Source organism: Bacillus cereus group sp. N14, from assembly GCF_016483555.1.
Classification (GTDB): domain Bacteria; phylum Bacillota; class Bacilli; order Bacillales; family Bacillaceae_G; genus Bacillus_A; species Bacillus_A wiedmannii.
The window spans coordinates 1-57,671 of sequence record NZ_JAEHBQ010000021.1 but is presented as its reverse complement, the minus strand read 5'-3'; the positions used below and the strand labels follow the sequence as shown (position 1 = coordinate 57,671).

Genomic DNA, 57,671 nt, shown 5'->3' with positions numbered 1-57,671 from the left:
ATTCGCAGAAAATAAATGTATACAATAAATTTATTAAAAAGAGGGATTTAAAGTTCCAAATAAAACAAAAAACAGTACCTTTTCTATTTGAAGATGAAGAAGCTGATTTATATTGTACATATCAATTTTCACTAAAATGTTTTGCTTGCGATATAAAGTATATACCGCTTATTCAAGCTGCGAATCATGAAGATTTTCCGGGTCTTTATCCTCGTTTTGGACGCAAAAAGAAATTTCTTATCCAGATGTATTTCTCATAAATGTAACGAAAGATATTATCATGTTTATTTACGATGATAGAGGATGTGAAGTAATTGCGAAGAATAAAGAAACAATACGAAATTTATATGAGAAATATAAAGAGTGGATTCCAGATTATGAACGAGAAAGTATAGATAAAGTATTTACATGATAACAATAGGGGAAGTGAAGCGTGTAATGAAACGTATTGCAATCGTATCCGCATGGGAACCAGAACTTACGTATTTGCATCAATATTATCCAAGTGAACGTATTGAAAAACGAGCAGCTTGGGAATTTCATTTTCACTATATTAATAATATGGAAGTTATCTCCGTAATAACAGGAGTTGGGAAAGTAAGTTGTGCTAGTTGTGTGCAATTATTAATTAGTGAGTTTCAGCCAGGTGAGTTGTTTATGACAGGAATATGCGGAAGTCTATCAAATAAGGTGAAAAATGGACATATTGTAGTAGCCCTTAATGCAATACAACACGACGTTACTGCTGCTGGTTCAGGGGAAGATATTTTTAATTTATATAATGGTAGGACAGCACCTATTGAAACAACAAAGTCACTTGTAAGAAGAATAAAAAAGATACGATCTTATGATTCGATTCATTATGGTACATTTTTATCTGGAGATCAACGTATTCGTAATTCGGAAATGAGATATTTACTCCATACTGTATATGGAGCATTAGCGGTTGATCAAGAAGTGGCAGCTTTTGCTTATGTGTGTCAAATCAATAACAAACCTTTTCTCAGTTTAAAAGCTGCATCAGATCAAGCAAATGATAAAACGAAAGAGGAACAAAAAATCTTTAAAATGTTAGCGTGTGAACGAGCGTGCGAGCATTTAATTGCTTTTTTACGTGTACATGAGATTAATGTAGTAAAGAATAGATAGTAAGAGGGGTTAATATTGGAAAGTACAAATAAAATAGCTATTCTAGGTGCAAACGGAAAAGCCGGGAAATTCCTTGTAAACGAAGCGTTAGAAAAGGGATATCAAGTAAAAATATTAACAAGAAATTCTAATAATATCAAAATAACAAATGGAAATTTAGAGATTATTAATGGAGATGCACGTGATTTTGCTTCAATACGGGAATTACTTAAAGGTTGTCGAGCTGTAATTAATGCGGTAGGTCAACCGAAAAATGAATCTTATATTTTTAGCGCAGTAACGAATCATATTCTAGAAGCAATGAAGGAGTTTGAAATAAAAAGATATATTGTAATTTCCGGAGGTTCTTTAAATGTTACAGGAGATCAAAAGGGAATTGTAAATAAAATAGGGGCTACCTTATTTAAAGTTTTTTTATCAAAAATGATGCAAGATAAATATAAAGAATTACAAATTATCCAAAGTAGTGAAGTAGATTGGACAATTGTTAGATTACCATTTGTTATGAAAGGGGAGGGCATTGGAAATATAAAAGAGAGTTTAGTAGATATGCCAGGAATCAAAATACAGAATGGGGATATTGCACCGTTTGTTATAAAACAAATTAACAGTGAGAGATATGTAGGAAAGTGTCCGTTCATTTCAAATTAAGTGGCAGAGTTAATAATTAAAGAATAATGGGTAGAGTGGGACTAGTACATTTCATGTATTTGGACGTTAAGTTTAACACGAGTAAGTGGAGGATAATTTTATATGATTCAATACAAAAGATGCAGTGAAGTAAGTATAGATTTAGTATATGAAGCATTTAAAGATGGATTTTCAGATTACATTATTAAAATGGAAGTTTCAAAAGAAGATTTTATAAAAAGATTTTTTGGACCAGAAGGGAATTCACTAAAACATTCCTTTCTTGCTTTAGACGATGCCAAATCTGTTGGTGTAATACTTGGCGGGATAAAGGATTATGAAAACATAAAAACAATGCGCTGTGGAACATTAGCAGTGCATCCTAATTACCGTGGTATTGGTGTGAGTCCACAGTTATTTGAACTGCATAAAGAAGAGGCGCTTCAAAATGAGTGTAAGCAACTTTTTCTTGAAGTCATTGTAGGCAATGACCGAGCGATTCATTTTTATACGAAATTAGGCTATGAAAAAGTGTACGATCTATCTTATTATAATTTAAAAGATATGACTAAAATAATTAATAAAGATTGTAAGGGAATTGAAGTAAAACAATTAGATTTTCCATCTTTTAAACTTGAAGTTCAGAAATGGTTACACTTCCATATAAATTGGCAAAATGATATGGATTATATCGAAAAAACAAATAATAAATTTTACGGCGCATATGTCGATAATGATTTAAAGAGTGCTATATGTGTGAATGAACAAGGTAAAATTAGTTTTCTTTTCGTAGACAAAGACTATAGAAATCGTGGTATTGGATCAAAATTATTACAAGTAGCAAAAGAAAGCTTACATGTATCAAGTTTATCAATTGGATTTCCAAACAACAATTTACTAGAAGGATTTTTAAAGAAAACTGGATTTGAAAAGAATTCTTTAGCACAATTTGAAATGTATGTTTTGCTATAAAAAGCGGAAGGGATTATTCTTTCGCTTTTTATTTTTGTACTATATTGATATTTTACTTTGTATAATATTCTTTTTTTATGTAGAATAGATAGGATGGGAGGGGATGAAATGAATAATGGATTAAAGTTTAAGATTTTTGAATTGCATTGTTTCGTTCAAAAAACTTATTCTGATATTAAAATAGCATGTGATATTGCTATTTATCAAGAAAACACTTCTAAATATTTAATTTCATTAGGATTTTTAAATAAATCATATATGACATATATAGAATCAAAAAGATTTTATCGTGAAAATGAAGAACTTGTAAGTGTAGAATTTGATAATTTCTTTGATACATATGATAAATTAGAAGAGGAATTAAAAAAAGTTATTTCAACTGAAGACAAGAATCCATCATTGCTACATAGCAGATTTGATCAATTTCAGCAAAAAGTTGAAAATATAAATGACCTAATAAAAGTATTGCAAAACGCTCGTTAAAGAATAATTTTTCTTTTTCATATAGAAAGTATGCATTAAAAACATATTAGGGATATGACATATTGAAGAGGTGACTTTTGTTGATGACAGAAGTCATCTTTTTATAATACAGTTTTGCGTAATGTGATGTACTTTTTATTTTTGATAGGAATACATTTAAGCAGTTTCATATTTTAAGAAATTATACGAGGAAAATAACATGAATAATAAAAAAGAAATAGCTATAGTTGCTTTAACAACAGGATTGGCCTTAACAACTGTGACACCATATGGAGTAGGTTATGCAGAGGAAAAGAGTCAAATGCAAGTTGAAATTCAAGGGGATTCGTTCCGTTCAGGTGAATTTACACAACCATGACAAAAGATGCCTGAGAACGTAGTGAAAGATGCGCTTAAGGAAAAGACGGAGCATGCTTTGTCACCAAAACAAGTTAGTGGAGACGAAGGGGTAGACTACGAAGTTATTCAAAAACGTGGTTCTTATGATGGGAATACACTTGTGCGTATGCAACAAATATATGAAGGTAAAGAAGTATACGGACACCAATTGACTGCTCATGTAGATAAAAAGGGTATTATTAGATTTAAAGCCTACATTAACAGTGCCTGTTGGAGCGACAATTCACGTAGGAGATTCATTCGATCCATTGGAAAAAGTATTAGCTATCGATAAAGAAAACGGTGATCTTACTTCTAAAGTAAAACTTAATGGTGAAATGAATACCTCTAAAGCAGGTACTTACGTATTAACGTACACAGTAACAGATTCTGTAGGTAATGAGGTACATGCAATACAAAAAGTATTAGTGAAGGATAAAGACACTAGCAAAGCTAAAGGTATTACTAATAACGGTAATATCCCGAACGGCATTAATTCTGATAAAAAAGAATCTACATATAAAGAGCTTCCCAACACGGGTGCCAGTACAACTAACAGTGCAACAATGGGCATATGGATGGTTATTGCAGGTACAGTACTCACTTTGGCTCGCAAATTTAGAAAGATATAAAAATAATAGTATGGATTATTTCTCACACAATAATTATTAGATGAATTTTTTACTTAATAAGATTTTAGTATTTAAGTAGTGTATTTTGCTTCTATAAAAATTTGTGCTTGGACGCTATTTTGCCTACAGACCTACATTACATATAAAGCACGTTACTATTCTCATTCAAATAAAAGAATCGTAACGTGTTTTTTTGCTTTAAAAATAGCCTAAATTCAAAAGGTCATGGGTGTGGAAGTAATTCTAATCTGCCATTGATAAGTTACTAGAAACACTTTGTTTTAATGAAAGTTTAACTCTATATGACAACATGAGATTTTCGATATTTACCAGGTGTTTCGTTAGTGAATTTTTTAAGAATTTTAGTAAAATAGCTTTGATCACTAAAGTTGAGTGAAGCACATATGTCTGATAAGGGATAGGTTGTGAAAGTTAATAATTTTTTTGCTTCTTCAATTCGTTCACGTTGAATGTACTCAATTAATGAAATACCGACTTCTTTTTTGAATAATATAGATAAATAATCCGAATTTACGTTTGCAAATTTAGCAAGTTGTTTAACAGATATTTGATTGTAAATATTTTCAAAGATATAGTTTTTGCAAATAGCGATAGTCTTTGAGTGTTTCTGTACTTTTTGTGCTTTTACACGGTCTGCAAAAGTATAGAAAACATTCCTTAATAAATCCCAAACAGATTCTGCGTCTTTTAAATCCTCTGTCTTTTGGATGTATAGATCATAAATCTTGTAAGCAATCCCGGAAGGAAGTCCTCCTTTTATCGCATATCTAGTAGCAAGTGTGATGGATGAAATACAAATGTTTTTATGACGTCTTAATTGATGGAATGAAGATAAGGATGAAAGAGTCTCTTGTTGGAATTCATAATAATATTTGAGTACGCTTTCTTTATCCCCATTTTCTATAGCTCCAAGTAGTTGGTTCTCTATATACAAATTATGACAGATGGATTTGTTTTTTTGCATTGAAATATATACATCCTCGTTTAAGATACTGCTATGACTTACATGAAATGAGTCACTGTTATTTGAAAAGGTACTTACATCTGAATTTTTTTTATAGAGAATGTTATAGAACAATATTGCTATATTTGCAAAGAAATTTTGATCTTTGACTGACAATGAAAAATAATGGTCTCTTGTTCTTTTATAATTCGAAATAAAATTAAAGTTACTATCCGTTTTACTTGTAGAAAAATTTACATGTGTCAAGGGCCCAATAATAACAGTACCGTTCACCATATAATGGCTCTTTATGTGAATTAAAATGAAGTGCCCTAAATATTGGTGAGTTCTGAAGATAGGCGAATTATATGAATCATTTTTTTGAAAAAGCACATGTAACTGTTCTATTTTTGATTTATAAAACGAATGTGAATCATCTTTTGATGTAAATTCTAAAAGAATATTTTTGTTACAATCTAAAAAACAAACTGGAATTTCAAAATATCGGAAAAACATATTACAAACGTACTCTATCTCAACTAGACTGAGCTTTTTAGTCATATTATTCCTCCTTACAGTTGTGCGTATTAGTTGAATGTTTATATATTCCTTTCTTTCATATGTAGAAATGGAAAAACTTTATCTATAAAAATTATAAACTTCTAAGAATAATACCATAATTTAACATGAATAGCACATATTATTTGAATATACAGGTAATAGTTTTAGGGTGTAACGTAAAATATGAATTGTCACACTTATTCGTTGTTCATTGCTTATATGTATCAAAAATGATTAAGATTGGATTTTAAATAGGGATAGGAGGGGAGAGATTAATGAATTGAAGTGAAGTAATTAATGAAAATTAGCGATAGAAGTAAATGTGTAACGATTTTTGAAGTAGAGATATAAGTGTAATTCAGGAGAAAACTACATATATCATACGGAGAAACAACGTAATAATAGAAAATAAGTAGAGTGAATAAGTGTTTGTAAACAATGGATTGTTGGACGACTATGTTTTAGGTTACTCGTTTAAATCTGGTACTTGGCACACTATTGCTTTTAAGAGGGTAATAGTAATAAAGGGATTTTTAAAATGATAGAAGTTGTAAAGGGGATAAGAGAAATGAAAAAAATATTTAGTGTGCTTTTAGTATTTTTCTTAACATTTTCTACATGGTCTAGTGTATTAGTAAAGGCAGCTTCACCATCCAAAGGTACTTTAACGATTCATAAATATGAACAAGAAAAAGATGGCGCACCGGGGCTAGAAGGTGATGGCTCTGCAAATCAAGAGGTACCAACAAATGCGAAACCGTTAAAAGGTGTAACGTTTGAAGTGAAAAGGGTTGCGTCGTTTGAAAAAATTTCAAACGATGGGAAAATCGTGAAAGAAGATGTGAAGCCTGTAATAGGAGCAACTCCAACTCAAGTAGTAACAGATGATAACGGACAAGCTGTATTAAAAGAACTGCCGCTAGGACGTTATGAAGTGAAAGAAGTGGCAGGACCTCCGCATGTTAACCTAAATCCAAATACGTATACAGTGGATATTCCTTTAACGAATAAAGAGGGTAAGGTGCTAAACTATGATGTTCATATGTATCCGAAAAATGAGATTAAACGTGGTGCAGTTGATTTAGTAAAGACTGGTGCAAATGAAAAAGCATTAGCAGGTGCAGTATTCTCTTTATTTAAAAAAGATGGTACAGAAGTGAAAAAAGAGTTAGCAACAGATGGTAATGGGCATATTCGCGTGCAAGGATTAGGGTATGGGGAATACTATTTCCAAGAGACAAAAGCGCCGAAAGGGTATGTACTAGATCCGACTAAACACGAGTTTTTTATAAAGACCTCCGGAACTATCAACGAAGATGGAACAATTACTTCTGGTACAGTAGTTAAAGTAGAAGTGCAAAACTATGAAGAACCAAATATTGATAAAAAGATTAACGGGGATTTGGAAGCGTTACCAATTAATCCGTTAACTAATTACAATTATGATATCAAAACATTAATTCCAGAAGACATTAAAGAATACAAAAAATATGTAGTAACAGATACTTTAGACAATCGTTTAATGATTCAAGGAAAACCAGTTGTGAAAATTGATGGAGCGGAAGTAAATGCAAGCATTATAGAGGTAGCTGTAGAAGGCCAAAAAGTAACAGCCACAGTAAAAGATTTCACAAAGTTAGATGGTAAAAAAGAATTTCATTTACAAATTAAATCACAAGTAAAAGAAGGCGTACTATCTGGTTCGGAAATTTTAAATACAGCAAAAATTGATTTTATAAATAAAAATGATGTATTTGGAGAAAAGGAATCTAAACCTGTAGTTGTTGTTCCGACAACTGGAATTATCGAGTTAACAAAAGTTGATGGTGCTGATAATAAGAAATTAAAAGGTGCAGAGTTTGTACTTAAAGATAAAAATGGGAAAATAGTTGTTGTGGCAGGTAAAGAAGTCACTGGTGTATCAGGTGAAAATGGTGTTATTAAATGGACTAACATTCCGTATGGAGACTATCAAATTTTCGAAACGAAAGCACCAACATATACAAAAGAAGATGGTAAAACAGCTTCTTATCAATTATTAAAAGACCCCATTGATGTAAAAATTAGCGAAAATAATCAAACGGTTAGATTAACGATAGAAAATAATAAAAGTGGATGGATGCTTCCAGTTACGGGTGGTATAGGAACGACTCTTTTTACTGTAATAGGTCTTGTGTTAATGGTTACAGCGGCATTTGTTTTCTTTAGAAAAAAGGTTGCTAATAATTAAGGTTTTAGGAACATGTAACCATGTGATGTGAAAAGGGGAGAAGTAAAATGCTTCCCTCTTTTCGATATTTTAGTATATACAGAGGTGGAAATATGAAACGAAATCTTGTTTTAGGAGGTATTTTTTTATTTGGTTTAGGTATTTTTTTATATCCTACTATTAGTAATTGGTTGGCGACTCGTGCACATTATTCTGAGGTTAGCTCTTACGATAAGAAGATCAAAGCACTACACAAGCAAGAAATCGAGCGAAGAGAAAAAGAAGCAGCCGAATATAATAAACAAGTTCAAACTTCCATGAAAACATTTGCAGATCCATTTTCTGAAGAAAAAAGTAATCATCAAGCGTATGCCGATGCGTTAAATTTAGGTGATGTAATGGGTTATATTGAAATATCGAAAATTAATATAAAACTACCAATCTATCAAGGGACCTCTGAGGAAGTATTGAGTCGTGGGGTAGGTCATTTAGATTATTCTTCGCTCCCGGTAGGTGGAGAAAATACGCACACTATTTTAACAGGGCATCGTGGTTTACCATCAGCAAAATTATTTACAGATTTAGATAAGTTGAGTGAAGGAGACCGTTTTTATATTCACTCTTTAGACAAAGTTCTTGCTTATAAAGTAGATCAAATTAAAGTAGTTTTACCACACGAAACGGACGATTTAAAAATTGTGGAAAATAAAGATTATATAACATTAATTACATGTACGCCTTATGGAGTAAACACAAATAGATTACTGGTTCGAGGTGAGCGTGTGGAGTTTAACGAGAAAGAAAAACAAAAAATGCGTAAAGAGATATTTATGTTTAATAAGTGGACCGTAGTAGTCTTAATCCTATTATTATGTGTGTTACTAGTCGCAATTTATAAGAAAAAATTAACTCGATAGAATGAATTTATTTATCCTGTATTAATGGGCAGTGGGACCGAAAATCCAGAGATAAGCAAAGAAGGTATATAGAGGATGAAGTAAATCCTCACTGAAAGAAGTTTCACTTTATTCGACTGTAGAAAAAATACGGTAAAGGTGGGAACAAAGGAATTGAGGTTACAATTAAAGTTGGTAAGTATTCATTTTATGGTTTTGTTAATGTTATGTGTAAGTTTTGTCGTATATGCACCAAAAGAAGCATATGGATCCAGGACTAACTTAGAAGGTCTAGGGGATATATCGCGTTATAATGCTGTTGTCTTTGGTAACCATATAGCAGTAGGTGGCGACATTGAAGGAGCAATCGCAGTTCAAGGTGATATGGATGCATCAGGTTATACGATTGTAGGTGCAGCAGCGGGAACATCTAATATAGTTGGGGAAAAATGGGATGATGAGGGATATCCATCCTTGTTATTGTCTGGAAAATTTAAAAAATCAAGAGAGGAATCTTTTATCATTCAAAACGGAATAGTCGTAATGACAAAAGAGAGTGATCCAGATCGTATCATACAATCTTCTTATGATCGTATCGTTTATAAAGAAAAACTAGAAATTAACGCGAAATTTAATGAATTTCACAACATAGTGAACCAAGTCAGTAAAAATGCAGGTCAATATAAAACGAATACCCCAATTCCAAATATGAGTTATGGAATCGGAAAAGATATAAACAATCCTAATATTTATGTTTCATCAGAATTGGTAGGGAAAATCAATTTAGATATAAGAGATGTCTTTTTACCTAATGCTAAAGGAAAAGATTTTATCGTTATGTATTCGGATGCAATAGAGGTTACATTTAAAAATGGTGCTATCTTATATGACACGAACAATATTGGTAGGGCTACAGATATAATTCCTACATCACAACCCTATTCTCCTAATTCACCGTTCACTGAGTTATACGGGAAGGTGATTTGGGTTTTTCCTAATGCAAAAAAAATCACAACAGAGGGATATGGTGTCGTTGGGAGTGTGTTTGCTCCAAATGCTGTATTAGAAACAAAAGGCGGTTCGATTAATGGACAAGCATTTGTCGGTGCAGTACAACAAACTGGTGGATTTGAATTTCACAATTTCAAATTTAACTGGCAACTATGGAACAGACCTAGTACAGGAAAAGTAAAGATAAAAAAAGTAGATAGTAATAATGATAATAAAAAGTTACTTGGAGCAAAGTTTCATATTGAAGATTCAAATAAAAAAGTAGTTAGTGAGTTTGTAACAGATGAAAAAGGAGAAGCGATATCAAAAGAATTACCAATAGGTAACTATACTCTAGTGGAAGTAGAAGCACCTAAAGGTTATGAATTATTAAAAGATAAAATAGCTATAAAAGTAGAAAAAGATACAGTAGTAGAAATTAAAATAGGAAATAAGAAATTACCAGATCCAATGGGGAAAATGAAGCTAGTGAAAGTAGATACTGGAGATAAAAATATAAAGTTAGTAGGAGCAAAGTTTAAAATTGAAGATTCAAAAGGAAAAGTAGTTGGTGAGTTAGTAACAGATGGACAAGGAGAAGCGATATCAAAAGAATTGCCACTAGGTAACTATACTCTAGTGGAAGTAGAAGCACCTAAAGGTTATGAATTATTAAAAGATAAAATAGCTGTAAAAATAGAAAAAGATACAGTAGTAGAAATTAAAATAGGGAATAAGAAATTACCAGACCCGACTGGGCAATTTGAAATTGAGAAAGTTGATGATAAGGATATTAAATTAAAACTAAAAGGCGCTGTATTTCAAGTATTAGATAAAGAAGGTAAAGAAGTTACTAGATTAACAACGGATGAAAAAGGAAAGGTGATTTCCAACCAGTTAGTAATTGGAAAGTATACGGTTAAAGAAATAAAAGCGCCAAACGGATATATGTTACTTAGAGATCCAATAGAAATAGAAATTACAGAAGCGGTAAGGACACAAAAACTAACAGTGAAAAATGTGAAGAATAATTGGGTAATTCCTAATACTGGTGGCAGCGGAACAACAAGTTTTTACGTGACTGGTTTTGTGCTAATGTTTGGTGTGCTATATTTCTGTAAGAAAAATCGTTACATTAGATAGTTTTTAGGGGATGAGTTTGGCATTGTACTAGATTCATGCTACTAAATTTGTTGAAGAAGGAAGGATAATAGTAAATATAGAATATATTAATAAATCGAAATTTTTACGAGGTGAAAGTGATGGCAATAAAACAAGACGAAATTAAAGTAGTAGTCGGAGCCGGGGTGTTTAATAATAATCCAGGTTGGATACAAACGCAAGAAGATGAACTTAATTTACTAGATAAAGTTACATGGGAAGAAAGATTTGAATACAATTCTATTTCAGCTATTTTAGCTGAGCATGTATGGGAACACCTTACTTTTGAAGAAGGTGTAAGGGCAGCAGAAATTTGTTATGAATTTTTAAAGCCAGCAGGGCACATTCGGTGCGGTGTTCCTGATGCATTTTTCCGAGACGAAGCATACCAAAATATAGTTCAAATAGGCGGACCTGGCCCGAAAGATCATCCAGCAGCAAGTCATAAAATTGTTCATAATTATAAAACATTAACGAAAATGTTTAAATTTGCTGGATTTGAGGTAGTTTTACTTGAATATTGTGATGAAAATGGTCAGTTTTATTACAACGAATGGGATGCAAATGACGGTGTTATTTTCCGTTCGAAAAGGTATGATTCTAGAAATAAAGGCGATAAACTTGGTTTTCCATCTTTAATTGTTGATGCGATTAAATGATAAGTTTTTCAAGCAAGTAATTATAAAAAGCAGAAAGTGTTCTTTCTGCTTTTTATTTTGCAAAGGGGATGAATATACTATGCAACCTATAAAACAAGTGGCATTAACATGCATTACTCATGATCCAACAGGGAGCTTATTATCTACAATAAAAGAACTAAAAGAGGAATTGTTAAATTTAAATTATGATAAAAAATATATAACAATTAGTAATGTAACACCTAAAGAGGTTGTAAAAGAACTAGCAGAATGTAACTTCCATATAAATATAGTAGAAAAATTAGGAGTAGGGAACGCACGTAGGGATTCTTTGAAGTTTGTTAGTAACTATAATCATGATTACTATCACTATTGTGATTTTGATCGTTTGCTAACTTGGATTAAAGAATATCCAGCTGAGCTTAATTCGTTCATTCAGAATATAGTTGATGTAGATTACTTAATCATTGGCAGAACGGAGAAAGCTTTTCAGACACATCCTGAAGAATGGAAAATTACAGAAACAGTATCGAATAAAATTATGTCATTACAATTAGGGAAACAAGTAGATATTACAGCTGGTTCATGTGCGTTATCAAAACAAGCAATTGATTACATAATAAAATATTCTAAATGCAGAATGACTGATGGAGAATGGCCAATGATTATAAATACTTTTACAGATTTTAATATTGGTTACATTGCAGTAGAAGGTTTAAAATACGTGAACAACCTTAACCAAGATAATATTATTGACCCGATAAAAGCATGGTCAATTAGATTAGAGCTCTCATATATAATAAGTCGATCAATTTTGGAGTTAACAAAAACCTTTTAAATTAATGGGATCTAATAGTGATTTCCTTTTTAATTGAAATCATGTAAAATAAAAATAGAACGTACATTCGTTCGTTCGGGCGAAAAGGAGGTTAATTTATAATGTTAGCTGTAATAGATAAACAAGATAATGAATATGTAGTACAATTTGAGCGTTATTTTTCATATTCGATAGAGGAAGTTTGGTCTGTTTTAACAGAAAACAGTAAGCTTAAAAAATGGATGTCTAATTTACAAATTGAAAGCCTTAAAACGGGTGGAATAATAAAGTTCGACATGATGGATGGCTCATTTATTAATATTGATATTTTAGAATGTCAAGTAAACTCAGTACTAGAATTTAGTTGGGATAAAGATCGTGTCCGATTTGAAATACATAAAGAAGAAAATCGTACTTTTTTACTTCTTAAAGAATACATTCATGTATTAACTGAACATACACCGAAAGATATAGCTGGATGGCATATTTGTTTAGATCTTTTTTCTTCGGTTCTAGAGGGTGAAGAAAAAGAATTTTCTAAAGATGAATGGCAACAATGGTTTGAAATATATAAGGATAAGATCCTTGAAGTGAGAGGATAATTGTATAAAAGGTTATATTCATTGTGTAATTATTACACTGTAAAAATGATTTTAAAGAAAAATAAGAATAGAGGTTAATATGAAAGTAAATCAATTAATTGCTAATAACATAAATAAATTAGATACAGTGATTCCATTTAATAAGTCGTTTGGAATCGCTGGTTTATCAGGATCGGGTAAAACAACTTTTTGCCAAACGATTGGCGAAGAATCAAAAAAACGATTAGTTTCTTTATTGCCAAAGGCTGAATATCAATATTTATTTCCTAATATCATGGAAACAAATTTTAGTGCTATTAAGATGGAGGATATGCCTTTAGTACTTTTTCTAGGAAAATCATCGATTTCTTCCAACCCACGTTCAACGATAGGTACTCATACTGGAGTGTTTACTGAAATTCGCGAAAAACTAGCCGAAGTATTTCATCTTTCCCCTGAGGTTTTTTCGTTTAATAATCAGTTAGGTTGGTGTATTGGTTGTAAAGGCCGAGGCACTACTAAAAATATTGAGTGTAAAAAATGTAAGGGAAAACGTTATAGCGAAGAAATCGAACAACATACGATAGATTTATTTGCTAAACCACATACAATTTCAAATATTAATGATTTAAGTGTTGAGTCTATTCTTTCGTTAGCGGACGAGTTAAATATTAGTGAAGCGAAGCAACATATACTGCAAAATATAATTAATATGAACATTGGCTATTTAACATTAAATCGAATTATGGGTACGTTGTCAGGTGGAGAGTTAACAAGACTATATTTGGCTGAATTTATGGCAGTAAGCGAAAATGCTGTAATTATTATTGATGAGATTTCAGTTGGACTTGATCATGAAACATTATTACAAATATTAGAAGAGATTAAGCAGTTAGGGTGTAAAAATCAAATTTGGCTCATTGATCATTCAGATACAGTACTGGATACAACAGATGAGCAATTCTTCTTTGGACCTGGTAGCGGAAAATATGGTGGACAAATTGTGAAAGAATCGCCAAGACCAAAACCAATACTATCGGATCTAAATAAAGAAGTACCAACAGAATATTATACATTCCAAGAATTATATTGCCGTAATATCCAAATGGCGGAGTTTCAAATTCCTAAAAATAGGCTTGTGACGGTTACAGGAGAATCTGGATGCGGGAAATCTACACTTGTCAATGAATGTTTAGCTACAGATTTCTTGAAACGATATCCAAAAGATAAATTAGTTATGGTAGGACAAGATCGAAATCAATCCATTACAAGTCGATCAACTGTAGCCACTTTCCTAGATATTAAAAAGAAACTCACAAAGTATAGCGAAGAAATTGATGATATTTTTGAGCGTTCGATTGAAGATATTATAGATGAACTTCCAAATGAAGATATTGCGTTTAAACGCTTGAGTCTACTAATTAAACTAGGACTTGGTTATTTAACGTTAGAACGAAAAACACAAACATTATCAACAGGTGAGTTCCAATGTGTTCATTTAGTTTCGGAGTTATTTGCAAACACAAGAAATCCACATACATTATTTATTTTTGATGAGCCTTCAAAAGGTTTATCACAAAATATTTTAAACCAATTTATAGATAGTGTTAGAGGGATATTACAAGATGAATCAGTCTCTATCATTATGATTGAACATAATAGTTATATGTTAGAAAGCTCTGATTATATTGTAGATTTCGGGGAAAGACAGCTTGAATCTATAAAGCATCTTGATGTAGTAAGTCATGAAGATTATTATCGTCAAAAAAGCAGTGTGAATAATGCTGAACAAATACATATTTCTTCAGCACTTAAGCATAAAAAAGGCGTTCACTATTTAGAAGAAAATCATATTCACTATTTTAGAAATGCCGAAAACATTTATAAGGGTGGTATATTAAAAAGTTTATCATCAATGGCCCGTTTAATTTATAGTGAATATGAATCTGATACAATTGCACCTGTTGTTGCTATTGATCTTGAAAGACATTTATATAGTCAATATAGTTTCTTATATGAAATTGGTGGATTAATTAATCATATTGTAGCTGCTCATCCAACTAATAAAGATACGAGAAGTTTTGATTTCTATTCACAGGACAACCATTGTCCATCTTGTTCTGGACGTCTTCAAATTGAAGTTTTCGATAAAGATATTACAATTCAAGATAAAAACGTTCCATTTTGGGACGGTTTATTCGATCCGGAAATCATGAAAGTATTAAAATTTTATCAATATGAAAAAATAGAATTTCTATTTGAAGAAATTAAAAATGAGCTTGGTCACGATTTATCAAAGAGCTATAATGATATGTCAGAAGAAGAAAAGCATACATTTTGGTACGGATATTTTGAAAAATCATTTTATGATAAAAAAGGAAAGACACGCAGAACATGGGTAGGATTTAATACGATTATTGGTGGATATATTGTTATTTCAAAAGCAGCTATTAAAGAAGAAATTAAGACTTCTAAAGAAAAGATGACATGTCCAATTTGTGAAGGGACGGTATTAAATCATCATAAACCGCTTAAATTTGGTAACTTCGATATTCGTGAAATTATCAATCAACCAGTTGATGAAGTGTTGAAGATAGTCGGTGATTTACCTGCACTTCAAAAATTGAAATTTATTGTTGGTGGTGATATGAGATTGACAGAAGATGTTTCTTTACTGCCAAGAAAAGCACAAGTTGCACTGAAAATGTTTGAATTAGAACAGGCAAGCTTTTCAAACTATGAAATGGTGTTACAAAATGTCTTACCATTCTGGGACGAAATAAAAGGAAATATCGAATCCATTAGTGTTAATAATCAAGTAACTGTTTGTGATTTCCCTAATGTTTATGAAACGAGAGAAACCATTATAGATAATTATTTCACAAATGGTAAATATAAAAAACTTACGTATGTATACGAAGCGTTTGGATACAAAAAGTTAGTTACCCAAATTAATAAAATTAAAAAAAGTAATCCATGTCCATTTTGTAAAGGAAAGAAAGTTATAACGGAAGATAATCTACATGATGGTGTATTTAAACTAACAATTCCATGTGTAACTTGTAATGCAACTGGTATTAATGATGAAGGACTAAAAGAAGTTGTTGAGGGCGTGGGTGTACAAACATGGTTAACTGGAAAAGTTTGTGATGTTGTGGATGAAAGCTTATTAACAGAAGCTGTTGTGCAAATACCAATTTTTAATCGCATTCGCGAATTGGATAAACGAGATATGATGGCGGTTTATGAATGTCTTGAGAGTAATCAGTAAAGTTTTATTAGTTTATGTGTTATTGACATAACTTATATAAAACGTATATTCTTTATAATGTTTATAATAATGCCCAAGGTAATGAAAGAAGATCCAATTTCTTAATATAAAAATTAAGAAATTGGATCTTTTAGTATTTTTATGTCCCGCATACAATATTTTTCACTAAGGTAAGGGGGAGAAATAAAAAACTAAAAGGGATAAACAATTGATAGATTATGTAATTATTACATTATAAAAATAATGAATAGGGGTAAAAACAGTTCATGAGTGATATTTGTGTTTATTAATCTTTTTGTTTTATTGTCTGATTTTTTAAATTTAACAGAAATATATACTTGAATGAAGTATATATTTCTGTTAAATTTATCCTATGGACAGAACAAGTTTAATTAAAGGTCATTTAGAAATGTGTGTATTATCTATTTTGTCGAAAAAGAAAAGTTATGGTTATGAGATTATGAAAGAACTTGAAGTAAACAATTTAAAATTGAAAGGAGTAGGAAGTATTTACCCCATATTAACTAAGTTGAAAAATCAAGAGTGGGTTAATACTTATCAAGTAGTAACAGACAGTGGTAAAGTTAGGATTTATTATGAAATTAATGAAAACGGAAAAATACGTCTTGAGAAGAAAATTAATGAGTGGTTAGAATTGCAATCAGATATTCAAACATTATTAAAAAGCGGTTTGAAAGGAGACCTTCTGAAATGAGGAATAGATTGATAGGTAAAGAAAAGCAATTTTTAACAGGCGTACTTAAGGAATTACAGCAATACGATATAAGTTTAGAAGAAAGGGAAAATATTAAGCGACAAATATTAGAACATATTCAAGAATGTCGCGAACATGGTGAAGATAGTATAGATGATTTAGGTACACCTCAATTATTTGTTCAAGATTATTTAGAAATAAATGAGATTGATTTACAAGTTAAAATGAAACAACTTAAAAATGAAAAGGGGAAATTAAACACTTCTATCTTACGCGGCATATTCATCGCAATTATTACTTACTTCATCTCGCAAACTACATTTACAATATTTTTAACTCAATCATTTAATCCAACTAATAGTAAAAATACATTTCAGTATAATCTTTTATATCGTATTTCAGAAAATCAATGGTGGAATTCATTATTAATAATGATTAGTTTTATGCTCTCTGTAGTAGTATTTATTAGTTTAGTAAGTTATAAAAAACGAAAGCTGTCTAAAGCATAATGAAGAATACGATCTATAAAATGTCTCTAATTTATATTCTTTGTAATGTATTAATGTTATATATTACAGATTCAAAAGTTTATGCTCAGCAAAATATTAAAATTGCATTAGATAAGTATATTGAAAAATTTATAAAGGAGCAGAACATTCCAGGAGCTTCTGTTGCAATTGTACATAATAAAGATGTATTTTTCACAAAAACGATGGGGATTACTGGAGAATCTGAAAAAAAGGTAACTAGTAAAACCCCATTTGCAATCGGCTCAATAAGTAAATCTTTATCAGCTTTAGCTATAGTGAAATTAATAGAAGATAAAAAATTAAAATTAGAGGATCCAGTTCAACGGTATCTTCCTTGGTTTAAACTAAAAGATCTTCAAACATCCTCAACTATAACCATTCAACATCTACTAACTCATACAAGCGGAATCAGTACATATGAGGGCTTAGCATTATCAGATAAACAATCCAAAAATTCTACAGCATTACAAGAAAATGTAATGAAACTTTCAAATGTAAAATTAACTACTCCACCAGGTGAAAAATATCAATATAGTAATGCGAATTATATAATACTTGGTGCGCTTATTGAGGCCGTCACAAATGAAACATATTCATCATATATGGAAAAGCATATTTTTCAGCCATTAAATATGAATGGCGCGGCAGCAAGTAAAGAAACTGCATATGAAAAAGGTTATTTAACAGGTTATCAGTCGTGGTTTGGAATACCAAGAAAAAGTGTAGTGTCCTATGATAATGCCGGGGCACCGTATGGTTATATTACCGCGAATTTGGAAGATATGATTCAATTCATTATGTTTTTGAATCGCCAAGAAAATCCTCAATTTTTAAAGCAAGAAAACATGGATCTTTATCTTTCACCACTTTATAAAATAAATTCAGAAAAAAGTTATGGTTTTGGATTAAGAACAACAAATATAAATGAAAGCGAAACGATGATTTGGCATTCAGGATCAACGCCCGATGCTCGTGCAGAAATATTTACTTTAAATAAAAGTGGCTGGAGTGGTGTGATTTTAACAAATAAAAATCATGTATTAGAAGAAACCGTACTATCAGAATTGAAAAAGGGGATTATTAGTATTTTGAATGGAGAAGAACCGGTTGATATCCCTAAAAACATCCCATTAATACAAATTGTTTTGTTGCTAGTTACACTTATACTTTTCATAATATCAATTATGTTAATTAAAAAGTATAAACATATGAAAAGCGTAAAAAAGCTAATTTGGTTATTCATAGGGAGTCTATCCCTACTATTATCTATTATTTTCATCCCACTTCTTACTTATAGTACAATTTCACCATGGCGTACGATAAAAATATTTGCGCCAGACGTAGCATTAGTTACAAGTATTATTGTAACTTTATTAGCTGCGAACGGATTAATATCAATCTTTATAGCCTTAAGAAGGAAATGGGTATAAAGGTAAATAATTTAAGAAATATAATTCAAGTGTTATAAACAGTTGACTCTCACACAATGTCATTGTTTAAGATAAAGTTGAGCTTCGAAGTAGATGTAATTTATAGGAGGAAAATATGTTTAAAATAGGGGATTTTTCAAAACTATCTTCCATTAGTATTCGTATGTTGAGGCACTACGACAAAGTGGAATTATTACAACCAGTAAAAGTCGATGAGCTGAGTGGATATCGATTTTATTCAGCAGACCAATTAAAAAAAGTAAATCAAATTCAAACATTAAAAGGTATGGGGTTTAATATTGCTACCATTAAAGAAATAATAGAATGCGATAATATAGATAGCATAAAAGAGCAATTTTTAAATCGTAGTGTTCAAATTAAAGAAGACATGTATAACCTCCAAAAACAATTACGTCTCCTCGAAGACTCAATGAAAACGATGAGAGAGGATGTTGTTGAGATGAATTATCATGTTTCAATAAAAGAAATTCCAGAAAGAACTGTAGCTAGTGTTAGAAAGATTATTCCATCGTATAATTGCGAAGGGGATGTATGGAGTATATTAATGCAAGAAATTCATATGAAAAATATTAGTATTGCTCATCCGAGTTATAGTATTGCGGTTTTCCATGATCGTGAATACAAAGAAAATGATGTAGATGTAGAAATACAGCTAAGTATTTTAGGTAAACATGAAAATACAAATGATGTTACATTTAAAAATATTGAATCAACTCATGTAGTGTCTATAACAGTTAATGGAAGTTATGAACAAATGACAGCTGTAAATGAGGCTGCAGCAAAATGGATTGAGTCAGAAGGTTATGAATTAGCAGGCCCGATGTTTAATATTTATCATGTGAGCCCAGCGATGGAATCGGATCCTAATAAGTGGGTTACAGAAGTTTGTTATCCAGTTAAATGATGATAAAGAAAAAAGGCATTAATTATATGCCTTTTTTCTTTATCAACTTATCCGTAAATATTAAGAGAAATTACTTCTTGATTCGATTCGTCAACTACTAGCACAATTTCATTTGCAAATGTACAAAATGAGCGGAGTGTAATGGAATCCTTTAATGACTCTTTTAAAAACCAACCTGTTGGTACTAAAGAAATGCAACCCTCTTTTTGAAAGAATGAATGTTTGAGGAAATATGCTATTTCTTGAGTTTCTTTTAAGAACATCGGATCAATGCAATCGAATAATACAGAATAATATTTTAATGTTCTTCTACCGACAATTCTATTAAAAGAACAACTTCGGTATAAATCAGGCACTACGGGATATATACCGTTAGTTAGAAGTGCTTTTAAAGTTTGTTTTGATTCTTCCTTTAAACCTATCATGAAAATTTCATGTAATTCATTATTAATAAAAACTTGTTTCACATCTTTATAATGAGGGATTAATTCATTTTTAACTATATTTAAAGTAATGTCATTTGTAATGGGAAAGGACGTATAAACGTCCTCTTCAAGTATGACATCCATGCCACTGAAAAGTTGGCAAATTGGACTGAGAGAAGTATTTGAAGATACAGGAGGTGCCTTTTCTATATAAAAATCTTCATTTATAGTAGGTGCTGGATATTTTTTCTCTTCCATTTCAATTAACCAATCATACATAATTATCTTTCCTTCCATCATAGCTTTCGTATCGGACTATATAGTGCAATAAAAACTTCAAGTAGCTTCGTGAAAGCAGCTAAAGCAAATACAAGTACTGGATTATAGGCTGAAATAATACCTCCTACTAATGCCCCGAGTGGCATAGCTAATCGTGTAAGTACTCGCGAAAATCCTAAAACTCTTCCTTGCATATTTGATGGAACTGTTTCCTGGCGAATTGTGGCTACAATTGTATTCCATGCAATATTGCAAGTCATTGCAATACCGAAAGCAATACCGGGAGCAAGCCAATATGTACTCCAAAGCGCAAAAGTTAAGCCAATTGCTCCAACAAATAGGAGTAGAGGAATTAGAATGCCGCGCTGCAATCTTTTTTCTAAAGGAACTGCAATCAAGCTTCCTAAAAGCCCTCCTATTCCAATTAGTGAATAATTAAAGCCACTTTGTTCCGGCGTAAGTTGCAATGTGGATAGTAAATAATACATGAACACACCTAAAACCGCACTTGCTCCAAAGTTTCCAATCATAGCTTGAAAAGATAAAGCTACATTTAAGCAATCATTTTGGAGCCATTTAAATCCATTAACCAAATCAGCTAGTACATTTTGAAGTTCATTTTTATCTTCGCATTTCTTGTTTACGGTTTTCATAGACGGTAATAATATCACAGCAACTAATGTTGCAATAAATGAAAGAACATTGATCCAAAGCACTTGAAAGCCTCCAATAAAAGATATGAAAATCCCAGCTATCATTGGACCAAACAAACTAGCCGATTGATTGACCATTTGATAGAAAGAATTAGCCTTCGTCAATGATGCACCTGCAATATGTGGAATGACTGTAACAGTTGTTACATCAAAAAGCATAGACATAACTGCTAAGATAAAAGTAATTACGTATAAATGCCAGATTTCTAATAGATGTAATGTGTGTAGAATTGGTACAAGACTTACTAAAATAATATTGGTAATATCAGCTATCCAAAGTAACTTTTTTCGATCGTATCGATCAACCATTACACCAACTAAAGGGCCAAATAAAACAATTGGCAATACATTAATAGCAAATAAAGAACCCATAATTACAGCTGAACTGGTTAATTGATAGGCAATCCAAGGCAATGCAAAAGTATATAGTGAATCCCCAATTCGTGAAATGAGTAAACCAAAAATAAAAACTCTGTATTCTTTAGAGAAAGTTGTCATATTGGTAAGCCTGCGTTCTAGTATAAATTTCACAACTGTTTGAACCACCTTTAATATAGAGGAATTTGAAAATCATCCGTCCAATACTTGTTATATATAGAATTCTGTAATTTTTAGATGAATCCTACTTTTTAGAGGTATTTTAAAATCTAAAGGAGGAAATAAAAATGAAGGCAGTATTATGAAAAAGATTTAAGTGCGAACAGGAGGGGAAGAAAATTCATTAACAAAGTATAGAAATTCGTGGAAAGAAATAGTATCTGAGTATATAGCGCAAAACCTACTTGATGCTGTGTGTTAAATTGAAGATAATTTAAATACATAATAAAATTATAGTAAACTATTTTGTTCAAAGGTCGTTAGGAGGGAAAATATTGATACATATAGATAAGAATGTGCGAACAGCTGGTGCGTATGTAATATATAAGAATTTATTTGTTTTTCAAGTTGGTCCAACGAATAAAGGTGATACATTAGGTGTAGTAAGGCTCGGAGGACATAAAGAAGGGGATGAAACAGCAGTAGAAACCGCTAAAAGAGAAGTGAAAGAAGAAGCTACTATCGATATTGCTATATTGAGTTCACCATGTACATATTATAAAAAGAATTGGGATGCACAATCAAAGAAAATAATAGTAGAAAATGAAATCAATCCAATATTAATTATTGATAGTCGAGATGAAACTTTATCTACTATGTATATGGCATATGCAGAAAATGAACCAACTCCATCTTCTGAAACGAACGGGCTCTTATTACTTTCAGTAAATGATATTAGGCTTATTTGTAGTAAGGAAATAACACTAAATGATTATATTAAGCAAGATGGAATAGCTGTATTGAAAGAAAAAATGAATAAAGAGTTAATCTTACAACCTTTTCCGCAACTTATGTTTTTAGCAGAACTTTTAAAAAAGGATCCTGTATTGCTTCAACAGTTTCTAAATTAGCAACAAAAAGCCACCTTAATAAGTGGCTTTTGTTTTAAATAATTTAATGATAAGTGTATCCTCCATCAGGAAACAATACATTACCCGTAGTAAAACTATTTTGCATTAAATATAGTACAGTGTGCGCAATTTCATCATAATATCCAGCTCGCTGTACAAGAGAGAGAGATTTATAAGCTTCATAAGCAGCTAATCTATTTTCATTTTGTTCATTCTCTCTTTGAATCGTTCCGGGAGAAACAACATTAACTCTAATTGGAGCTAGTTCAACAGCTAAAGCTTTCCCTAAACTTTCAATAGCGCCATTACATGCACCGTAAGCAGGCGCTCCTTTAAGTGGTCTTTGACTAAATGCACCGGACATTAATACGATAGATCCAGTGTTTGAGAGAAAAGGAACTGCATATTTTACAGCATAATATTGCGGCCAAAACTTTCCGATAAAGCTACTTTCAGCAATATTATCTGTAGCAGTTATAGGTCCAAGTGTGTAAGAGGCTCCCGGTGTGAATAAATGGTCAAAAACCCCAACTGTCTTGAAAAAATGTTTTAATTGCTCTTTATTTTGATTATCCAATACATAAGTTTGCAGACGATTATTATTTAAAACTTCCCGAGCATTATTTAATTTTTCTTCAGATCGTGCGGCAATAATAACATGTGCGCCTTGTTCAATTGCTTGTTGTGCTGTTGCAAACCCAATACCAGAACTCCCACCAATGATAACGATACGGCTACCTTTTAATGTAGTAATAGACATATTTAAGCCACTCCTTTAATAAAAACGTTAAAATAAAGCTATTATGTCTTTATTATTCGCTAAAAGATAGCAAGTGAAAAGTACGCACTTTTTATGTACATAGTCGCATATTTCGTACTAATCACTATTCATGCGGATATGCAATGTGAAAAAAGATTTGTGATGTCAGAGGAGAGGTGTGAAAAATGGATTTACAAGAACCAAAGTTAAATGGTGTAATAGCAACATTACAAATAATCGGTGGGAAATGGAAACCACTTATTTTGTTTATATTATTAACAGACGGAACAATACGGTTTGGTGAATTAAAGCGATTAATACCAGATATATCTCAAGGGACGTTAGCGAAGCAATTGCGTGAATTAGAGCAAGATCAACTAATAGAACGCGAAATTTATCAAGAAATACCACCTAAAGTGGAATATAGTTTATCTGAGCATGGAAAAACAGTAAGTACTGTGTTAGATAGCATGTGTGGTTGGGGAAGAAGACATTTAGAATATATTAATGAAGATGAACTGTAAATATATTATGTAAACTGAAATATGTAAAGCTGCTATTTTGATAATTTGTATTTTATAATATACTGAATTGAATGATGTTATCGTACATATATTCTTTTAATTGTGGTGGGATGAATTTATGTATAGCTCGAAGTAAGTAATTGTTTGGGATTGAGAGATGCGTACTTGATATAAAAGGAGATTTACGAATATATAAACTATGAGTCTATTTCGGGGATGATCAGGATTAAACATTTTATGCATATTAACAAAGGGGAAATAATAAAATGAACGAATTAGAGTACAAAAACTTTTATGATAAAGTAGGAAGATTAAATGGATGGGATTTTAGTAAAATAAAATGTGAAACTGTAGGAGATTCATGGGACTTTTATAGAGAGGTAAAAGAAAGATGCAAGCCATCACATATTTTACTAGATGTTGGTACAGGCGGAGGAGAAAATGTACTTAACATAGCGTCTTCGACTAAATTATTAATTGGAATAGATAGTTCTAACGGAATGATTGAAACAGCACATTCTAACTTGAAAAAATCAGGTTTACAAAATGTTGAGTTTCTTCAAATGGATTCTGAAGCTTTAGCGTTTCCGTATGTGCATTTTGATATAGCTTCAAGTTGTCATGCGCCATTTGCAGCGACTGAATTATCAAAAGTAATGAAAAAGGATGCTTTTTTCTTAACGCAACAAGTTAGTGAACATGATAAATTAAACTTGAAAGAAGCATTTGGTAGAGGACAATGCTTAGGTGAAAGAGATGGAACTTTAAAAGAAAAGTATATGAGGGAACTTAGTAGTGCAGGATTTGAACTCGTGCAAGTACGTGAATATAATGTTACTGATTATTACAGTACGCCTGAAGATCTTATTTTCTTATTAAAACATACGCCTATTATTCCTAATTTTGGAGAAGAGGAAGAGGATTTTACTATTTTACAAAAGTTCATTGACGCAAATAGTTTTGAAAAAGGGATTCGCACAAATTCAAAAAGGTTTATGATTATTGCTGTAAAATTATAATATGTTATAAAGTAAAAGCTGCTTTTCTTTAAGAAAAGCAGCTTTTTGTGCGGGAAAGAAGTTTATACAAAATGGTCTCCATTTAATATAATATTAATTCGTGCTTCAGTAACAGAAAATTGGGATGGATATAGAGGTAAGGCAGCGAGTATTTTTATACAGAGAACAAGTACGACAGTAAAATTAATCCCAGATTCTAAGCATTTTTATTGGGATTATCCAGAAGTAATAGTAGTAGAAATAAGGTAAAATTGGCAAAGTCAACCTTTTTGAATTATATGTAATAAAGAAATAATGTATAGAGTAAGTAAGTTGCTTAGAGTGCTATTTTTTAGCCGGTGTATTTCCCATCGCGATAGAAATTCTATTCCAACTATTAATTTGATTAATAATCAAGATAAGGTCAATATATTGTTTTTCATCATAATGTTCGCATACTCGTTTATATAGGGAATCAGGAACTCTTTTAGTAGGAATTAGTGTAATATGCTCGGCTAGTTCAATAGCGAGTTTTTCTTCTGCTGTATAAAAAGTACATTCATCCCAAGTACTTAAGCAATAAATTCTTTGTTCAGTCGCTCCCATTTTTCGTGCATCAGATGTATGTAAATCTAAGCAGTAAGCACAGCCATTGATCTGAGAAACTCTAATTTTAATAAGTTCTCTAATCGTGCGATTAATCGTAGATTGCTTTGTGTACTTTTCCATGTCCATCATAATTTTCATAGCGTCAGGTGCAGCTTCATAGTAGGAAATTCTTTGAGTCACAATACAACACTCCTTTTAGTTTAAGATATGTGGCATTAGCCGAAAATGTTAACTTAACTGTTCTAATACAAAAGTATTAGTTTGTTAATTAAAGTTTCAATCTCCAGGTGGATTTTTCCTGTTAGTTTTTGAAATACAATACTAATAAATATAATGAATTTGGAGGTTAATTATAATGATTACACATATATCAGATATAAAACTACAAACGGTTTCCATAGAAGGGGTAAAACAAGTTTATAAGGACATATTATCTTTTCCAATAAAAAAAGAAACAGCATCATTTATTCAATTTGAAGTCACACCGTATACAACAATTAGTTTTCAAGAAGTATACGAACCAATTGCACCTGCGCATTTCGCTTTTGAGATTCCATATTCAAAATTTCATGAAACAGCAAGATGGCTTGAAAAGTCTGGGTTACTTATAGTGAAATGGAAAGATGGAAATACAATTGGTGAAGAGAATGGCCTATTCAATTTATATTTTAAAGACGGTGATGGAAATCTTCTCGAAATTATCGCACATAGTTATGTTAAAGAAGATGTATTAGTACCGCAGTCTCCTTTAAACATTTTATATGTAAGGGAAATCGGTCTTCCTGTTAAAAGTGTACCTGTATTTACAGAATGGTTGAAATCAAATCTAAATTTGAAAACGATGGAAGATGGGGATATTTTCAACTTTGTAGTTGGTGGAACTGCATATATTGTTGCGACTTGGTGGCAGCGACCTTGGATTCCAATTGCGATGAAAGCATTACCACCGAAAGTACACGTTACTTTCGGAACACCAGATCTTGTATTTTTACAGCAAATCCAAAATAATTTTAAGAAAAATAGTGTTCCATATGAATGTAAACATAATGAAGTATTTTTTATTGAGCAGGGATATGCATTTACTCTCTTGTATACACAAGAGTTTCATTCTGATATTCCTAATCAATTAAACTTACCACTTTCTATATCATTATAGAGAGCGGTAAGTTTAATTTTGTTATTAGAAATGAAAAATTAGTTATTATGTTGATTTAACATTTGAGCTATTCCTTGACCGAATGACCAATTCTCTATAGGTGTCTCATGTAGTGTAATGAAAACATCAGCAGTAGAGATTTGTAATATATTAGCTGTAATAGTGGCTATAGCTTTATATAAATCCTTTTTTTGATTAATTGTTCTTCCTGGTCCACACGTAATAGAAACATAAATCATATTGTTGGATCGTTTTATTGAACCTTCTAAAAGGTAAGATGAATTATAAAAAAGTTGATGAGAAGGATAAGGTAAAAACATTTGAAAATAATCATTTTCGGGAATATTGAAATGTTCAATTAACGAATGGTGAATTTGTTTACTTACATTTTTTAATAACTTATTATCGGATAATTTTTCAGGATGATAAACAGTGACAAATGGCATAATATAGCACTCCTTTTCTTTTGATTTCATTTTACTTCCAATACTTCCATTTGTATAATTGAAAATATATTAACTTATTATCAATAAAACCGATGAAGATGGTGTTTGAAATGGAAATGAAAGAATTACTTACATTTAAAAAAATTATTGAAGAAGGAACGTTTTCACAAGCTGCTAAACAATTAAACTATGCACAATCAACAGTTACAGCACATATAAAAAAGCTGGAAAGTGAAATTGGTTTTCTTTTGTTTGAAAGAGGATGGGATGCAAGATTAACAGAAGAAGGAAAACTTTTTGCAGAAGAAGTAGAAAATTTATTAATTCATTGGGAATATTCCATTTCTCAAGCTCAACGAATTAGTAATGAAGAGAAAGGGAGTTTGAGAATAGGCCTATTAGAATCTGTTTCTAAAAGGTTAATACCGATAATATTAAAGTTTTTAAATGCTGAAAAACCATATATACATTGTGATTTTGTAGTAGGAAATACAGCACTTTTATCAGAAATGATAGACCATAATAAGATTGATTTTGCCGTGTGTGGAAATAATGAAAATATATCAAATGTAAAATTTATTGTTATATGTGATGAACAAATTGAATTTATAGTGAATAATCCCGAGCATCCTTTGTTACAAAAAGAATTTGTTGAAGTATTTGATATTGTAGATTATCCCGTTATTGTAGGTGAAAGTAATTGTTATTCCTATCAATCTGTAAGTTCTCTCCTAGCGGAAAATAATTTATCTTTTAAAAGAATTTACAATTGTAGTGCATTAAATCTCATTCCAGAAATGCTTTTTGGGAATACGATTGGAATTATCCCGAAAGGTACAATTTTGAATGAAGAAGTACTATCTTTTAAGGTTAAGGGGTTTAATTCTAAAATTCCGATTGGTATATTAATTTCTTCTAAAAATAAAAATTATTTAAGTCATACGAAGCAAAAAATTATGAATGTCATTAAAGAAGTCTTATAAATATGCGGAAATATAAATGCTATTTTCAATACGTATTTTTTCCTTATCATTTTAAAGGTCTTTGTAATGATAAGGTTTAGATGAGTAGAAGGATATACAGTAGTTAAAGTGAATTAAACTAAAGGTATTAGGAATAGGAGGGGAAAACTTGGATTTAGGTGAGCCGATAGCTAAAGGAAATACTGCTAACATATATCTTTATGAAAATAAAGTAATTAAATTATTCAAGGAATATCTTACTGATACAGAGTCTATGAATGAAGCAAAAAAACAAAAATATGCTTATTCATGTGGACTACCAGTTCCAAATGTATTTGAAGTGACAAAGGTACAAGCTAGACAGGCAATTATTATGGAATATGTAAAAGGAGAAAGTATTGGGGATCTCCTGCTAAACAATCTAAATGAAGCAGAGCATTACATAAATATTTGTGTCAATGAGCAAAAAAAGATTCATGCTATACGTGTGAACATAGATGAAATAGAATCAATGAGAGGAAGGTTAGAGCCACAAATTAAATCTGTTTATAAATTGGATGAAAAACAAAAGGAAAGTATATTGAATAAGTTACATTCAATCAAATTTGAACCTAGATTATGCCATGGCGATTTCCATCCATTTAATCTAATTTTGAGTGAAAAGAATGTAAGTATTATAGACTGGGTAGATGCTTGCTCAGGTGATATTCGTGCAGATGTGTTTCGTACATATTTATTGTATGCGCAGTCTCATATAGAATTAGCAGAAATGTATTTGCAAATATATTGCCGTAATACCGATCTAACAAGAGATGAGATCTTTCAATGGGCTCCTATTATAATTGCAGCTAGATTTTCTGAGAAAGTATCTCCGCAAAATGAATTATATGTAAACAGATTATTGAATCAGTATTTATAAGTAATACAACAAAGGTTGTCTAGTAGCTAAAATGCTGTTGTTTAACTAAAGTTTCCTTGTAGTTAAACAACAGCATTTTTAAACATTAATATAGGTATATTTAGTTTCGATCTTCATCCTATAAAGATTTATTATCCGTACTTGTTCCTCAGTTAATTCTTTTTTATCCCAATACATATGCATTAAGCTATATTCAAAAATCTCCTTTAATTTTATAAACAATGGAAACTTGTCTATCATCTCTTTTGGGAGTTCATTTTCTTCTTGATATCCTTCAAATAGTGCATTTGTAATAGAATGCTCATAGTCAACGATATTCCCATTTCCAGCAAATGAATATTCTATCGCACTATAAATAGGAACTGCTAAATCAAATATGTAAAAATGTTTTTCACAGTCTTGAAAATCAATCATTGTTAAGTTTGAATTGTTTTCAACTAAAATGTTTTCTAACCATAAATCACCGTGAATTAAGCCGTAATTTGAAGTGGGTTTTTGTAGCTTTTTTATAGAAGTTAAAACGTCAGATGCAATTTCTCTTATAGTAGTTTCTTCTTTAGGGATATACTTAAGAAAATTATACTCTTCATTTTCATACCAATCGTTTATATGTTTAACCGGTTTAGTCTGTTCAAAACTTTTAGAAATACGATGTAATTTTCCAATTTGTTTACCAAGCTTTCTAAATATATTAGAATTCCATTCGTACCTTGGTAAATGTATGCCAGGCGCAGCTTTATATAATACAGCAAAAATCTCTTTGTCTAATGTTAACTTTTCTACTAAATTCCCATTAAGAGAATGTATGATTGGAGGAACTGCTAAACCATTTTCATATAAAAAGTTCGTATATGTAACTTCTTCTAACTGTTCTTCATATGTTTTGTAGTTTGTAATTCTAATGAAGTATGTACCTAGTTCTGTAAGACATTGATACATTTCATTCGTTATTGGTTTAATGTTAATAAAATTTAACGAATATTGTCCATTTATTAATTGAAGTATTTCTTTTTCTAGCTCGTTCATTGTAACATCCTTTCCAAACTTTAATTTTTTACTTGAGAACTAAAAGACTCTTAATTTACAACATTCGTGTTTTATTTTTGATATCCTTTAAAATGAAGCGATGTAATGAATGGCCCATGTTATAAAACACAAGAAGTATCAAAAGAAAGTAATGAACATCTTTTATAATGCTTAATAAGGGGGGAGTAAATGAATGAATATATACAGAAGATGATTGATTGGATTGAGAGCAATTTAAAAGAAGAATTTTCATTAAATGAATTATCGTGTTATATGGGTTATTCTCCGTATTACTGTTCTTTTAGATTTCACCAAGTAACAGGCATTAGTATTAGACGTTATATTCTTTTGAGAAGATTGTATTTATCTACGGGGGAGTTGACGAATGATAGAAAGATAATAGATATTGCATTGGATTATGATTATTCTTCGCAAGAGGCTTATAGTAGAGCTTTCAAAAATGTTTTTTGGAATGAATCCAAGAGAATTCCAACTTAACAAAATGCCTGTTCAGTCATTTATTAAACTAAAAATAGAGGGGGAGTTTAAAATGAACGTTTCTAGAAAATTAGAGGTTGAGCAGTTACGAAATGCAAAAAGAGAGCTGTTTGATAAAGATGTACTAAACATATTAAATGGTCAAATGATGTATGAAGAATTTAAAAATGAAAAGCTAATGGGTGATTCTGAATATGCACCATTTAATGAGGCAATGTGTGTGAACCTGGCTACTACACAAGTTTTTAATGAAGAGTTTATTAAAACAAGAGCAGAAGGTCATAACAGTTCAATAGAATGTTATACAAAAAAGGTTATAGACCCTTTAGAAAACCTTTTTACGAAAAATTATAAATGCATTGTTTTATGGTTTGGTGAAGATATGTTTTGCCAAATGAATCTACTTACTATCCTTTCATATCTTGAACAGTCTTGTTATGAAGGAAAAGTATACTTAAATAGTTTCAGGGAGGATGAATTTAAAGTAAGTCAAATTGAACTTGAATTGGGGAATTATTCTTCTATATACAATGAAGTATTAATAAACCACAAAAAGACTTCCCGTAAGGTACCACCTGTAATGTATCAGGCTATAGACTTATATTTAGAAATGCTAAAAGAAGATAATATCGTAATGAAATTCATCTCTAAAAATCAAGGTTTATCAAATCAAGAATTATTAACAAAGTTGTTTCATCTTTTTCCAACAATCGGATATGGTAATTCTCAGTACATAGAATTGATAAATAAAATAAAGAAGAAAGCTGAACCTAAAATATAGGAACAGCTTTCTTCTTACAATTGTTCAAGGGACTCTAATTCGCCCTCTACAAATAACATTAGTTCTTTAATCGTTTCTCCAGAAAAATCAAAACGAATACCGGCTGCTTCATATACTTCAGTTAAAGATTTAGAGCTACCTAATGATAAAGCTTTTTTATAATTTTCTAGTGCTTGTTTAGGATTTTCTTTATATTGTTTATACATTTGCAATGCACCAAGTTGTGCGATAGCATATTCGATGTAATAGAACGGTATTTCGAATATGTGTAATACAGGTAACCAACCAGTTGCGATCCAATTTTCATACCCTTCAATATTTAAGACGCTCGATTGGTAAGTGTTATGTAATTCTAAATATTTTTCGTTTCTTTCCTTAGCAGTATGATTAGGATTCTCATACATCCAATGTTGGAATTGATCAACGATAAGCATTTGTGGTAAGTACTTAACAATATCTATAAAGAAATCTAATTTTGCTTTTATAAATTCTTCTGTATTCTCATAAAATGTATCCCAATACTCCATCGAAAATAATTCCATTGTCATGCTAGCGAGTTCTGCTGATTCAGAAGGGATTTCCAAATATTTTTGAAGTTCTAACTGCTTCATACATTCATTATGAATACTATGACCCATTTCATGGAGGAAAGTAGTAACATCATAATGTGTATGATTGAGATTCATGAAAACGAAAGATAATCGAGAAGCAGGTAAATATTCGCAAAATCCTCCTGGTCCTTTTCCTTTACGACTTTCTAAATCTAAGCAATTATTTTTACGCATACGGTCCAGTAATCTAGAAAATTCAGGATCTAGTTTGTGTAAAATATGAGAACTTTTTTCGATTAATTCACTGGCGTCTTCGATAGGTTTTAATGCTTTTTGATTTGGTGCGGTTGCTTTTAGATCCCATGGACGAAGACTATCTACTTGAAGTTCAGATGTTTTCTCATTAAATATTTTATCGATAAGTGGTACTACGTATTTACGAATAGATTCAGCAAGTTCATAGCAATCATCAGGCGTATAATCAAAACGTTCATGTTTTTTAAACATATAATCGCGATAATTATCTAATTGAATATTTTTTGCTTTTTGATGACGGATTACGATTAATTCATTTAATATATGTTGTAATGTATCTTCAACAGATAAAAATGTTTCAGAAATGAGCGTTTTTGCTTTTTTTCGTATATGACGATCCGGATCTTGTAAGTAAGACTGTAGTTCGGTAATTGTCTTTTCTTCACCGTCCCATAGCGCAGTTAAACCACCTGTAATTTCGAAGTACTCGGTTACTAATTTGTCTTCGCTTATTTCTAAATCAATGTTCTTTTCACAAAATAATGTTTGCGCATTCTTTATTTTTTTATCTAGTAAGCTATACGTTTTTGGATCAAGTTCCATTCGAAAAGGGGACTCTAAATATTTATTATCAAATGAATTTTGATAACGTTTCAAAAGAGGTCGTACATATTGTTGATCATATTCAAAAGTATCTTTTATTTTTTTATTATCTGTACTACATTGAAAGGCGATATAGTGCGATGTTAATTGTTCTTCAATTTCCCAAATGACTGTAGATTGTTTTTTTAACCAGTTTTCAAGCTCTAGTTTTGAAGAAATCGCTTCATTTAATAAAGTAGAAAGAGCATTTTCTAATTCTAGAACGTTACTAATATCAATCGTATTTACACGTTGCAATATATATCCCTCACTTTTTATTTTCTTAAGGAAGTATTCTTCTTCTTTACTACAATCCCTTTTTTTCCTAAGAAGTTTGTGCCCACTACTCCAAGAACAATCAAAATTGTTCCGATGATGTGATAGTATGTGATTTGTTCATGTAAGAATACAACACCCGCGATAATTGTAATAAGTGTAGATAAGTTGCTGAAAACACTTATTTTAGCTGCTTCAATATAAGATAAGGAATAGTTTAATAGCAATGCCGTCAGCAAGGACGATAGTAACCCTAAATATAAAATAGAGATAAGAAATGTTCCATTCGTAAAAGGTTTAAAGTATACCGTTATTGTACCTTTACTTATATGGCTGGCGATTGCGATTAAATTAAAGCTAATAAAGCCGATTACTGTCATAGTGTAAGTTAAATCCATTAGTTTGAATTCCTTCGTCATTTTTCGAGCTAACACATTATAGAAAGCAGATGATAATGCCGATAGCAAAATAAGAATAACACCTATGAAACTAGTTTCATGAGTCCCTATACCATTCATGATAAATATATAAATGACACCGATGACAGAAATGAGTACAGATATTTTTTGCCATGTATTTGTATACTCTTTTAAAAAATAGGAAGCTAACATCATCGTAAATATAGGAATCGCCGCTTGTATAATTCCCGCCTCAGAGGAACTTGTATACACTAAGCCAAAAGCTTGAAAAGCAAAAAAAAGTGCTGGATAAAAAAACGCAATTGGTAAAAGAGAAAGTATGTTTTTTAATGATATATTTAACTTTACGAATCCAAAAATAATCGGAATATTTGCTGCTATGAAAGCAACTGTAAAACGATGAGCCAGAGTATCAAGAGGGCTTGTAATGGTTAGTGTTAGTTTCACGAATAAAAAGGAAAATCCAATAATAAATGAATAGAGTAAAGCTGATAAATATGCCTTTGTTGTAAGTTTCATAATTTCACCTCATAGTAACTGATTTTTTACTGGCCAGTATACGTACATATTAATCTTTCTGATCTAGTGCTACAATGTGAATAAATACAAACTGTACCGGTACAAAATAAGCGTAAGAGGTGTCATAATGTATAAGTATTTACATGTTTTAAATGATTTAGAAAATATGATTCAATATGGAGAGATAAAAGAAGGAAAGAAATTACCGTCTATACGGTCACTCGTTATGCAATATAAATGTAATAAGGCAACAGTTATACGTGCACTTCACGAATTAGAAAAGCGTCATATTATTTATTCCGTGCCTCAGAGTGGATACTACGTTGTTAAAAAATCAGGGAGTACCATTGAAAGTAACGAGATAATTGACTTTGCCTCTTCAGCACCAGATCCAGATGTTTTTCCATATTTAGATTTTCAACATTGTATTAATAAAGCCATTGATACATATAAAAATGACTTGTTCGTATATGGAACGCCGAAAGGTTTACCGTCTTTAATTCCGGTCATTCAAAAACAACTAGCAAATTATCAAGTCTTCACTAAAGAAGAAAATATTTTTATAACGTCAGGTGTACAACAAGCGCTAGCTATACTAACTTCTATACCATTTCCAAATGAGAATGAAACGATATTAATTGAACAACCAACATATCATCTATATATTGAGTATCTAGAAATAAATAAAATTCCTGTAATCGGTATTAAACGTACAAATGAAGGTATTGACTTAAATGAATTGGAACGTATTTTTCGAACAGGTAAAATAAAATTCTTTTATACAATACCAAGATATCATCATCCGCTTGGAACTTCTTATTCAAAAGACGAGAAAGAAAAGATCGTGTTATTGGCTAAGAAATATAATGTATTTATAGTGGAAGATGATTATTTAGCAGATTTAGAAACAGATTCAAAAACAGATCCGTTATATAACTTGGATAATTGTAATCATGTAATATATTTGAAAAGTTACTCTAAGATTATTTTTCCAGGTTTACGGGTTGGAGTTGCGGTCATTCCGCCATCCATCGCAAATGATTTCCATACATATAAAAAGATATTAGATATTGATAGTCCGATGATTTCTCAGGCGGCTTTAGAAATTTATATAAAGAGTGGTATGTTCGAACGTCATAAAAATAAAATTAAATCTTCCTACTATAATAGATCAATAAAATTAGCGGAAACATTAAAAAAAGTGCAAAATGAGAATCCATCATTATTTGCATATAATAGACAAAACACATTGGGAATACACACTTGTTTAGAAATACAAAAAAACATAGCTATAGAAACTTTCATAAAAACATTAAGAGAAAATCAAATAAGTATCGATTCAGTTGATAGAAATTATTTAAATGATTTTCATAAAGAAAAGTTGCTAAAGTTAAACGTATCGAATGTAAAAGAAGATAAAATTGAAGAAGGTATTCGTAAAGTAATTGAGGAAATCAAACAATCAGGACAGTTGAATTTTCAGTTTAGAAAAGAATAATTTGAATTAGGAGGTTTGTTGTGAGACGCAAAATAATTCTCTTGTTTGTGTGTATCGCTATAATAATTGGAACTATCGTTGTGACTAAATATTATAAAAAAGATGATCAATGCATTGCGGTTGGTAAGTATTCAAGAGGTATTATCGTAGATCAAAATAACGAACCTATATCTAATGTGAAAATTTATGAAGATTCTATTGAAAGTAAGGAACGCAGCATTTCAAATGCACAAGGTGAATTTGAAATACCACATGGTGTTTGTGGTGAGGTTGTATTACAATTTGTTACTCCAGATGGTGAAATCTATACGAGGAAATATGATAGCAAGCATATACCGGAAGTGATAGAACTGAGTTATAAAAGGTAAGAGAAATTACATGAAATCATTTCAAGGAATAAGTTTAAAATTAATATTTTTTAGAGCACTCAATAGCTGAGTGCTCTTTTTATTTAGGACATAAGTAATTTAAATGGAAATAAACTACCAATAAATGATAACCTTTAAATGATAACCTTAAAGTGTAGCATTTATTTTGAATAGGAGGGTGATGGAGTCTATGGCAGTACGTTTAGTCGATGATTTACAACAATTATCGTTGTTACTAATGTTTTTATGTACATTTATATTTTACAGATATTTAAAAAAGGTAAGACAAGAGAGAAAATTGACTGGTTTTGAATGGACAATGTATTTTGTCACTCAATTTGCGACAGTAATTTGGACAATTACTTATTTTATTAAATTCTTAGCTGAATCGTAATTTCTATTCAATCAATCTAGTTTACTGTTATCTATTAGGGATATAAATATAGCCTGTATCTAAATCAATGACGACATCGCTCATGAAGTTATCTTGTAGTAACTTTGGAATTTTTTCATAATGATAACGTACACAAAATAAGTTTAGAAGGTCCTCATTAGATATCTGTTTGTTTTTGACATTTAAATACATTAGTGTTAACTCGTCAAGAGAACAAGTAAGGCCAATAACATACTCATTTATTCTATATCCATCAAATTCAATTATCATATTATCACTGTTGGGTGCTAGCCAACGTTATAGCTTAAATTTTAGTTGAATCTATTATACATTGTTTGAAATTTTGTGAGAATATATTTTTATAAAATGTGAGGGTTATAAATGGAACAAAATAAATTAGTTTTAAAGGGACCAAAACGGCTTAAGTGGGAAACGCGCGAAATTAAGTCTATACAGGATGATGAAATTATCGTTAAAACAATTGCAGGTGCAATAAGTATTGGAGCAGAGTTACCACAGTATAAAGAATCGGATGTTACAGATACAAATCCTATCTATCCAAGAAAAACTGGTTATGAAAGTTATGGGGAAGTTATTCAAGTTGGTAATAAAGTAACAAATTTAAACGTAGGTGATAGAGTAGTTTCTTTTTATGGACATGAAACGATAGGAATAGTTAAGGGGGATAAAGTAATTCGAGTGCCTAGTTATATAACACCTAAAGTTGCTTTATTATCTATTCTTTCGTGTGATGCTGCTAAAGGAGTATTAAAACTAAATCTGCGACAGGATGAAAAAGTACTTATAACTGGAATGGGAGTTATTGGTTTACTCGCTTGTTATTTTTTAAAATACTATGTAGGTGTTAAGCATGTAGATGTTGTTGAACCTAATAAAAATAGAAGAGATTTTGCAAAGAAATTTGGTGCGAAAAACATATATGAATCAGAAGAACAAATAATAGAAACATATAATTACGGTTTCGAATGTTCTGCTACAAATAGTGGGTTTCACACATTACAAAAGGCTATTAATAGTAATGGAGAAATATGTATTCTTTCTGATGGTAATATAGAAGACCTAACATTAACCGCTGACTTTTATCGAAAAGAATTGCAAATCATTGGTTCAAGTGACGGATATGATTATCAAAAACATGCAGATTGGTTTTTTAATCAAATAGAACAGACGCCATGGATAGAAGAGATTTTTCAACATGAAATTCACTATAATGCTCTTGAAAAATGTTTTGAGGAATTAAGTGAGCGGATAATTACTCCTTTAAAAGTATTTGTCTCATATGAATAAAATGACCACGTACTTGTCACGTAGCTCACATATATTTCGTCACTAATATGATAACAAAATGAGGAGTAGCATGTACGGGGATTTTTATTGGGTACAACGGGTTGCGTAAACAGAGAAGGGTTGTTGCTCTTTCATTATGTACAAATTGTATATTATCTTTCTCAATGTACATATTAAGTAAAGTGTTTAATATCATGTACATAAAAGGCGGGGTAATATGGATGAAAATAAGAAAAATGAAGAATTGAGTAAATTTAAGAAACAATGGTTTAATGAAGATAATCAACCAGTAGCTTTACCGCCTGATATAGGCAGCATGTTAGACTCCAAATCAGTTGATGATAAAAGTGGAGAGAGTAATAATGAATAAGTTTAATCTATGCATCCATGTGGGTGCTTTTTATTTTTTTGACAATGGAAGATGGATCATCAAACTTCTAAATGGCAGTAGCATTGTAATTGTTGAAAACGGAGAAATTGTAAAAGAGAATTTGCTGAAGGCAAAAATGTCGGAACAACAACTATATATGCAATTAAGAGAAAAAGGAATTCATGATTTAATGAGTTTACAGCAAGTTACGGCCGAACCGAATGGGCGTATTGGTTATCAATTAATAGAGAAAGCTCAACCGATAACTTTAGAAATGTTAGAAAAAATATTAGGTCAGCAAAAAATAAAAAAATAATTTCTCTTTAGATAAGCTAATACTACACGGAAGTATTGGCTTTTTTATATTTTCTCTAAACGTAATGGTTAATATTTAGAATAGATATTCAGCCAATCTTTAAATTAGATATAGGCTTATTAATATGCTATATTCAATGGACCTATAGTGACTGTGGGGAAAAAAGCAGCGTTAAAATTAATAGGTCTTTCATGTGATGTTATACATGAGATAAGAATAAGGAGATAAAAATAAAATGGAATTTTGGGAATCAAGCTTTATTGAGAAACAAACGATGTGGGGGTTTGAACCTACAGAATCTGCAATTTTGACAAAAGATTTTTTTCTAGAAAAGAACGTTAAAGACATACTAGTTCCGGGTATTGGATATGGTAGAAACGCAAAGGTATTTATCGAAAATGGTATAAATGTAACTGGTATTGAAATTTCAAAAACTGCAATTGATTTAGCAAGAGAAAACGGACTAGAAGATGTTAGTATGTATCACGGTTCGGTAAACGAAATGCCTTTTGATAACAAACTGTATGATGGGATATTTAGTCATGCACTTCTTCATTTGTTGAATGAGCAGGAAAGAGAGAATTTTATTAAAGATTGTTATAATCAGTTAAAACCAGGTGGATATATGGTTTTCACAACAGTTTCTCAAAAAGCTCCTATGTATGGAAAAGGAAACCAGTTGGATAAAGACTATTATGAGATAATGGAAGGCGTAAAAATGTTCTTCTATGATTCTAAATCTATAAAACAAGATTTTAATAAGTATGGATTAGTACAAGTTTCGGAAATTGACGAACCAAATAAGAATGTAGAAAATAAACCTTCAATTAATTTCTTAATGATAAAATGTAGAAAAGACCTGTGAAAAATTAGTATATATTGATTGTATATTCTGCATAAATAATAAAGGCAAACATACTAGGAATTATAAATGAACTAGAAGTCTTAATAGAGATAAATCTAGAGAAACAAGATTAGATAGCGCTTAAAATATGGGGAAATACAGTGATAAAATTAGAAATAAAATGCGTTTGATATTTTTTGTGGAGTTTTAATGTCAGAAAAAGAAGAAAAGGAGAAAAAATGGTTTCCTAGAAGGTGGGGGAAAAGAAAAGTTTCAGAGCATTTATCTCAACTAAACAAAAAAAGGATTTGGGTTACAATCTATGTTATAGATTTGTATATCGTAACTATTCCTTGTACAGTAAAAAAATTTAAATCTTAATACATATATGTTTATAGAAGCGACTGTTTCTTTTAAAAGATACGATCGCTTCTATAAAATTGTAAATTTTATGCAATTAAGTGATACCTAAGAAGTCGTATCGTTATCTCAAAGTATCGCCTTAAATACTTTTAATGAGTTTTATCCCCTCAACAAAGAAAAGTATTAAGTGTATAGTGTTCATTACAAACCATAACATGAGCTTTGAGTTCTTCACAGTTTTCAACTGACTTGATTTTGTATTAGACAATTCTATCTTTAAAGACATTAATATAATAGTATTAGACATAAAGCCTAACAATATAAATCCGAATAAAGGTAAGTTTGTAATAGCGCCTATTACCATAATTGCTATGTATACTATAGTTAGCTTTTTAATATACTGTTTATCTTCTTTTAATTTATCTATATTTTTGGTTTTGAACCAGTTTCTTACTATTCTTACAAAAATAATAGTTTGAAATACTAGTACAATTATACTTACAAAGAGAAGGAACAAAGTTCTTAAATTATTTTCCATTAAACCGTTCATTTCGTATGTACCCCTTTTATTTATGTTTATAGTATGAAAATGTAATTTTCAAAGAACCTGCATGTGATTAGTAACGGTACTCGTTCTCTATTTTCATGTTACTCTATCCTTGTTAATTATGGCAAAGGACAAATCTAAGCATTTAACTGTTAGTATGGTATACCCTTTATATATTTTAGGTTAATTTTGATTGTTTGCATATAATTTTATATTGGAATAAGTAATACGTCAAAATGTTTTGTGAAAATTACGGCTATTAATTGCTTGTACAAAAGAAAAAGATTAGTAGGTAGTCATATCGTAACGGGCGAGGTATACCTTATCTGTTGTCTGTTTAAAATGAAGTTTAACCATGTTGAAAATATGATTTTCATTTAGTATTTCTAGAAACAATAATGTGGTTAATTTTGGTGAAATTTAAAATGGAGGAAAAACGTTAGACCACTAGAGTGAATATATTCAAAGCCATATCATGTGTAGTGTTTAATATAATTAGGGGGAACTACATGACAAGAAAACAGATAATCATTACCTTATTTTCAATTACAGCGTTCATACTAATTTTAGTATCACTTGGTGTTTTTGAGGAAGAACTAAAAGAAACAGATTATAGTGAAGTTGTACAATTCATGGAAGATATGAAAAACAAAGAAGAAGTTGAGATTGATGTAGTTACTTACTATTCAGATAAGGCCTCTTTAGAGAATAGTGTACTCAAACAACCAAATGGTTGGATTATTTATCGTTTAAAAGCTCGTTATGATAAAGTAACAAATCAAAGTTGGATAGATGTGACGCCTGATCTTAGCCGTTTTAAGAATGTGGAGAAAATTTCTGGGGATATCATTACCTCGCACCAACAATGCGGCTATATTAATCATAATACAGACGAGAATAAAGGAAAAGTAGGATACATGTTAACAGAATGCTTCCATAAGTGGGAATACGATGTGAAGCCATCAGGGTTTGAAGGATATAGGATTAATTACACAATCTTACCGATTTTAGGTTTAAAATAAATTTAGTATTTGTTTTATCAATTTGTTAATCAATTAGCTGATAATGTAGCTGAACAAGTAATGTATGATTTTAAATTTATATTTTAAAAATAGTTTTGGCTTATCTTTTTTAGCCTATTTGCAATGAGTTGAATAACCTTTATTCTAAAACAGTAATTAATAAAATTATTTAGTGTTAATATAAATTCTTATATATTGATTATGCACAAATAAAAAGGACAAGCATATAATAGAAATACCTATTAACTTTAAGTAACCTTAACTTTCTTTAATAGGATATCTCAAAATCCCCAAAAAGAGCACTTGCGGAAACAAGTGCTCTTTTATTTTTTTGTTTATTGAAGATGATTAAATTTCGTCCGACTAATATGGAATTTTAAACCACTATTTTATATAAAGTGGTAAAATAAGTAGGGAGAATTTGTAAGGGGGCGAGGGATTTGAAACTAAAAGAGCTGGCGGATTTGTTATTGATTAAAGATACCAATGGAGATATGAATGTAGAAATTACGGGATTAGAAATGGATTCTAGAAAAATAACTAGTGGAAATTTATTTATATGTGTATCAGGTATCGATGGTTTTCTTGAAGATCGACATCAATTTGTTGAAGATGCAGTGGAAAATGGTGCTGTGGCGTTAATTGTAGAAAGAGATATAAATATTGAAATACCTAAAATAATTGTTAAAGATGCAAGATACGCTATGGCAGTTATTGCATCACATTTCTATGGTTACCCATCTAATAAAATGAAGCTAATTGGAATTACAGGAACAAATGGTAAAACAACTACTTCCTATTTACTTGAAAAGATTTTGACTGATTATGGATTTCAAACAGGGCTTATGGGGAATAACGGAGTGAAAGTTGGTTCGAAATGGTATCCTACTGATATTAATACGCAAGAACCACCGATACTTCAGCGGAATTTGCAAACGATGAAAAATCATAATACAGATTATTGTGTTATGGAAGTTACCTCACAAGGTTTACACATGGAAAGAGTTAAAGGGTGTAACTTTAAAACCGCTATTTTTACAAATTTAACGCAAGATCATTTGGATTACCATGGAACATTTGAGGAATATAAGCATGTAAAAGGCCTTCTATTTTCAAGATTAGGAAATGATTTTTCTATTACAGATAAAAATTTTGCTATATTGAATGCAGACGATCCATCGGTAGAATACTTTAAAAAAATTACTTCAGCTGAGGTTATTACATATGGGATACATAATGGAGCAGATGTTCAAGCGAAGAACATAACTTTAAGCCCAAAAGGTATTCGTTTTTTAGTTTCGTCCTTTAATGGAGAAATAGAAATCAATCTAAATCTAGTAGGCCACTTTAATGTATATAATGCATTAGCAGCAATAACAGCTGCATTGGTTGAAGGTATTCCGCTTACAAATATTAGTGACAGCTTATCTGATTTAAAGAGCATTGAAGGTAGAATGGAAATCATAGACGAAAATCAAGATTTCCTTGTAATCGTGGACTATGCTCATACGCCTGATGCGTTAGAAAATGTCCTTACTACAATTAGCGAGTTTTCAAAAGGTAAAATCATTACTGTTTTCGGCTGCGGTGGGGATAGAGATGCAAAAAAACGACCTATAATGGGTGAAATTGCTGGAAGTTATAGCGATTTTGTTTATATTACTTCTGATAATCCACGTTCGGAAGACCCGCAGGCAATAATGAAAGATATTGAAAAAGGATTTTCACAGAATAATAATTTGAATTATAAAGTTGAAGTAGATCGTGAACTTGCTATAAAACATGCAATAAACATGGCATCTTCTAATGATATTGTTTTGATTGCAGGGAAAGGGCATGAAACGTATCAAATTTTAAAGGATTTGACTATTCATTTTGATGATAAAGAAAAAGCTCGACAAGCAATTATAAATAATAAATAGATTATCTTTTAGAAAAGATTAGATTAAGTTGTGAATGGAGTGTTATTGAATGCAAACTAGAAAAGCTTATTTATATGTATTTCATACGATGTCCGATTGGGAATACGGACATTTAATTGCTGAACTTAATACAGGTAGATATTTTAAAAAGGGTTTAGCACCTTTTAAAGTAAGTTACAGTTGGAATAAATAAAGAAAGGGTTATTTCAATGGGAGGCTTGAACGTAAAGCCAGATATTTCCCTAGACGAATGTGTACTTGAGAGTAATGATTTATTGATTTTACCTGGAGGAAATACTTGGACTGAAAACGTACATAAACCCATATTGCAAAAAGTTGAAGAAGCTTTAAAGATTGGTACTATTGTGGCTGCAATTTGTGGTGCAACAATAGGCCTTGCAAATTACGGATACTTAAATTCTAGAAAGCATACAAGTAATAGTTTAGATTATATGAAAATGGTTTGTCCTACATATAAAGGGGAAAATTTATATGAAATGGGATCTGTAGCGTCTGGTGAAAATCTGATTACTGCATCTGGAGTAGCTCCTTTGGAATTTGCAGTGGAGGTACTGAAAAAATTAGATGTATTTGCGCCAGATACACTCCATTCATGGTATGAATTAAATAAGACACATGAACATGAACATTTCTTCCAGTTAATGAATTCATTAAATAGCTAAGCAATTTAGTATGATCAATAATAAAAACCATGTTTCTAATGATACTGAAGCATGGTTTTTGTGTTTTGATTAATAAATATATAAAGTAACAAATTTTGTACAATAAAAATGAATTTGAGAGAAAGAGTCACATCTTAATTATACGATTATTTCTGAACGACAAACGTAATAGCATTTGTTTTTAATTGAATGTGTCTTTCGTTTCGGACTATATTATAAGCTATTTCTTTTATTTCAACTTTTATTTCTTGCCATTCCTTATAAATGCTTTTTAATAGATATATCATATGTTCAGTTGGAAGGTTAATTTCAATTAAAGCATCTAATTCTTCTTTCGTATGTAAGTCAATTTCTTGTATGTTCGAGTTAATAATGAAACAATTGATACCACCGGTCTTTGTACCTTTTTTCATAGAATGGAGCACGTTTTTTAAATCTTCTTCTGATTTGACATGCTCTAAACTAGATACTGCAACGATATAATCATAAGTGTTAGGGACAATATAGTAGTTTTCAATTGCTGCTTGTTCTGTTTTTATAACTTCAAAAACATCATGTTCTTTACTATAAATTTGTAATTTTGTTAAAGCGGAATCCAGTAAGTCCACACAAGTAACAGTGCCGTTATTATTTTTTATTATTTGTGCAATTGGAATGCTATTTCTTCCAACGCCAGAGCCTAGATCAAGTACTTGTAAGTTATTTTGTCCTTCAAAGTACTCCATTAAGTCCATAACTGTTTTAACCGGTTTGTAAAGCCAAGAGCCAGTTTCAAATAGTTTGTATTGTTCATAGCAAAGGTCATGATATTTCTTTTCTTCTTGTCTTATGTAATTAATACGATTCATTGTATTTCAACTCCAATACTTTCATTCTAACGAGGTCCTTTAGCAAAACTTGCTAAAGCATCTAAAACTAATTCTATATTACTGATCAAGATTTTCACCTCGCTTTATAAGATATTTATATAATTCGATAAGAATATAGGTAAACCTTTTAGCCAGAGATATTAAGATTTTTACTGTGGAAAACTGATTTTCTTAAGTGATTAAAAAAATGTATAAACATGGAGAGGAAAATGCATATGATGTTTTATGAAATTGTTTGCTTTTCTTGTAAAAATATATTTCGTGTTTACGAAGGTAGTGAAAAATATAAACGATTTAAAGAGAAAACGAAGGGAACATATTGTTGTGATGAATGTAGCCATAAAATTCAATTAGAAGCGATAAAGCATTTATTTAGATAGCTTTTATTTCCGGAAAAGTTTGACAATAAAAGCGTTGTAAATTATCATATAAAAAAACTAATATATAAAATGGCATGGAAGAGAAGAGTAGTTAAAAAAGGATACGTACAGAGAGCTCTGGTAGCTGAGAAAGAGCGGTATACATTTTAACGAAAAAAGACTTGGAGCTGCGCAAGGAACTAATTTGTTTAGGGATGGTGCGACGGGTTCTCCCGTTATAGAGATAGGGTATAAGCATATTTTGTCGTACCTGAAGAGGTTAATATGGCGACATATTGACAAACTGAGGTGGTACCGCGAAGCTAACAACTCTCGTCCTCAAGATGAATAATCTTGGGGGTGGGAGTTTTTTTATTGCATAAAACTGAAAGTGTGAAAACAAAAAAATGAGGTGAGTAATATATGCATTGGGCGTATGAAGTAGCACATGAATTAATAAGAAAACATCCAAACAAGGAAACTTTTGTTTGCGCATCTGGAATCAGTCCATCTGGCTCTGTTCATATCGGGAACTTTCGCGAAATAATAACGACTTATTTCGTTGTAAGAGCCCTTCGAGCTTTAGGGAAAAAGACTCGTTTTATATTTTCATGGGATGATTACGATAGGTTTAGAAAAGTCCCTAAAAATATTGATCCATCTTTTGCAAAATATATTGGTATGCCATACTGTGATATTCCAGATCCATATGGTTGTCATAATTCGTATGCAGAGCATTTTGAAAAAGAGTTTGAGAAATCGCTTCAAGTATTTGGGGTTGAAGTGGAATTCATATACCAACATGCTGAATATAGAAGCGGAAGGTATAACAAAAACATATTAGAGGCTTTATATAAAAGAAAAGAAATATATGATATTTTAATGAGTTTTAAAACTGGAGAGTGTAGTGAAGAAGAGCGAGAGAGCTTTTATCCGGTTACGTTATATTGTGAGAGATGCGGGAAAGATGCAACAACGATTACACATTTTGATGAAGTATTAAAAACAGTACGGTATGAATGTGAATGCAGAAATCAAAATGAGTTATTGGTATTAAATACAAATAAAATGAAATTGAATTGGAAAATCGATTGGCCGATGAGGTGGATGATAGAGGATGTTATTTTTGAACCGGGTGGAAGAGATCATTCATCAGAAACGGGTAGTTATAATGTATCAAAGGAAATTGCGATGGAAATATTCAATCGTGAAGCTCCTCATTATGTTTCTTATGATTTCATTGGCATTAAAGGGAATCATAAAAAAATGTCTAGTTCCTCAGGAAATAGTATTACACCAAGTGAGTTGTTAAAATTGTATTTACCAGAAGTGATACTGTTTATGTTTGCAAAATATAGACCAAACGCAGCTTTTCATATCGGTCTTGATGAAGATGTGATTCGCAATTATACAGAGTATGAACGATTAAAAGATAGTTATGAAAATAAAACGCTCAAAAATGAAGATTTATTTGATGCAATTAAACTCTCTAAAGTTAATAGCGGGTTTAAAGAGTATCCAAAGTTTAATCAGGTTGCTGGAACGTTACCGCTATTAAATTTTGATTCATCTATTTTACAAGATACATTAGAAAAAACAGATAGGAGTTATGCATTAGATGCTATGATAGCGATGTGTAACCGTGCAGAGTATTGGATAAGAAACTTTCAATCTGAAAAATTAATTGCGGTAAATCAAAAGAGAAATACAGCGTTTTACAACACATTAGATGAAAGACAGAAAGAATGGCTAGTAGAAGTTTGCAACATACTTCGTTCTAACAAAGATTACTCTAACTTAATGGAACAATTGTATTCGATTTGTCATCATGAAAATAAAAAAATAATGAAAGAAAATCAAAAACAATTATTTATTATTATATATAGGCTCATTATAAATCAGTCTAGCGGCCCACGTATACCGTTATTAATACATGTAGTAGGCATTGAAAAATTCATCACATTATTAGATTTCTAAAAAATAAAGGGAACGCAAGTACTCAGCTAGGTACTTGCGTTTCAAATATTGCTACCGTGAATACATTTTCGGACATTCATCACCACGTGGTTCATAAAAACAATGGCTTTTAAACTGTCCTACAAACGGCTGATTATACCATTCAGGTGGGCAAGCTCCAACTGGACGGAAATACCAAAGGGCCCATCGTGCAGGCCAGCGCCATTCTCCTTGTAAAACTTTTCTTGCAATTTCTTTTTCTGATTCACGAGCACGCTGATAAAAATATCCGTATTGTACGGCTTCGAATCCACCGGGGCTTTGATATACTGCATCACGTACAGATCGAAGTTGTTTAAAATCTAAGCAATCACAAAATACACGGTTTACTACTACGCAGCCAACAAGTTGTTCACCTTGTCGACCTTCGCCTTCAGCTTCAGCACGAATTAAACGAGCTAGTAAATCAACATCGCTTTCGTTATATGGAATAAGGGGCATAGTGATACCACCTTTCTTTACCTGTTATAGTAAAGAGTGTATGTATGAAAATAAGCTAAGTGCTTTTCTATATGTAAATTCATTAATTATTAAAAGGAGCTTTTATGAAAAAAGCTAATTTGTGATTGTAGACCAATATAAAGAGGAGAGATAATATGTATCGAATCCATAAAGAACATATCATTTACGCAATGTCACCAGAAAATAAACCATGTATGGAAGTAGAAATTGGGAGTCGTCTTATATTTGAAACATATGATTGCTTTGAAAATCAAATTGACTCTGAAGATGTTGCGTTTCAAGAATTAGACTGGAGCCGAATTAATCCGGCGACTGGTCCAGTATATATTAATGGTGCAGAACCTGGTGATATTTTAGTCGTAACGATTGAAAAAATTAAAATTGCTGAGCAAGGTGTTTTAACTACAGGGGCGAATCTTGGTGTAATGGGTGAAGAGCTAAACGAAAACACAGTGAAAATGGTCCCAATCCATAATGAACATGTTTTGTTTTCAAATGGATTACAAATCCCGATTAATCCAATGATCGGTGTTATTGGTACTGCGCCGAAAGAAGAGAGTATTTCATGTGGCACACCGCATGATCACGGCGGGAATATGGACTGTAAAGAAATAAAAGAAGGGACAACATTACTATTACCTGTAAATGTTCCTGGTGCTCTATTAGCATTAGGTGATTTACACGCAGCGATGGGTGATGGTGAAATTGGTGTTAGTGGAGTAGAAGTTGCTGGTGAGGTAACTGTAACAATTCAAAATATAAAAGGAAAGAAATGGCCACTACCAATGGCGATCCAAAAAGAAAAACTTATGACGATTGCTTCAGAGAAATTGTTAGATGATGCAGCGAATCGCGCTGTACGTAATATGGTGACATTTTTACATGAAGAATTAGAAATGTCTAAAGCTGATGCAACACTTTTATTATCAGCTGCAGGCGATTTAAATGTTTGCCAAGTTGTAGATCCACTGAAAACAGCACGAATGGAACTAGGTATGGACTATGTGGAGAAGCTAGGTTTTAATTTGAGTAAATTTCATATTAAATAAGAATAATAGAAGAAGGATACTGTTGTATAAAAGTATCCTTTTTTTGATTTACGGATGATATAAAAACAGGTAGTATTTATTTTATATAATTGAATATAAGATTGTGGATCGAAAAAGGAGTAAACACATGGTTAAAATTATGATTGTAGAAGACGATATGAAAATTGCAGAACTATTATCAACACATGTCGCGAAATACGGGTATGAAGGAATTATTGTATCGGATTTTCAAAATGTATTAAACATTTTTTTAGAAGAACAACCAGAGTTAGTTTTATTAGATATTAATTTACCAAGTTTTGATGGGTACTATTGGTGTCGTCAAATTCGCGGAGTTTCTACATGTCCGATATTATTTATTTCGGCTCGTGAAGGCACGATGGATCAAGTTATGGCGCTTGAAAACGGTGGCGATGATTTCATTTCAAAGCCATTCCATTACGAAGTTGTAATGGCTAAAATTCGTAGTCATTTAAGGCGTGCTTACGGAGATTATGCACCGAAAGTAGAAGAACGGATGGTTGAGCAACAAGGTCTTTGTTTATATCCCGAAAGGCTTGTATTAAAGCTTAAGAATCAAGAGATTGATATAACAAGAAATGAAGCTATTTTATTAGAGATGTTAATGAAAAATTATCCGCGTGTTGTGGGTAGAGAAGTGCTATTAAATAAATTATGGGATAGCGAATCTTATGTTGATGATAATACTTTAAGCGTAAATACAACACGTGTGCGTAAAAAATTAAAAACATTACAGATTGAAGATGCAATTGAAACGATTCGTAGTGTCGGTTATAGATTACATATAACTTGGGATAATGGTATGGAGAAATGATAAAATTATTTATTCGTGATCATATACCACTTATTTGTTTTACAGTAATCCAGTTACTAGCCATATTTCTTGTATATTGGTTTGATGGGCATAATCATATTGCAACGGCATTATATGCAATGTTTTTAGGTGTCTTTTTTATGGTAGGTTATTTAGTGTTTCGTTACTTTACTCATCGTACCTTCTATGAAAGATTAGCAAATCCGTTGCATTCTTTGGATGATTCTGTTCAAAAATCAGATTTTGCAGTTTTATCTACTACGCTTCAAGAGCTACTTGAGGTGCAATATCGACATTATCAAAACCAGCTGCAAATACAAGAGAGAAAAAATAATGATCATTTAACTTTTATGAATCAGTGGATACATCAAATGAAAACACCTTTATCTGTAATAGAATTAATTACACAAGATGAAGTCGACCCACGTTTTGAAAGTATAAATGAGGAAACAGATAGATTGAAAAAAGGGTTAGAGATGGCTTTGTATGTCGCACGTTTAGAAGCATTTACACAAGATTTTTATGTCGAAAAAGTACAGCTACATAAAATAGTGAATGATTCTGTACATGAACATAAACGCTTTTTTATCCGGAATTTTGTATATCCAGAGCTTAAAATTGATAAGGACATTATTGTAGAAAGTGATGCAAAATGGCTACAATTTTTAATTGGACAAATACTATCGAATGCGATTAAATATTCATCTGGTAGTCGAGAGAAGATTAAAGTGAAAGCTTGTAAGGAAGATAATAACGTTATACTTGAAATCACCGATTATGGCGTAGGGATACCGAAGCAAGATTTACCTAGAGTATTTAAACCTTTCTTTACAGGGGAAAATGGCAGAGATTTTAAAGAATCAACTGGAATGGGGCTATATCTTGTATATGAAATTACGAAACAATTAGGACATAGTGTAGAAATCCATTCAGAAGTTGGTAAAGCTACCGTTGTACGAATTATATTTTTTAATGTGTAAATAAGTGATCAGGGCTAAAGAACTTTGGAGATAAGTTTTTTAGCCTTATTTTATCCCGCTTTAATGGGCAGTAAGACCCCCACCTCAAAATTCGGCGAAAGCAAAGAAGTTAGGGATCAATTGCCCATAAAAGTCCGATTGGTGAGGGCTAATAATCAGTGTGGGATGGAGACCCCCCCCCGCTGATTAAAGTTTCACTTTATAGCGATTATATGAAATGGTAAAAGGTAATCTTAGTATGTATAATGACACGCTAATAAATACGCTTGTTAAATTAGAAGTATTTAATAAAAAGCTGATAAATAGTTTTTGTAAGAAAAAAGCCACCCCTTTGAAAGAGATAGCTTCATGAATTCATCCTATGAATAAGTGTATCAACATTAATAAGTATAATGTTCGATTCGTGATATGTTTTGTGGATTATAATAGAATTAGTCTTTTGTTTTTTCATGATACAGTATTGTAATTAAGTAAACAAACTTAATAATGTATATCCAATTAATCCTAAAATAATGATAGGAACCATCATTAAGAAAGAAGAAATTCGATTAGCATTAGAGCGTTCTAATACAAGAATCAAGATAATTCCGACTATCACTTCGGTATATCCAACAGGTAACATGTGACTATAGTCTTCAAAATTTAAAAGAATGTGAAGTCCATCCGTTACAAAAACTCCACTAATAAGCGCACTTCCGAATTTATGAAGTGGATTTGTAGTATCTTTCCATAGAAAACCTGCAATTCCAAAGATAGTTCCTCCTATAAATGCACATACAATCCATACAGATATAAAATAAATAGAGTGAGCTACATTTTTAATAACAATTGCATAACCATAGTAGCCTAATACCATACCGAGTAGTGCAAGGATACCAGAAAGTATAGCTGTACGCTTAGAATAACTAAAGCTAGCCACAAAAAAGGATGGAACTAACCAAACACTTCCTAGATTAGCTAATGAATTCCAATGTCCTGGAAGTATACCTTGCCCTAATTTAGTTAGTATACCAACAATTATCCCTACTATAATCGGGATGAGAAAAATCCTTAAAAACATATTTAACTTTGTGATTTTTAATGTCCTGTCCATAAAATCAATCCTTAGATTAATATTTTCTACAGACATATAATAGCTTATTGTAGGGGAGTAATCAATAAAAATTTATTGAAAAACAATAAGTTATTGTTGGATAACGAATAACATTTTATTTTTATAATTGGGTGAATAAAATATCAAGTACTCGTTACTCAACCAAATAGTAAATCAAATAATATATGCAAGTAATGAAATTGCCCAAAACATGTAATTCAACTTAGTATAAATCTCTCGTATTTTCATGAAATGATTTATGATAAATAAGAAACGAAAAGGGATTGATATAGTTTCCTCCTGTTTTTATTAATAATTTATTAGAAGGAGGGATTTTTTTGCTAGTTGTGAATGTTAGGGGGATTGTAATGGATATTCGTAAAATGAAATATTTCATAGCAGTGGCGGAAGAATTAAACTTTAGTCGTGCGGCAGAACGTCTTATGATGGCACAACCGCCTTTAAGTCAAGAAATTCGAAAGTTGGAAGAAGAATTAGGTGTTCAACTTCTTCACAGGACAAAAAGGATGGTTGAACTTACCGATGCGGGGAAAATCTTTTTAGAAGGTGCGCGACAAACGTTACTTCAAGTAGATAGAACCATTAAAGAAACACAGCTCGCGGATGAAGGGAAGATCGGGCGTTTAATCATCGGTTTTGTCGATTCTACAGAAACAGCTATAGACATATTAAAAACCTTTCGAGAACGGTTTCCTAAAATTCAGCTTATATTACGCGAGATGACAACAGACCAGCAAATAAAAGCACTCTATGAAAAACAAATTCACATTGGATTTATTCGTTCTAAGCAGAATAATGAAATATTGTCTTCCGAAGTTTGTTCTAAAGAACGTTTAAAATTGGTTTTAAATGAAAATCACGCATTAGTTTCGTTACCTAATATTTCCATTAAAGAACTAGTAGATGAACCATTTGTTTTATTTCCTCGTCATTTCGGTACTAACTTTTATGATTTAATTATTAGTTACTTTTGGGAGCATGGAGTAAGTTTAAATATTGTTCAAGAAGCAATTCAAATGCAAACGATTGTGAATTTAGTTGCAGCAGGTATGGGGATTTCTGTCGTTCCATCATCTGTGGAAAGTTATAAAAAATCGGGAGTTATATATAAAGAAATTCAAGAGAACACACCAATAATAAATTTATATGCCGGATGGAGGCAAGATGAAAAGTCTGTAGTGTTAGAAAACTTCTTAACGGTAGTTAGAGAGGTTTATTTGACTTCACAATGTGAACTTAAAAGATAAAAGCCCATCTTCATAGGATGGGCAGTGGGGGATTTGGAAAGGGAAGCTTCATTATAGGTAAAGCTCACTCATGTTTCAACCTGTTTTGCTAGGATCATACTCAGCAAAACCTGTTAGTACACTATCAATCTGACCCATAATTTCAGGTGACAATGTAACACTAGAAGCAATCACATTTTCTCTTATTTGCTCTGGATCTGAAGCGCCAATAATTGCAGAGGAAACAGCTGGATTTTGTAATACCCAAGCAACTGCGAGTTGAGATAAGGTAAGGTTAATTTCTTGTGCGATAGGTTTAATTTCCTGGATAGCGGTAAGCACATCATCACTCATCCAACGTTGCACGAGTTTGTTGAAAAAGGGTTTTCCTGCATCTGAATTAGCACGTGATTGGGCGGGGAGTGGTTTACCTGGTTGATATTTTCCAGTGAGAATACCTTGTGCGAGGGGAGACCAAACAATTTGGCCAAGTCCTTCACGTTGACATGTTGAAATCACATCAGTTTCTATAACTCGCCACAACATCGAATATTGAGGTTGGCTAGCAATAAGAGGGATTTTCAATTCTCGTGCAAGTGCTGCACCGCGTGTGATTTGCTCCGATGTCCATTCACTTACGCCTAAATAAAGGACTTTCCCTTGTCTTACAAGATCTGAGAAAGCTAACATTGTTTCTTCCAGAGGTGTTGTTGTATCGAATCGATGTGCATAATAGACATCAATGTAGTCTGTATGTAGCCGTTGTAACGATGCATTACAATTTTCTATAATATGTTTTCGTGATAAACCTCGATCATTTTTTCCAGGTCCGGTCGGATGACATACTTTTGTACAAAGTTCTATACTTTCTCGGCGTATACCTTTCAAAGAGCGGCCAAGCACTTCCTCAGCAATAGTGTCTGAATAAACATCTGCAGTATCGAACGTTGTAATTCCAACATCTAATGCGGCTTTCACACATTCATTTGCAATATCTTCATTTACTTTTCCACCATGATTTATCCAGTTACCATATGCAATCTTACTTACTGTTAATCCACTGTTTCCGAGTTTGCTATATTCCATTGTAGAATCCCTCCTTAAAAATGATAACTTTATTATAAAAACTGAAATGTAGTATGTATAATATAAAATTAATCATACAGTTATATAAAAATTATATAAGAGGGAGTGTTTAAAAGTTTATTACTAGGGAAATCTAAAGGAAAAGTAGTATAGCAAATGTAAAGTATGCTTGTTCAATTTAAAGCTAAGAAATGATAAATAGACCTAGAAGAAAGCAATCATAATAATAGCACATATAATTGCATTTACTCATACAGTACTATCATGGTACAATATGGTTATTAACGACGGAAAGGAATGATGGGTGGACGATGATTAACTAATCTTATTTTTAAATGTTGAAATTCAATAAATTTCAATTTATAAAAAATAGGATTAGTCTGCCCAATTTCCATACAACGGTATTGCTATTTATGTTACGCAATAGCTTATTTGGGTATAAATATTTTAACGACTAATCCTGCCAAATTTATTTGGGAGGATTTTTTTATTCTCCCCTTAATGAAAGGGATCGGTATTATGAAAGAACTATTAAAATTAAATGATGTTTATGTTGAAATAAAGGAAAACACTTTGTTAGAGAAAATGAATGTGACAGTAAGACAAGGGGATGTTATCGGGTTAATTGGTAAAAACGGGGCTGGTAAATCAACGTTACTTCAATTAATAAATGGGAAAATTGAACCATCAAAAGGTACTGTTGAATGGATGCAAATGAATGTGACAAGAGCATATGTTGAACAAGAAAAAGAATCATTTGTTAGTAAGGATATAATTGCAAAAGAAGCGGAACTCCTTGCAAAATGGGGCGTGCCAACGAACGATTTTCTAACTTTAAGTGGTGGTGAAAAGCTAAAAGTTCGATTAGCAAAAGGATTTGCCGGAAATCCTAATGTCCTAATATTAGACGAACCGACAAATCATCTAGATGAGATGAGTACGGAATTTCTCATTAAACAAATAAAAAACATGAAAGGTACAGTTCTCGTCGTATCGCATGATCGATACTTTTTAGATGTTATCGCAACAAGAATATGGTCAATTGAGGATAAGAAATTAATTGATCATAGTGGTAATTATACGAGTTATATGAAAGCACGTGAGCAGAAAAGAATGACGCAGCAGCGTGAATATGAAAAACAACAAAAGAAGATAGAACAAGTAGAAACTCATATAAAAGAATTAAGTTCATGGTCACAAAAGGCACATGCGCAGTCTACAAAACAAGAAGGAGTGAAAGAATTTTATCGTGTAAAGGCGAAGCGAATGGACGCGCAAGTTAAATCGAAACGAAAGCGTCTTGAAAAAGAGCTGGAGAAAACGAAAGTAGAACGTGTGAAAGAGGATTATTCAGTTGAATTTACTATTCAAGCGAGTAAAAAAGTAGGAAAACGTTTCTTAGAAGTAAAACAATTGCGGAAAGAATTTAATAGCCGAACATTATTTAAAAACGTTAATTTTACAATTCAGCACGGTGAGAAGATTGCGATTATTGGACCAAACGGTAGCGGGAAAACAACATTACTGAAGATGATTATGGGAACAGAAACTGTTGAAGGAGAAGTATGGATTTCACCTTCAGCAAACATCGGTTATTTAACACAAGAAGTATTTGATTTACCACTTGATAAAACACCAGAAGATTTATTTTATAAAGAGACATTTGAAGAACGAGGAAAAGTCCAAAATTTAATGAAACATTTAGGATTTGAATCTTCCCAATGGAAAGAGCCGATTGAATATATGAGTATGGGGGAACGAGTGAAATGTAAGCTCATGGCTTATATTTTAGATGAAAAAGATGTACTTATTTTAGATGAACCGACGAATCACCTTGATCTACCTTCGCGTGAACAGCTTGAAAATACATTAGCTGAGTATAATGGAACACTCGTTATCGTTTCTCACGATCGATATTTTCTGGAGAAAACAACTAACACAAAACTCGTGTTTTTAAACAATACGATACAAAAACAGCTAGAAGAACCTACGAAAACAAGGGATGAAATTGAAGAGCTACGTTTAACGTTAGAAACAGAAAGACAAGAAGTATTAGGGAAATTAAGCTTTTTAACTTCTAAAGACAAAGAATATAAAGAACTAGATGAACGGTTTATGGAACTTACGAAGCAGATTAAGGCGCTTTAACGTAAGGAAGGGGGATTAAGATGGGAGAAGAGAGTTTGACTAAGTTATTTAGAATAGATTGTGGTGATATATACCTACAAGAGTTTACGGTCAAAGATGCAGAGAGTATTTATAAAATAGCAAATCAACCGGAAATAGAAAAGTTTTTACCAGACTGGAAATCAACGAAAGAACAAAGGGTTAATTGGGTTGTAAATTATGAAATACCTGAAAATAAAGCGTTTCTTAATGCAGTGAGAACTACGACTAACATAGATGATCACATATTAAGACTAGGAATATTTAAGAAAACCACAAATGAATTTATTGGATGGTGCTGCACAGGCATGAAAGTTGAACTCCCTGCACCGAACAGAGAAATTATGTATGCTGTTTCAAGTGAATATCATAATAATGGTTATGCAACGCAAGCGACAAAAGGCTTGATCGGTTATTTATTTGAAAATACAAATGTGGATGTCTTTAACGCAATTGCTTTAATTAAAAATGTGCCATCAAATAAAGTTATTGAAAAATGCGGGTTTACTTATTTGGGTCAACAGATGATAGAAAACCAAATTTATAATCATTATGTATTGAGTAAATCCGGATGGATAAAAAATAGTGCTCTTTAAAGGGAGCGATAATGCAAAAAAAGCTTAGAGCTAAAACTCTAAGCTTTTTTGCATTCTAAAGTACTAGTTAACCATACTAAAGTGTAGATTCTGGATGTATTTTTCACCAAAAACAAATGCAGCAAGTTGTACATGCGAGAACTATTTCATAACATTATATCTAAAAGGTATTTGGGGGATTTTGTCGAATGTATATGTCTATGAAAACATTAATTTCTTACTCAAATCATCCTAAACATGAACCACTTTAGGCTTAAATAGAAGAATGTACGGCAAACGTGAAGGCAAGCGAAGGTTTGCATTTAATATTAGCGGTTGAGTATTAGTAGATTCTGAATTTTCGGAATATGGAATAGTTTAAATGAGGGAGGGGAGAGCATATTATCATTTGGTTTCGTCACTTACCACAAATAAGTATGGATTTGTCAGAATGGACTCCTTTTATACAAAATGATTGGCACCGAAAACATTATATGAAGTTTGTATATGTACTTCAAATCAGTATTTTTCTAATACCGTATTATTTTGGAGCAAGTTTTACTCATATTAATATTTTTTATCTCATCATCATAGGTATTTTTGTTTTCATTGTTCACGAATGTCTACATATTATTGTTATAAATAAAAAAAGTGATATTAGCTTGACGTGTAGTGGAATATTTTTTTGGCTAAATACAAATGCAATCTTATCCAAAACGAGATTTTGGATCTTTATGAGCTTGCCTATTATTGTACTATCGGTCGTTCCTGCTATTGTATCATTGTATGTATCAGGAAATATTAAATCAATTTTATTATTTGTATGTTGGATAAACACAATCATTTCTGCTTCAGATATATATAATTCATTATTAATTGCGATTAAACCGAAGAACTCAATTTTTTGTAGAGGTTATTATAAAGTGGAAGACAATAAAAAAGGGTATCTCAAAAACATTTCAACTAAAGGCATTAGATAAAAATATAACTTTTGGAAGGAAAAGACCGATAAAGCAATGGTCTTATCCCTGTCAAGTAGACAGTATTAAAAAGACTAAGCAGCCATCGAGATTCGATATTCTACCGGAGCTCGATGGTTGAGTCGTTTTTGGAAACGTTTATAGTTATAAAAGTAAATATATTCTTCAATTGCTTGTATTA

The 57,671-nt window shown here is 31.4% G+C and carries 57 protein-coding genes, 5 pseudogenes and 1 other annotated feature (1 of these 63 running past the window's edge); of the genes and pseudogenes, 46 read left to right on the top strand and 16 right to left on the bottom strand.

Annotated features, from left to right (window positions below; translation table 11 throughout):
- The 7 genes and pseudogenes from JDS82_RS29575 to JDS82_RS30210 form a co-directional block, all read left to right on the top strand.
- Positions 1 to 412, top strand: a pseudogene (locus JDS82_RS29575) (DUF3885 domain-containing protein) (it extends 268 nt beyond the left edge of the window).
- Complete coding sequence (locus tag JDS82_RS23325; RefSeq protein ID WP_142286968.1) at positions 412 to 1,149, top strand: phosphorylase family protein; 738 nt, start codon at positions 412 to 414, stop codon at positions 1,147 to 1,149. Before JDS82_RS29575 ends, JDS82_RS23325 begins: the two are co-directional and overlap by 1 nt.
- Before the next feature lie 15 nt (positions 1,150 to 1,164).
- Positions 1,165 to 1,800: an SDR family oxidoreductase gene (locus JDS82_RS23320; protein ID WP_000446314.1), complete on the top strand. Its 636-nt coding sequence runs from the start codon at positions 1,165 to 1,167 to the stop codon at positions 1,798 to 1,800.
- Between the two features lie 102 nt (positions 1,801 to 1,902).
- Entirely contained in the window at positions 1,903 to 2,751 is an 849-nt protein-coding gene (locus tag JDS82_RS23315) for a GNAT family N-acetyltransferase (protein ID WP_000617081.1), read from the top strand.
- Positions 2,752 to 2,859: 108 nt separating this feature from the next.
- The gene (locus JDS82_RS23310; protein WP_001059013.1) at positions 2,860 to 3,234 is read left to right on the top strand and encodes a hypothetical protein; all 375 of its coding nucleotides are present in this window, start codon (positions 2,860 to 2,862) and stop codon (positions 3,232 to 3,234) included.
- Positions 3,235 to 3,433: 199 nt separating this feature from the next.
- Positions 3,434 to 3,817: pseudogene (locus tag JDS82_RS30215) on the top strand (M4 family metallopeptidase); the annotation flags it as partial.
- A gap of 64 nt (positions 3,818 to 3,881) precedes the next feature.
- Complete coding sequence (locus tag JDS82_RS30210) at positions 3,882 to 4,244, top strand: immunoglobulin-like domain-containing protein (RefSeq protein ID WP_206773507.1); 363 nt, start codon at positions 3,882 to 3,884, stop codon at positions 4,242 to 4,244.
- A 298-nt stretch (positions 4,245 to 4,542) separates the two neighbouring features.
- Here the strand turns inward: JDS82_RS30210 and JDS82_RS23295 are convergent, their stop codons facing one another.
- Complete coding sequence (locus JDS82_RS23295) at positions 4,543 to 5,769, bottom strand: AraC family transcriptional regulator (protein WP_199714025.1); 1,227 nt, start codon at positions 5,767 to 5,769, stop codon at positions 4,543 to 4,545.
- Positions 5,770 to 6,337: 568 nt separating this feature from the next.
- On the opposite strand from JDS82_RS23295, the gene JDS82_RS23290 reads away from it, so the two are divergent.
- The 11 genes from JDS82_RS23290 to JDS82_RS23240 all read left to right on the top strand — a co-directional run bounded on the left by JDS82_RS23290 (position 6,338) and on the right by JDS82_RS23240 (position 19,932).
- Positions 6,338 to 7,999, top strand: a complete 1,662-nt coding sequence (locus JDS82_RS23290) for a SpaA isopeptide-forming pilin-related protein (RefSeq protein ID WP_199714024.1) — start codon at positions 6,338 to 6,340, stop codon at positions 7,997 to 7,999.
- Between the two features lie 92 nt (positions 8,000 to 8,091).
- Complete coding sequence (locus JDS82_RS23285; protein WP_080496991.1) at positions 8,092 to 8,895, top strand: class C sortase; 804 nt, start codon at positions 8,092 to 8,094, stop codon at positions 8,893 to 8,895.
- Positions 8,896 to 9,048: 153 nt separating this feature from the next.
- Positions 9,049 to 11,007, top strand: coding sequence for an MSCRAMM family protein (locus tag JDS82_RS23280; protein WP_199714023.1), 1,959 nt, complete (start codon positions 9,049 to 9,051; stop codon positions 11,005 to 11,007).
- A 119-nt stretch (positions 11,008 to 11,126) separates the two neighbouring features.
- The gene (locus tag JDS82_RS23275) at positions 11,127 to 11,684 is read left to right on the top strand and encodes a class I SAM-dependent methyltransferase (RefSeq protein WP_199714022.1); all 558 of its coding nucleotides are present in this window, start codon (positions 11,127 to 11,129) and stop codon (positions 11,682 to 11,684) included.
- Between the two features lie 79 nt (positions 11,685 to 11,763).
- Entirely contained in the window at positions 11,764 to 12,501 is a 738-nt protein-coding gene (locus JDS82_RS23270; protein WP_088091485.1) for a hypothetical protein, read from the top strand.
- 101 nt (positions 12,502 to 12,602) lie between these two features.
- Positions 12,603 to 13,082, top strand: a complete 480-nt coding sequence (locus JDS82_RS23265) for an SRPBCC family protein (protein WP_088091486.1) — start codon at positions 12,603 to 12,605, stop codon at positions 13,080 to 13,082.
- Between the two features lie 79 nt (positions 13,083 to 13,161).
- Positions 13,162 to 16,332 carry an ATP-binding cassette domain-containing protein gene (locus JDS82_RS23260; RefSeq protein ID WP_199714021.1) on the top strand — a complete coding sequence of 1,057 codons (3,171 nt, stop codon included), beginning with the start codon at positions 13,162 to 13,164 and terminating at the stop codon, positions 16,330 to 16,332.
- Between the two features lie 409 nt (positions 16,333 to 16,741).
- Positions 16,742 to 17,047 carry a PadR family transcriptional regulator gene (locus tag JDS82_RS23255; protein ID WP_000338007.1) on the top strand — a complete coding sequence of 102 codons (306 nt, stop codon included), beginning with the start codon at positions 16,742 to 16,744 and terminating at the stop codon, positions 17,045 to 17,047.
- Positions 17,044 to 17,556, top strand: a complete 513-nt coding sequence (locus JDS82_RS23250) for a DUF1700 domain-containing protein (RefSeq protein ID WP_199714020.1) — start codon at positions 17,044 to 17,046, stop codon at positions 17,554 to 17,556. Before JDS82_RS23255 ends, JDS82_RS23250 begins: the two co-directional genes overlap by 4 nt.
- Positions 17,556 to 19,007, top strand: coding sequence for a serine hydrolase domain-containing protein (locus JDS82_RS23245; RefSeq protein ID WP_199714019.1), 1,452 nt, complete (start codon positions 17,556 to 17,558; stop codon positions 19,005 to 19,007). The genes JDS82_RS23250 and JDS82_RS23245 overlap by 1 nt, the downstream gene beginning before the upstream one ends.
- 115 nt (positions 19,008 to 19,122) lie before the next feature.
- Complete coding sequence (locus tag JDS82_RS23240) at positions 19,123 to 19,932, top strand: MerR family transcriptional regulator (RefSeq protein WP_048561010.1); 810 nt, start codon at positions 19,123 to 19,125, stop codon at positions 19,930 to 19,932.
- A 47-nt stretch (positions 19,933 to 19,979) separates the two neighbouring features.
- Here the strand turns inward: JDS82_RS23240 and JDS82_RS23235 are convergent, their stop codons facing one another.
- On the bottom strand, positions 19,980 to 20,636 hold the full coding sequence (locus JDS82_RS23235) for a hypothetical protein (protein ID WP_239661433.1): 657 nt from the start codon (positions 20,634 to 20,636) through the stop codon (positions 19,980 to 19,982).
- A 17-nt stretch (positions 20,637 to 20,653) separates the two neighbouring features.
- Entirely contained in the window at positions 20,654 to 21,880 is a 1,227-nt protein-coding gene (locus JDS82_RS23230) for an MFS transporter (RefSeq protein ID WP_199714018.1), read from the bottom strand.
- Positions 21,881 to 22,221: 341 nt separating this feature from the next.
- Between JDS82_RS23230 and JDS82_RS23225 the strand changes: the two genes are divergently transcribed.
- Positions 22,222 to 22,797, top strand: a complete 576-nt coding sequence (locus tag JDS82_RS23225) for an NUDIX hydrolase (RefSeq protein ID WP_097816342.1) — start codon at positions 22,222 to 22,224, stop codon at positions 22,795 to 22,797.
- Positions 22,798 to 22,840: 43 nt separating this feature from the next.
- Here JDS82_RS23225 and JDS82_RS23220 read toward each other — a convergent pair whose 3' ends face one another.
- Positions 22,841 to 23,557, bottom strand: a complete 717-nt coding sequence (locus JDS82_RS23220) for an SDR family oxidoreductase (RefSeq protein WP_088058063.1) — start codon at positions 23,555 to 23,557, stop codon at positions 22,841 to 22,843.
- A 185-nt stretch (positions 23,558 to 23,742) separates the two neighbouring features.
- Here JDS82_RS23220 and JDS82_RS23215 point away from each other — a divergent pair, with 185 nt between their 5' ends.
- The 3 genes from JDS82_RS23215 to JDS82_RS23205 all read left to right on the top strand — a co-directional run bounded on the left by JDS82_RS23215 (position 23,743) and on the right by JDS82_RS23205 (position 25,349).
- Entirely contained in the window at positions 23,743 to 24,081 is a 339-nt protein-coding gene (locus JDS82_RS23215; protein ID WP_199714017.1) for a winged helix-turn-helix transcriptional regulator, read from the top strand.
- 266 nt (positions 24,082 to 24,347) lie between these two features.
- A complete protein-coding gene (locus JDS82_RS23210) occupies positions 24,348 to 25,100 on the top strand; it encodes a class I SAM-dependent methyltransferase (RefSeq protein WP_088091511.1) in 753 nt (250 codons plus the stop codon).
- Between the two features lie 45 nt (positions 25,101 to 25,145).
- Positions 25,146 to 25,349 carry a hypothetical protein gene (locus tag JDS82_RS23205; RefSeq protein WP_000334476.1) on the top strand — a complete coding sequence of 68 codons (204 nt, stop codon included), beginning with the start codon at positions 25,146 to 25,148 and terminating at the stop codon, positions 25,347 to 25,349.
- Positions 25,350 to 25,424: 75 nt separating this feature from the next.
- Here the strand turns inward: JDS82_RS23205 and JDS82_RS23200 are convergent, their stop codons facing one another.
- Positions 25,425 to 25,868 (bottom strand): carboxymuconolactone decarboxylase family protein, encoded by a 444-nt coding sequence (locus JDS82_RS23200; protein ID WP_199714016.1) that lies wholly within the window; start codon positions 25,866 to 25,868, stop codon positions 25,425 to 25,427.
- Positions 25,869 to 26,043: 175 nt separating this feature from the next.
- Here JDS82_RS23200 and JDS82_RS23195 point away from each other — a divergent pair, with 175 nt between their 5' ends.
- Positions 26,044 to 26,844, top strand: a complete 801-nt coding sequence (locus JDS82_RS23195; protein ID WP_048566363.1) for a VOC family protein — start codon at positions 26,044 to 26,046, stop codon at positions 26,842 to 26,844.
- A gap of 38 nt (positions 26,845 to 26,882) precedes the next feature.
- Here the strand turns inward: JDS82_RS23195 and JDS82_RS23190 are convergent, their stop codons facing one another.
- On the bottom strand, positions 26,883 to 27,290 hold the full coding sequence (locus JDS82_RS23190; protein ID WP_001117406.1) for a tautomerase family protein: 408 nt from the start codon (positions 27,288 to 27,290) through the stop codon (positions 26,883 to 26,885).
- A gap of 110 nt (positions 27,291 to 27,400) precedes the next feature.
- Here JDS82_RS23190 and JDS82_RS23185 point away from each other — a divergent pair, with 110 nt between their 5' ends.
- The gene (locus JDS82_RS23185; RefSeq protein WP_000425261.1) at positions 27,401 to 28,273 is read left to right on the top strand and encodes a LysR family transcriptional regulator; all 873 of its coding nucleotides are present in this window, start codon (positions 27,401 to 27,403) and stop codon (positions 28,271 to 28,273) included.
- Between the two features lie 148 nt (positions 28,274 to 28,421).
- The gene (locus JDS82_RS23180) at positions 28,422 to 29,171 is read left to right on the top strand and encodes an aminoglycoside phosphotransferase family protein (protein ID WP_199714015.1); all 750 of its coding nucleotides are present in this window, start codon (positions 28,422 to 28,424) and stop codon (positions 29,169 to 29,171) included.
- A 78-nt stretch (positions 29,172 to 29,249) separates the two neighbouring features.
- On the opposite strand, the gene JDS82_RS23175 is transcribed toward JDS82_RS23180, so the two are convergent.
- A complete protein-coding gene (locus tag JDS82_RS23175; protein WP_199714014.1) occupies positions 29,250 to 30,197 on the bottom strand; it encodes a phosphotransferase enzyme family protein in 948 nt (315 codons plus the stop codon).
- Positions 30,198 to 30,386: 189 nt separating this feature from the next.
- Here JDS82_RS23175 and JDS82_RS23170 point away from each other — a divergent pair.
- Positions 30,387 to 31,476 (top strand): annotated as a pseudogene (locus JDS82_RS23170) (helix-turn-helix domain-containing protein).
- A gap of 14 nt (positions 31,477 to 31,490) precedes the next feature.
- Here JDS82_RS23170 and JDS82_RS23165 read toward each other — a convergent pair.
- Complete coding sequence (locus JDS82_RS23165) at positions 31,491 to 33,182, bottom strand: M3 family oligoendopeptidase (RefSeq protein ID WP_199714013.1); 1,692 nt, start codon at positions 33,180 to 33,182, stop codon at positions 31,491 to 31,493.
- Positions 33,183 to 33,199: 17 nt separating this feature from the next.
- Positions 33,200 to 34,138 carry a DMT family transporter gene (locus JDS82_RS23160; RefSeq protein WP_199714012.1) on the bottom strand — a complete coding sequence of 313 codons (939 nt, stop codon included), beginning with the start codon at positions 34,136 to 34,138 and terminating at the stop codon, positions 33,200 to 33,202.
- A 127-nt stretch (positions 34,139 to 34,265) separates the two neighbouring features.
- Between JDS82_RS23160 and JDS82_RS23155 the strand changes: the two genes are divergently transcribed.
- The 3 genes from JDS82_RS23155 (at position 34,266) to JDS82_RS23145 (ending at position 36,398) form a co-directional block, all read left to right on the top strand.
- On the top strand, positions 34,266 to 35,636 hold the full coding sequence (locus tag JDS82_RS23155) for an aminotransferase-like domain-containing protein (protein WP_000280139.1): 1,371 nt from the start codon (positions 34,266 to 34,268) through the stop codon (positions 35,634 to 35,636).
- Between the two features lie 20 nt (positions 35,637 to 35,656).
- Positions 35,657 to 36,004: a hypothetical protein gene (locus tag JDS82_RS23150; protein WP_001253113.1), complete on the top strand. Its 348-nt coding sequence runs from the start codon at positions 35,657 to 35,659 to the stop codon at positions 36,002 to 36,004.
- Positions 36,005 to 36,194: 190 nt separating this feature from the next.
- A complete protein-coding gene (locus tag JDS82_RS23145) occupies positions 36,195 to 36,398 on the top strand; it encodes a hypothetical protein (protein ID WP_000290978.1) in 204 nt (67 codons plus the stop codon).
- 27 nt (positions 36,399 to 36,425) lie between these two features.
- Here the strand turns inward: JDS82_RS23145 and JDS82_RS29845 are convergent, their stop codons facing one another.
- A complete protein-coding gene (locus JDS82_RS29845; RefSeq protein ID WP_046955964.1) occupies positions 36,426 to 36,668 on the bottom strand; it encodes a hypothetical protein in 243 nt (80 codons plus the stop codon).
- A gap of 111 nt (positions 36,669 to 36,779) precedes the next feature.
- Here JDS82_RS29845 and JDS82_RS23140 point away from each other — a divergent pair, with 111 nt between their 5' ends.
- The 5 genes and pseudogenes from JDS82_RS23140 to JDS82_RS23120 all read left to right on the top strand — a co-directional run bounded on the left by JDS82_RS23140 (position 36,780) and on the right by JDS82_RS23120 (position 39,617).
- Complete coding sequence (locus JDS82_RS23140) at positions 36,780 to 37,706, top strand: zinc-binding dehydrogenase (protein WP_000437352.1); 927 nt, start codon at positions 36,780 to 36,782, stop codon at positions 37,704 to 37,706.
- A 217-nt stretch (positions 37,707 to 37,923) separates the two neighbouring features.
- A complete protein-coding gene (locus tag JDS82_RS23135; protein ID WP_000344139.1) occupies positions 37,924 to 38,076 on the top strand; it encodes a hypothetical protein in 153 nt (50 codons plus the stop codon).
- Positions 38,063 to 38,392, top strand: a pseudogene (locus tag JDS82_RS23130) (YetF domain-containing protein); the annotation flags it as partial. The gene JDS82_RS23135 and the pseudogene JDS82_RS23130, both read left to right, overlap by 14 nt.
- 235 nt (positions 38,393 to 38,627) lie before the next feature.
- A complete protein-coding gene (locus JDS82_RS23125) occupies positions 38,628 to 39,257 on the top strand; it encodes a class I SAM-dependent methyltransferase (protein ID WP_199714011.1) in 630 nt (209 codons plus the stop codon).
- 189 nt (positions 39,258 to 39,446) lie between these two features.
- On the top strand, positions 39,447 to 39,617 hold the full coding sequence (locus JDS82_RS23120) for a hypothetical protein (RefSeq protein ID WP_199714010.1): 171 nt from the start codon (positions 39,447 to 39,449) through the stop codon (positions 39,615 to 39,617).
- Positions 39,618 to 39,738: 121 nt separating this feature from the next.
- On the opposite strand, the gene JDS82_RS23115 is transcribed toward JDS82_RS23120, so the two are convergent.
- Positions 39,739 to 40,149 (bottom strand): hypothetical protein, encoded by a 411-nt coding sequence (locus JDS82_RS23115; protein WP_001013789.1) that lies wholly within the window; start codon positions 40,147 to 40,149, stop codon positions 39,739 to 39,741.
- 506 nt (positions 40,150 to 40,655) lie between these two features.
- Between JDS82_RS23115 and JDS82_RS23110 the strand changes: the two genes are divergently transcribed.
- The 3 genes and pseudogenes from JDS82_RS23110 to JDS82_RS23100 all read left to right on the top strand — a co-directional run bounded on the left by JDS82_RS23110 (position 40,656) and on the right by JDS82_RS23100 (position 43,773).
- Positions 40,656 to 41,168: a hypothetical protein gene (locus tag JDS82_RS23110; protein WP_000197226.1), complete on the top strand. Its 513-nt coding sequence runs from the start codon at positions 40,656 to 40,658 to the stop codon at positions 41,166 to 41,168.
- A 440-nt stretch (positions 41,169 to 41,608) separates the two neighbouring features.
- Complete coding sequence (locus JDS82_RS23105) at positions 41,609 to 43,090, top strand: UDP-N-acetylmuramoyl-L-alanyl-D-glutamate--2,6-diaminopimelate ligase (protein WP_048566356.1); 1,482 nt, start codon at positions 41,609 to 41,611, stop codon at positions 43,088 to 43,090.
- A gap of 49 nt (positions 43,091 to 43,139) precedes the next feature.
- A pseudogene (locus JDS82_RS23100) lies at positions 43,140 to 43,773 on the top strand (type 1 glutamine amidotransferase family protein).
- 146 nt (positions 43,774 to 43,919) lie between these two features.
- Here JDS82_RS23100 and JDS82_RS23095 read toward each other — a convergent pair.
- Complete coding sequence (locus JDS82_RS23095; protein WP_199714009.1) at positions 43,920 to 44,621, bottom strand: class I SAM-dependent methyltransferase; 702 nt, start codon at positions 44,619 to 44,621, stop codon at positions 43,920 to 43,922.
- Positions 44,622 to 44,851: 230 nt separating this feature from the next.
- Here JDS82_RS23095 and JDS82_RS23090 point away from each other — a divergent pair, with 230 nt between their 5' ends.
- Both JDS82_RS23090 and lysS read left to right on the top strand, forming a co-directional pair.
- On the top strand, positions 44,852 to 45,022 hold the full coding sequence (locus tag JDS82_RS23090; RefSeq protein WP_016134570.1) for a DUF2197 domain-containing protein: 171 nt from the start codon (positions 44,852 to 44,854) through the stop codon (positions 45,020 to 45,022).
- A 66-nt stretch (positions 45,023 to 45,088) separates the two neighbouring features.
- Positions 45,089 to 45,345 (top strand) — a binding site (T-box leader).
- A gap of 79 nt (positions 45,346 to 45,424) precedes the next feature.
- Complete coding sequence (gene lysS / locus JDS82_RS23085; protein ID WP_199714008.1) at positions 45,425 to 46,978, top strand: lysine--tRNA ligase; 1,554 nt, start codon at positions 45,425 to 45,427, stop codon at positions 46,976 to 46,978.
- Positions 46,979 to 47,029: 51 nt separating this feature from the next.
- Here the strand turns inward: lysS and JDS82_RS23080 are convergent, their stop codons facing one another.
- Entirely contained in the window at positions 47,030 to 47,458 is a 429-nt protein-coding gene (locus tag JDS82_RS23080) for a cell wall hydrolase (RefSeq protein ID WP_001128410.1), read from the bottom strand.
- A gap of 155 nt (positions 47,459 to 47,613) precedes the next feature.
- Here JDS82_RS23080 and JDS82_RS23075 point away from each other — a divergent pair, with 155 nt between their 5' ends.
- The 3 genes from JDS82_RS23075 (at position 47,614) to JDS82_RS23065 (ending at position 50,343) form a co-directional block, all read left to right on the top strand.
- Entirely contained in the window at positions 47,614 to 48,528 is a 915-nt protein-coding gene (locus JDS82_RS23075) for an acetamidase/formamidase family protein (protein ID WP_199714007.1), read from the top strand.
- A gap of 127 nt (positions 48,529 to 48,655) precedes the next feature.
- Positions 48,656 to 49,363 carry a response regulator transcription factor gene (locus JDS82_RS23070; RefSeq protein ID WP_000238984.1) on the top strand — a complete coding sequence of 236 codons (708 nt, stop codon included), beginning with the start codon at positions 48,656 to 48,658 and terminating at the stop codon, positions 49,361 to 49,363.
- Entirely contained in the window at positions 49,360 to 50,343 is a 984-nt protein-coding gene (locus JDS82_RS23065) for a sensor histidine kinase (RefSeq protein ID WP_064469739.1), read from the top strand. The genes JDS82_RS23070 and JDS82_RS23065 overlap by 4 nt, the downstream gene beginning before the upstream one ends.
- Positions 50,344 to 50,809: 466 nt before the next feature.
- Here the strand turns inward: JDS82_RS23065 and JDS82_RS23060 are convergent, their stop codons facing one another.
- Positions 50,810 to 51,436 carry a DUF6518 family protein gene (locus tag JDS82_RS23060; protein ID WP_048566352.1) on the bottom strand — a complete coding sequence of 209 codons (627 nt, stop codon included), beginning with the start codon at positions 51,434 to 51,436 and terminating at the stop codon, positions 50,810 to 50,812.
- A 368-nt stretch (positions 51,437 to 51,804) separates the two neighbouring features.
- Here JDS82_RS23060 and JDS82_RS23055 point away from each other — a divergent pair, with 368 nt between their 5' ends.
- A complete protein-coding gene (locus JDS82_RS23055) occupies positions 51,805 to 52,704 on the top strand; it encodes a LysR family transcriptional regulator (protein ID WP_199714006.1) in 900 nt (299 codons plus the stop codon).
- Positions 52,705 to 52,779: 75 nt separating this feature from the next.
- Here JDS82_RS23055 and JDS82_RS23050 read toward each other — a convergent pair whose 3' ends face one another.
- Complete coding sequence (locus JDS82_RS23050) at positions 52,780 to 53,769, bottom strand: aldo/keto reductase family protein (protein WP_199714005.1); 990 nt, start codon at positions 53,767 to 53,769, stop codon at positions 52,780 to 52,782.
- A gap of 519 nt (positions 53,770 to 54,288) precedes the next feature.
- Between JDS82_RS23050 and abc-f the strand changes: the two genes are divergently transcribed.
- The 3 genes from abc-f to JDS82_RS23035 all read left to right on the top strand — a co-directional run bounded on the left by abc-f (position 54,289) and on the right by JDS82_RS23035 (position 57,490).
- Positions 54,289 to 55,917, top strand: a complete 1,629-nt coding sequence (abc-f, locus tag JDS82_RS23045; RefSeq protein WP_002108229.1) for a ribosomal protection-like ABC-F family protein — start codon at positions 54,289 to 54,291, stop codon at positions 55,915 to 55,917.
- A gap of 20 nt (positions 55,918 to 55,937) precedes the next feature.
- Positions 55,938 to 56,531: a GNAT family N-acetyltransferase gene (locus JDS82_RS23040; RefSeq protein ID WP_199714004.1), complete on the top strand. Its 594-nt coding sequence runs from the start codon at positions 55,938 to 55,940 to the stop codon at positions 56,529 to 56,531.
- A gap of 416 nt (positions 56,532 to 56,947) precedes the next feature.
- Positions 56,948 to 57,490, top strand: coding sequence for a DUF3267 domain-containing protein (locus tag JDS82_RS23035; RefSeq protein WP_088091521.1), 543 nt, complete (start codon positions 56,948 to 56,950; stop codon positions 57,488 to 57,490).
- A 74-nt stretch (positions 57,491 to 57,564) separates the two neighbouring features.
- On the opposite strand, the gene JDS82_RS23030 is transcribed toward JDS82_RS23035, so the two are convergent.
- A complete protein-coding gene (locus JDS82_RS23030; RefSeq protein WP_472926244.1) occupies positions 57,565 to 57,660 on the bottom strand; it encodes an IS3 family transposase in 96 nt (31 codons plus the stop codon).
- Positions 57,661 to 57,671: the final 11 nt, after the last annotated feature.

Bases quoted from the DNA above. Each gene is read 5' to 3' on its own strand.
- JDS82_RS23055 (WP_199714006.1), top strand. From the start codon at position 51,805: ATGGATATTCGTAAAATGAAATATTTCATAGCAGTGGCGGAAGAATTA.
- JDS82_RS23265 (WP_088091486.1), top strand. From the start codon at position 12,603: ATGTTAGCTGTAATAGATAAACAAGATAATGAATATGTAGTACAATTT.
- JDS82_RS23060 (WP_048566352.1), bottom strand. From the start codon at position 51,436: ATGGACAGGACATTAAAAATCACAAAGTTAAATATGTTTTTAAGGATT.
- JDS82_RS23250 (WP_199714020.1), top strand. From the start codon at position 17,044: ATGAGGAATAGATTGATAGGTAAAGAAAAGCAATTTTTAACAGGCGTA.
- JDS82_RS23235 (WP_239661433.1), bottom strand. From the start codon at position 20,636: ATGTATGATTGGTTAATTGAAATGGAAGAGAAAAAATATCCAGCACCT.
- JDS82_RS23065 (WP_064469739.1), top strand. From the start codon at position 49,360: ATGATAAAATTATTTATTCGTGATCATATACCACTTATTTGTTTTACA.
- JDS82_RS23255 (WP_000338007.1), top strand. From the start codon at position 16,742: ATGTGTGTATTATCTATTTTGTCGAAAAAGAAAAGTTATGGTTATGAG.
- JDS82_RS23290 (WP_199714024.1), top strand. From the start codon at position 6,338: ATGAAAAAAATATTTAGTGTGCTTTTAGTATTTTTCTTAACATTTTCT.
- JDS82_RS23195 (WP_048566363.1), top strand. From the start codon at position 26,044: ATGATTACACATATATCAGATATAAAACTACAAACGGTTTCCATAGAA.
- JDS82_RS23115 (WP_001013789.1), bottom strand. From the start codon at position 40,149: ATGAACGGTTTAATGGAAAATAATTTAAGAACTTTGTTCCTTCTCTTT.
- JDS82_RS23210 (WP_088091511.1), top strand. From the start codon at position 24,348: ATGAACGAATTAGAGTACAAAAACTTTTATGATAAAGTAGGAAGATTA.
- JDS82_RS23275 (WP_199714022.1), top strand. From the start codon at position 11,127: ATGGCAATAAAACAAGACGAAATTAAAGTAGTAGTCGGAGCCGGGGTG.
- abc-f (WP_002108229.1), top strand. From the start codon at position 54,289: ATGAAAGAACTATTAAAATTAAATGATGTTTATGTTGAAATAAAGGAA.
- JDS82_RS23215 (WP_199714017.1), top strand. From the start codon at position 23,743: ATGGATTTACAAGAACCAAAGTTAAATGGTGTAATAGCAACATTACAA.
- JDS82_RS23125 (WP_199714011.1), top strand. From the start codon at position 38,628: ATGGAATTTTGGGAATCAAGCTTTATTGAGAAACAAACGATGTGGGGG.
- JDS82_RS23260 (WP_199714021.1), top strand. From the start codon at position 13,162: ATGAAAGTAAATCAATTAATTGCTAATAACATAAATAAATTAGATACA.
- JDS82_RS23140 (WP_000437352.1), top strand. From the start codon at position 36,780: ATGGAACAAAATAAATTAGTTTTAAAGGGACCAAAACGGCTTAAGTGG.
- JDS82_RS23270 (WP_088091485.1), top strand. From the start codon at position 11,764: ATGCAACCTATAAAACAAGTGGCATTAACATGCATTACTCATGATCCA.
- JDS82_RS23110 (WP_000197226.1), top strand. From the start codon at position 40,656: ATGACAAGAAAACAGATAATCATTACCTTATTTTCAATTACAGCGTTC.
- JDS82_RS29845 (WP_046955964.1), bottom strand. From the start codon at position 36,668: ATGATAATTGAATTTGATGGATATAGAATAAATGAGTATGTTATTGGC.
- JDS82_RS23240 (WP_048561010.1), top strand. From the start codon at position 19,123: ATGTTTAAAATAGGGGATTTTTCAAAACTATCTTCCATTAGTATTCGT.
- JDS82_RS23075 (WP_199714007.1), top strand. From the start codon at position 47,614: ATGTATCGAATCCATAAAGAACATATCATTTACGCAATGTCACCAGAA.
- JDS82_RS23040 (WP_199714004.1), top strand. From the start codon at position 55,938: ATGGGAGAAGAGAGTTTGACTAAGTTATTTAGAATAGATTGTGGTGAT.
- JDS82_RS23080 (WP_001128410.1), bottom strand. From the start codon at position 47,458: ATGCCCCTTATTCCATATAACGAAAGCGATGTTGATTTACTAGCTCGT.
- JDS82_RS23145 (WP_000290978.1), top strand. From the start codon at position 36,195: ATGGCAGTACGTTTAGTCGATGATTTACAACAATTATCGTTGTTACTA.
- JDS82_RS23315 (WP_000617081.1), top strand. From the start codon at position 1,903: ATGATTCAATACAAAAGATGCAGTGAAGTAAGTATAGATTTAGTATAT.
- JDS82_RS23095 (WP_199714009.1), bottom strand. From the start codon at position 44,621: ATGAATCGTATTAATTACATAAGACAAGAAGAAAAGAAATATCATGAC.
- JDS82_RS23310 (WP_001059013.1), top strand. From the start codon at position 2,860: ATGAATAATGGATTAAAGTTTAAGATTTTTGAATTGCATTGTTTCGTT.
- JDS82_RS23295 (WP_199714025.1), bottom strand. From the start codon at position 5,769: ATGACTAAAAAGCTCAGTCTAGTTGAGATAGAGTACGTTTGTAATATG.
- JDS82_RS23120 (WP_199714010.1), top strand. From the start codon at position 39,447: ATGTCAGAAAAAGAAGAAAAGGAGAAAAAATGGTTTCCTAGAAGGTGG.
- JDS82_RS23070 (WP_000238984.1), top strand. From the start codon at position 48,656: ATGGTTAAAATTATGATTGTAGAAGACGATATGAAAATTGCAGAACTA.
- JDS82_RS23185 (WP_000425261.1), top strand. From the start codon at position 27,401: ATGGAAATGAAAGAATTACTTACATTTAAAAAAATTATTGAAGAAGGA.
- lysS (WP_199714008.1), top strand. From the start codon at position 45,425: ATGCATTGGGCGTATGAAGTAGCACATGAATTAATAAGAAAACATCCA.
- JDS82_RS23050 (WP_199714005.1), bottom strand. From the start codon at position 53,769: ATGGAATATAGCAAACTCGGAAACAGTGGATTAACAGTAAGTAAGATT.
- JDS82_RS23175 (WP_199714014.1), bottom strand. From the start codon at position 30,197: ATGAACGAGCTAGAAAAAGAAATACTTCAATTAATAAATGGACAATAT.
- JDS82_RS23190 (WP_001117406.1), bottom strand. From the start codon at position 27,290: ATGCCATTTGTCACTGTTTATCATCCTGAAAAATTATCCGATAATAAG.
- JDS82_RS23155 (WP_000280139.1), top strand. From the start codon at position 34,266: ATGTATAAGTATTTACATGTTTTAAATGATTTAGAAAATATGATTCAA.
- JDS82_RS23220 (WP_088058063.1), bottom strand. From the start codon at position 23,557: ATGTCTATTACTACATTAAAAGGTAGCCGTATCGTTATCATTGGTGGG.
- JDS82_RS23035 (WP_088091521.1), top strand. From the start codon at position 56,948: ATGGATTTGTCAGAATGGACTCCTTTTATACAAAATGATTGGCACCGA.
- JDS82_RS23285 (WP_080496991.1), top strand. From the start codon at position 8,092: ATGAAACGAAATCTTGTTTTAGGAGGTATTTTTTTATTTGGTTTAGGT.
- JDS82_RS23135 (WP_000344139.1), top strand. From the start codon at position 37,924: ATGGATGAAAATAAGAAAAATGAAGAATTGAGTAAATTTAAGAAACAA.
- JDS82_RS23090 (WP_016134570.1), top strand. From the start codon at position 44,852: ATGCATATGATGTTTTATGAAATTGTTTGCTTTTCTTGTAAAAATATA.
- JDS82_RS23160 (WP_199714012.1), bottom strand. From the start codon at position 34,138: ATGAAACTTACAACAAAGGCATATTTATCAGCTTTACTCTATTCATTT.
- JDS82_RS23245 (WP_199714019.1), top strand. From the start codon at position 17,556: ATGAAGAATACGATCTATAAAATGTCTCTAATTTATATTCTTTGTAAT.